Annotated in this window: 45 protein-coding genes (1 of these 45 running past the window's edge); 27 read left to right on the forward strand and 18 right to left on the reverse strand. The window is 40.7% G+C overall.

The features are described from left to right. Positions 1-64 precede the first annotated feature (64 nt). The 3 genes from AB4153_RS03175 to AB4153_RS03185 form a co-directional block, all read right to left on the reverse strand. On the reverse strand, positions 65-1,099 hold the full coding sequence (locus tag AB4153_RS03175; protein WP_102528545.1) for a peptidoglycan binding protein CsiV: 1,035 nt from the start codon (positions 1,097-1,099) through the stop codon (positions 65-67). Next, the gene (mfd, locus tag AB4153_RS03180) at positions 1,099-4,590 is read right to left on the reverse strand and encodes a transcription-repair coupling factor (protein ID WP_371996350.1); all 3,492 of its coding nucleotides are present in this window, start codon (positions 4,588-4,590) and stop codon (positions 1,099-1,101) included. Before mfd ends, AB4153_RS03175 begins: the two co-directional genes overlap by 1 nt. Before the next feature lie 166 nt (positions 4,591-4,756). Beyond that, on the reverse strand, positions 4,757-5,350 hold the full coding sequence (locus AB4153_RS03185; protein WP_371996351.1) for a hypothetical protein: 594 nt from the start codon (positions 5,348-5,350) through the stop codon (positions 4,757-4,759). 164 nt (positions 5,351-5,514) lie between these two features. Between AB4153_RS03185 and AB4153_RS03190 the strand changes: the two genes are divergently transcribed. The 4 genes from AB4153_RS03190 (at position 5,515) to AB4153_RS03205 (ending at position 9,262) form a co-directional block, all read left to right on the forward strand. After that, positions 5,515-6,747: a lipoprotein-releasing ABC transporter permease subunit gene (locus AB4153_RS03190; RefSeq protein ID WP_229369078.1), complete on the forward strand. Its 1,233-nt coding sequence runs from the start codon at positions 5,515-5,517 to the stop codon at positions 6,745-6,747. Next, positions 6,747-7,493 carry a lipoprotein-releasing ABC transporter ATP-binding protein LolD gene (lolD, locus tag AB4153_RS03195; RefSeq protein WP_371996353.1) on the forward strand — a complete coding sequence of 249 codons (747 nt, stop codon included), beginning with the start codon at positions 6,747-6,749 and terminating at the stop codon, positions 7,491-7,493. The genes AB4153_RS03190 and lolD overlap by 1 nt, the downstream gene beginning before the upstream one ends. After that, positions 7,493-8,740, forward strand: a complete 1,248-nt coding sequence (lolE, locus tag AB4153_RS03200; protein ID WP_248955684.1) for a lipoprotein-releasing ABC transporter permease subunit LolE — start codon at positions 7,493-7,495, stop codon at positions 8,738-8,740. The genes lolD and lolE overlap by 1 nt, the downstream gene beginning before the upstream one ends. Positions 8,741-8,935: 195 nt before the next feature. Beyond that, positions 8,936-9,262 (forward strand): hypothetical protein, encoded by a 327-nt coding sequence (locus AB4153_RS03205; RefSeq protein ID WP_371996355.1) that lies wholly within the window; start codon positions 8,936-8,938, stop codon positions 9,260-9,262. A gap of 330 nt (positions 9,263-9,592) precedes the next feature. Here the strand turns inward: AB4153_RS03205 and AB4153_RS03210 are convergent, their stop codons facing one another. Continuing rightward, on the reverse strand, positions 9,593-10,024 hold the full coding sequence (locus AB4153_RS03210) for a hypothetical protein (RefSeq protein ID WP_371996356.1): 432 nt from the start codon (positions 10,022-10,024) through the stop codon (positions 9,593-9,595). A 97-nt stretch (positions 10,025-10,121) separates the two neighbouring features. Here AB4153_RS03210 and AB4153_RS03215 point away from each other — a divergent pair, with 97 nt between their 5' ends. Beyond that, entirely contained in the window at positions 10,122-10,667 is a 546-nt protein-coding gene (locus AB4153_RS03215) for a DUF924 family protein (protein WP_371996358.1), read from the forward strand. Positions 10,668-10,777: 110 nt separating this feature from the next. On the opposite strand, the gene AB4153_RS03220 is transcribed toward AB4153_RS03215, so the two are convergent. Further along, complete coding sequence (locus tag AB4153_RS03220; protein ID WP_371996360.1) at positions 10,778-11,587, reverse strand: helix-turn-helix transcriptional regulator; 810 nt, start codon at positions 11,585-11,587, stop codon at positions 10,778-10,780. A 141-nt stretch (positions 11,588-11,728) separates the two neighbouring features. Here AB4153_RS03220 and AB4153_RS03225 point away from each other — a divergent pair, with 141 nt between their 5' ends. Next, a complete protein-coding gene (locus AB4153_RS03225; RefSeq protein WP_102528535.1) occupies positions 11,729-12,688 on the forward strand; it encodes a LysR family transcriptional regulator in 960 nt (319 codons plus the stop codon). A gap of 152 nt (positions 12,689-12,840) precedes the next feature. Here AB4153_RS03225 and AB4153_RS03230 read toward each other — a convergent pair whose 3' ends face one another. Continuing rightward, entirely contained in the window at positions 12,841-13,839 is a 999-nt protein-coding gene (locus tag AB4153_RS03230; protein ID WP_303514078.1) for an NADP-dependent oxidoreductase, read from the reverse strand. A gap of 127 nt (positions 13,840-13,966) precedes the next feature. On the opposite strand from AB4153_RS03230, the gene AB4153_RS03235 reads away from it, so the two are divergent. The 3 genes from AB4153_RS03235 to AB4153_RS03245 all read left to right on the forward strand — a co-directional run bounded on the left by AB4153_RS03235 (position 13,967) and on the right by AB4153_RS03245 (position 15,850). Next, on the forward strand, positions 13,967-14,878 hold the full coding sequence (locus AB4153_RS03235; RefSeq protein ID WP_102528533.1) for a LysR family transcriptional regulator: 912 nt from the start codon (positions 13,967-13,969) through the stop codon (positions 14,876-14,878). Positions 14,879-15,058: 180 nt separating this feature from the next. Beyond that, a complete protein-coding gene (locus tag AB4153_RS03240; protein ID WP_303514081.1) occupies positions 15,059-15,610 on the forward strand; it encodes a GNAT family N-acetyltransferase in 552 nt (183 codons plus the stop codon). Beyond that, positions 15,611-15,850 carry a DUF3624 domain-containing protein gene (locus AB4153_RS03245; protein ID WP_303514084.1) on the forward strand — a complete coding sequence of 80 codons (240 nt, stop codon included), beginning with the start codon at positions 15,611-15,613 and terminating at the stop codon, positions 15,848-15,850. A gap of 96 nt (positions 15,851-15,946) precedes the next feature. Here the strand turns inward: AB4153_RS03245 and AB4153_RS03250 are convergent, their stop codons facing one another. Next, positions 15,947-16,450: a DUF2062 domain-containing protein gene (locus tag AB4153_RS03250; RefSeq protein ID WP_102528530.1), complete on the reverse strand. Its 504-nt coding sequence runs from the start codon at positions 16,448-16,450 to the stop codon at positions 15,947-15,949. 64 nt (positions 16,451-16,514) lie between these two features. On the opposite strand from AB4153_RS03250, the gene AB4153_RS03255 reads away from it, so the two are divergent. The 5 genes from AB4153_RS03255 to AB4153_RS03275 all read left to right on the forward strand — a co-directional run bounded on the left by AB4153_RS03255 (position 16,515) and on the right by AB4153_RS03275 (position 23,242). Further along, on the forward strand, positions 16,515-19,181 hold the full coding sequence (locus tag AB4153_RS03255) for a DNA internalization-related competence protein ComEC/Rec2 (RefSeq protein WP_371996362.1): 2,667 nt from the start codon (positions 16,515-16,517) through the stop codon (positions 19,179-19,181). A 40-nt stretch (positions 19,182-19,221) separates the two neighbouring features. Next, positions 19,222-21,027 carry a lipid A export permease/ATP-binding protein MsbA gene (gene msbA / locus AB4153_RS03260; protein WP_102528528.1) on the forward strand — a complete coding sequence of 602 codons (1,806 nt, stop codon included), beginning with the start codon at positions 19,222-19,224 and terminating at the stop codon, positions 21,025-21,027. Further along, complete coding sequence (lpxK, locus tag AB4153_RS03265; RefSeq protein ID WP_102528527.1) at positions 21,028-22,038, forward strand: tetraacyldisaccharide 4'-kinase; 1,011 nt, start codon at positions 21,028-21,030, stop codon at positions 22,036-22,038. Further along, a complete protein-coding gene (locus tag AB4153_RS03270) occupies positions 22,025-22,198 on the forward strand; it encodes a Trm112 family protein (protein ID WP_102528526.1) in 174 nt (57 codons plus the stop codon). The genes lpxK and AB4153_RS03270 overlap by 14 nt, the downstream gene beginning before the upstream one ends. 321 nt (positions 22,199-22,519) lie before the next feature. Beyond that, positions 22,520-23,242: a lipopolysaccharide kinase InaA family protein gene (locus tag AB4153_RS03275; RefSeq protein WP_371996364.1), complete on the forward strand. Its 723-nt coding sequence runs from the start codon at positions 22,520-22,522 to the stop codon at positions 23,240-23,242. Positions 23,243-23,317: 75 nt separating this feature from the next. Here AB4153_RS03275 and AB4153_RS03280 read toward each other — a convergent pair whose 3' ends face one another. From AB4153_RS03280 to AB4153_RS03295, 4 genes are all read right to left on the reverse strand, one after another. After that, on the reverse strand, positions 23,318-24,181 hold the full coding sequence (locus tag AB4153_RS03280; protein ID WP_371996365.1) for an MBL fold metallo-hydrolase: 864 nt from the start codon (positions 24,179-24,181) through the stop codon (positions 23,318-23,320). 68 nt (positions 24,182-24,249) lie between these two features. Continuing rightward, the gene (locus tag AB4153_RS03285; RefSeq protein WP_371996367.1) at positions 24,250-27,360 is read right to left on the reverse strand and encodes an efflux RND transporter permease subunit; all 3,111 of its coding nucleotides are present in this window, start codon (positions 27,358-27,360) and stop codon (positions 24,250-24,252) included. After that, complete coding sequence (locus tag AB4153_RS03290; protein WP_371996368.1) at positions 27,357-30,632, reverse strand: efflux RND transporter permease subunit; 3,276 nt, start codon at positions 30,630-30,632, stop codon at positions 27,357-27,359. The genes AB4153_RS03285 and AB4153_RS03290 overlap by 4 nt, the downstream gene beginning before the upstream one ends. Before the next feature lie 10 nt (positions 30,633-30,642). Next, positions 30,643-31,734 carry an efflux RND transporter periplasmic adaptor subunit gene (locus AB4153_RS03295; RefSeq protein ID WP_371996369.1) on the reverse strand — a complete coding sequence of 364 codons (1,092 nt, stop codon included), beginning with the start codon at positions 31,732-31,734 and terminating at the stop codon, positions 30,643-30,645. Between the two features lie 460 nt (positions 31,735-32,194). On the opposite strand from AB4153_RS03295, the gene AB4153_RS03300 reads away from it, so the two are divergent. Further along, positions 32,195-32,638, forward strand: a complete 444-nt coding sequence (locus tag AB4153_RS03300) for an N-acetyltransferase (RefSeq protein ID WP_303514102.1) — start codon at positions 32,195-32,197, stop codon at positions 32,636-32,638. Between the two features lie 1,768 nt (positions 32,639-34,406). Here the strand turns inward: AB4153_RS03300 and AB4153_RS03305 are convergent. Further along, on the reverse strand, positions 34,407-35,693 hold the full coding sequence (locus tag AB4153_RS03305) for a citrate synthase (RefSeq protein WP_102528519.1): 1,287 nt from the start codon (positions 35,691-35,693) through the stop codon (positions 34,407-34,409). A gap of 416 nt (positions 35,694-36,109) precedes the next feature. Between AB4153_RS03305 and sdhC the strand changes: the two genes are divergently transcribed. From sdhC to AB4153_RS03355, 10 genes are all read left to right on the forward strand, one after another. Continuing rightward, positions 36,110-36,505 carry a succinate dehydrogenase, cytochrome b556 subunit gene (gene sdhC, locus AB4153_RS03310; protein WP_102528518.1) on the forward strand — a complete coding sequence of 132 codons (396 nt, stop codon included), beginning with the start codon at positions 36,110-36,112 and terminating at the stop codon, positions 36,503-36,505. Further along, entirely contained in the window at positions 36,499-36,846 is a 348-nt protein-coding gene (sdhD, locus tag AB4153_RS03315) for a succinate dehydrogenase, hydrophobic membrane anchor protein (protein ID WP_055023360.1), read from the forward strand. The genes sdhC and sdhD overlap by 7 nt, the downstream gene beginning before the upstream one ends. After that, entirely contained in the window at positions 36,847-38,613 is a 1,767-nt protein-coding gene (gene sdhA / locus AB4153_RS03320; RefSeq protein WP_229369062.1) for a succinate dehydrogenase flavoprotein subunit, read from the forward strand. 11 nt (positions 38,614-38,624) lie between these two features. Continuing rightward, complete coding sequence (locus AB4153_RS03325) at positions 38,625-39,332, forward strand: succinate dehydrogenase iron-sulfur subunit (protein ID WP_102528515.1); 708 nt, start codon at positions 38,625-38,627, stop codon at positions 39,330-39,332. Positions 39,333-39,540: 208 nt separating this feature from the next. Then, positions 39,541-42,363 (forward strand): 2-oxoglutarate dehydrogenase E1 component, encoded by a 2,823-nt coding sequence (gene sucA, locus AB4153_RS03330; RefSeq protein WP_102528514.1) that lies wholly within the window; start codon positions 39,541-39,543, stop codon positions 42,361-42,363. A 27-nt stretch (positions 42,364-42,390) separates the two neighbouring features. Beyond that, complete coding sequence (gene odhB / locus AB4153_RS03335; RefSeq protein WP_303514114.1) at positions 42,391-43,578, forward strand: 2-oxoglutarate dehydrogenase complex dihydrolipoyllysine-residue succinyltransferase; 1,188 nt, start codon at positions 42,391-42,393, stop codon at positions 43,576-43,578. 78 nt (positions 43,579-43,656) lie between these two features. Further along, positions 43,657-44,823, forward strand: coding sequence for an ADP-forming succinate--CoA ligase subunit beta (gene sucC / locus AB4153_RS03340; protein ID WP_102528512.1), 1,167 nt, complete (start codon positions 43,657-43,659; stop codon positions 44,821-44,823). Continuing rightward, complete coding sequence (gene sucD / locus AB4153_RS03345) at positions 44,823-45,695, forward strand: succinate--CoA ligase subunit alpha (RefSeq protein ID WP_303514118.1); 873 nt, start codon at positions 44,823-44,825, stop codon at positions 45,693-45,695. Before sucC ends, sucD begins: the two co-directional genes overlap by 1 nt. Before the next feature lie 258 nt (positions 45,696-45,953). Then, on the forward strand, positions 45,954-46,454 hold the full coding sequence (locus AB4153_RS03350) for a GNAT family N-acetyltransferase (RefSeq protein WP_303514480.1): 501 nt from the start codon (positions 45,954-45,956) through the stop codon (positions 46,452-46,454). Positions 46,455-46,617: 163 nt separating this feature from the next. Beyond that, the gene (locus AB4153_RS03355) at positions 46,618-47,484 is read left to right on the forward strand and encodes a putative porin (RefSeq protein ID WP_303514121.1); all 867 of its coding nucleotides are present in this window, start codon (positions 46,618-46,620) and stop codon (positions 47,482-47,484) included. Between the two features lie 78 nt (positions 47,485-47,562). Here AB4153_RS03355 and fur read toward each other — a convergent pair whose 3' ends face one another. Then, complete coding sequence (fur, locus tag AB4153_RS03360) at positions 47,563-47,994, reverse strand: ferric iron uptake transcriptional regulator (protein ID WP_102528510.1); 432 nt, start codon at positions 47,992-47,994, stop codon at positions 47,563-47,565. Between the two features lie 330 nt (positions 47,995-48,324). Between fur and cobB the strand changes: the two genes are divergently transcribed. Together cobB and AB4153_RS03370 are read left to right on the forward strand one after the other, a co-directional pair. Then, on the forward strand, positions 48,325-49,083 hold the full coding sequence (gene cobB / locus AB4153_RS03365; protein ID WP_303514126.1) for a Sir2 family NAD+-dependent deacetylase: 759 nt from the start codon (positions 48,325-48,327) through the stop codon (positions 49,081-49,083). Between the two features lie 74 nt (positions 49,084-49,157). Next, positions 49,158-49,619, forward strand: a complete 462-nt coding sequence (locus AB4153_RS03370) for an AAA family ATPase (RefSeq protein ID WP_303514129.1) — start codon at positions 49,158-49,160, stop codon at positions 49,617-49,619. A 124-nt stretch (positions 49,620-49,743) separates the two neighbouring features. On the opposite strand, the gene AB4153_RS03375 is transcribed toward AB4153_RS03370, so the two are convergent. From AB4153_RS03375 to AB4153_RS03395, 5 genes are all read right to left on the reverse strand, one after another. Further along, positions 49,744-51,804 (reverse strand): bifunctional 2',3'-cyclic-nucleotide 2'-phosphodiesterase/3'-nucleotidase, encoded by a 2,061-nt coding sequence (locus AB4153_RS03375; protein ID WP_371996372.1) that lies wholly within the window; start codon positions 51,802-51,804, stop codon positions 49,744-49,746. 345 nt (positions 51,805-52,149) lie between these two features. Beyond that, positions 52,150-54,333 (reverse strand): M3 family metallopeptidase, encoded by a 2,184-nt coding sequence (locus AB4153_RS03380; protein WP_371996374.1) that lies wholly within the window; start codon positions 54,331-54,333, stop codon positions 52,150-52,152. Between the two features lie 263 nt (positions 54,334-54,596). Continuing rightward, positions 54,597-54,992, reverse strand: a complete 396-nt coding sequence (locus AB4153_RS03385; RefSeq protein WP_371996376.1) for a phosphate ABC transporter substrate-binding protein — start codon at positions 54,990-54,992, stop codon at positions 54,597-54,599. An 11-nt stretch (positions 54,993-55,003) separates the two neighbouring features. Beyond that, positions 55,004-56,203 (reverse strand): hypothetical protein, encoded by a 1,200-nt coding sequence (locus tag AB4153_RS03390; RefSeq protein ID WP_371996377.1) that lies wholly within the window; start codon positions 56,201-56,203, stop codon positions 55,004-55,006. A gap of 69 nt (positions 56,204-56,272) precedes the next feature. Beyond that, positions 56,273-57,671 carry the 3' portion of a methyl-accepting chemotaxis protein gene (locus AB4153_RS03395; protein ID WP_371996378.1) on the reverse strand. The gene runs 218 nt beyond the window's last position, so 1,399 of the gene's 1,617 nt are visible here — the last part of the coding sequence; the start codon falls outside the window, past its right edge — the gene reads right to left on this strand; its stop codon occupies positions 56,273-56,275.

Raw genomic sequence — 57,671 nt, forward strand, 5'->3', positions numbered from 1 at the left:
AATACTACCCATTCGGTTTTAATTTTTGCTAAAGTGGCTTACTAACGTTTAATCAAGACCGCTATTAATTAAGCTGGCGTTGAGTCGAATTGATACCAGAAGCCATCGATTCAGTTACAGCTTCAGCATTTAATTCAGTCAGTGAATCATCTTCAAGTACTAATTCTGCTGGCTTTGTCGTAGTAGGTTGTTCCATCTTTCTGATTTGCATAATAATCCCCATATTTGGGTGATCAAAATAATGTACTTCACCAGATCTTACTCGGCGGTTTTGCACCATAGGTATTGATTGTAAAAATGGACTCATGACTTTTTCATCATTGGCATCAACACTGTATTGATAATAGTCACTTTGATTGGTTTGCTTTTGAATCGGTTTGCGTAAAGCTAACTTAGTTTCAATAAACAAATAATGACTTAAGTAAATATTGATATTACCGTCAAGCTCCCACACTGGCTTGGTTTGAGGTTCATCAACAAAGCTGCCAAATGACGATGTGAAATCAAACGTTGAAAATTCATCATCAACTTCTTCAGCGACTGGATTACCGGCGTAATCAAATTGCTCTGAAAAATCCTTACCGGCAAAAATACGAATTGGCTTAGCGCGATTACGTGACTGCATATCTTGTTGCCAAGTGATGTGCAGTAAGCTACGAACGTCTTTTTCTCGACGGACGGTGCTGATTATTTCTGCAAATTCACTTTGAGACTCGGCTAACAATAACGGCCCTTCACCCAAATACGCCACTTGCGGCGATTCAGCAGCAATCGAAAACGGTACTTGGCTTGGGAATGTGGTTTTGTTGGCGCTAACTAAGGGGTCTTGGCAATCGACTTCGCTGCTTGTCCAGTCGGTTGAGGTACAACCGGTTAGCCCAAGTGCAACGCCAGTAATATCATTACTGATCATGGGCGTGATTAAATCGATATTTTTGCGATTAGCAGGGGTTGCAGTGTTTTCTTGCCACTGCTCGAGACTGTTTGACTGTCTTTCAAATACGAAGACTTCAACCTCAAACCAAGATTTAGCTTGAGCATTAATCGACGCAGTCATCGCTGTTAAAGCGGCAATGGAAATAGCAAAGTTACGCAGCACTATTTAGTTTCTCCAATACGGTGTTTAGCTAATTGCTCTAGCAGAGTCTTGATTAAGTCTAGACGTTGTTTACTGGTTTCTGCAGGCATAGTGAACTTTAACTTATTTGAGCCTTCCATTCGATAAATTTGTGGCTGACTTTGTAATAAACCAATGATAAACATAGGATCGATTTTATGATCGTCAGTAAATTCAATGCTGCCACCTTTTGCATGCATCTCAATTTTACTGGCGCCTAACGCCGTCGCTTGATGTTTGTATAAGGTTAGCTCCATCAAGTTACGGGTTGGATCTGGCAGTAATCCAAAGCGGTCGATAAACTCAACTTTAAGTTCATCAAGCATTTTTTCGGTTTCACAATTGGCAATGCGTTTATATAAAGATAAACGCATATTAACGTCAGAGACATAGTCATCAGGTAACAATGCTGGGATACGCAAATCAACTTCACACTGTGAATTAAGCATGTAAGCGAGTGAAGGCTCCTTCCCTTCTTTTAACGCTTTCACTGCTGATTCAAGCATTTCCATGTATAAGCTAAAACCAATTTTAGAAATATGACCGCTTTGCTCATCACCGAGCAGTTCACCTGCACCGCGAATCTCTAAATCTTGTGTCGCTAGCATGAAACCTGCACCTAAATCTTCTAGGGCATCAATTGCAGCAAGGCGCTTACGGGCATCAGCACTCATTAGTTTTGGGTGCGGGGTCATTAAATACGCATAAGCCTGATGGTGTGAGCGGCCAACACGACCACGTAATTGATGCAGTTGCGCTAAGCCGAACTTATCGGCACGGTCGATGATAATTGTGTTTGCGCTCGGTACATCAATACCGGTTTCAATGATGGTGGTACACACCAACACATTAAAGCGTTGGTGATAAAACTCTGACATCACTTTTTCAAGCTCACGCTCGCGCATTTGGCCATGAGCGGTAACAACACGGGCCTCAGGCAATAAATCACGAATGTCTTGAGCACACTTTTCAATGGTCTCAACATTGTTATGCAGGAAGTAAACCTGACCACCACGCAATATTTCACGCAAGATAGCTTCTCTGACGGTAGCAATATCATACTCACGCACAAAGGTTTTCACTGCGAGACGTTTTGCTGGTGGCGTAGCAATGATTGATAAATCACGCATGCCAGACATGGCCATGTTTAAGGTACGCGGGATTGGGGTCGCGGTTAATGTGAGAATATCGACATTGGCACGTAAGGCTTTAATTTTCTCTTTTTGACGTACACCAAAGCGATGTTCTTCATCAATAACCAATAAGCCTAAATTATCAAAATTAGCTTCAGCTTGAAGTAATTTGTGAGTACCGATGACAATATCGACTTTGCCTTCAGATAGCTGTTGTAATACTTGGTTCTGTTCTTTGGCTGAGCGAAAACGTGACATCACTTCAATGACTACAGGCCAATCGGCAAAGCGGTCTTTGAAGTTTTCGTAATGCTGCTGGGCAAGTAGGGTAGTTGGCACCAGCACAACCACTTGCTTGCCTGCGTTAACGGCAACAAATGCGGCGCGCATGGCGACTTCAGTTTTACCAAAGCCCACATCACCACAGACTAATCTGTCCATTGCCATTGGGGTTTGCATGTCAGTTAACACGGCTTCAATAGCAGTTTCTTGATCGACGGTTTCTTCAAATGGGAAACCTTGGGCAAACTGGGCATATTCCTCAGCTTCGATTTTCATCGCATCGCCAGGTCGAGCTTGTCTGCGGGCATAGACATCTAAAAGCTCAGCTGCGACATCTCGAATTTTTTCAATGGCTTTTTTCTTGGCTTTAGCCCAAGTTTCGTTTCCTAGCTTGTTTAAGCTAGGCGTTTCATCAGCGCCAACACTGTAGCGGCTAATGAGATGCAGTGATGAAACAGGTACATAGAGCTTATCGCCGCCAGTATATTCAAGCTGTAAATATTCAGCGACTAAGCCGCCGGTATCAAGGGTTACTAAGCCTTTGTAAAGGGCTACGCCGTGCTCCAAGTGCACAATCGGCTCACCGACTTTAAGTTCAGCGAGGTTTTTAACTAGAACATCAGAGCTGACTTGTTTTTGTTTTTCACGGCGGCGTTGCTGCGAAATACGTTGACCAAATAATTCAGTTTCACAGATGACACTGACTTCGCCTTTAGGCGAGTCATGAATAATACAGCCTCGTGAGAGTGGCGATACAACAAGACCAATCCTGTCTTTAGCGGTTTTAGCGTTAAGGTAATCATCAAGGTGGTCAAACAGTTTTGGTTTAATACCTATCTTGGCTAAAAGCTCGATAAGTGCTTCGCGTCGACCTTCTGATTCGGCGCAAAATACCAATTGTTTATGAGTTTCACTGTATTGTTGCAGATTGATCAGTGGCTGCTTTAATTTATGATTCGCATTGATGTCAGGTAGGGCTGAGACATTGGCAGATTGTGCTTTAGCATTGTCTTCAGTACCTAATGCCAACTGTGAACGTTGGTAGTTTTTAAAATTCGCGAACAGTTCATCAATCAGTAAATACAACTCTTGCGGCGCAAGGAGTGGCCTTAATGGATCTACACGTCTGTCTTCATAACGCGCATTGATTTCATTTAAGTGATGTTGGCTTGCCTGCTCAATATCACCCAGCGTCATTAGCTGAGTGTCAGCAGGTAAATAGTCAAACAAGTTGGCTGAATCATCAAAAAACAGTGGCAGATAGTTTTCTATCCCTGCTGGCATTAAGTTGCGACTAACTAACTGATAAACTGACTCGGCTTCTTTGGAAATCACTTCAAAGCGGCGACGGTAGCGTTGTCTAAAGCCTTCGATACCGGCAGCATCCGTTGGAAACTCTTTAGCGGGTAACATACGTACTGCATCAACTTCCTGTTTCGAACGTTGGGTATCAACATCGAAATAACGAATCGACTCGACTTCATCGTCAAACAATTCAATACGCAGTGGCTCATCAGATCCTGTCAGGAAAATGTCCATAATCGAGCCGCGAATGGCAAACTCGCCGTGCTCGTAGACTTGGTCAACTGAGTAGTAGCCAGTATCGGTAAGATGTTGCCTAACTTGCTGCAAGCTATAAGTGTCGCCTTTTTTCAGCAACATCACATTGGCGGTTAAAAACGATTTTGGCGGCAGTTTCACCATTAATGTATTCACCGGCACAATAATGACATTGTGTTGGCTTTGGCTCATTTGCGCTAAGGTTTCTAATCGCTGGGAAATCAAATCCTGATGGGGTGAAAAACTGTCATAAGGCAGGGTTTCTCTATCGGGAAATAAACACACATTCACATCAGACTGAGATAACAAGTAGGCTAGCTCAACTTCAAGTTGTAATGCACTCGGGGTATCACTGGTGACAATTAAACTGGTACCAGGATGTTGAGCAATTAAACTTGCGAGAGTGACGGCTTGAGAGACGCCCCCTAGGGTTGATAATGTCTGAAATTGCTGGCCTTTTTTGACACTAGGCGGTGTTAAAACGTTAAAATTCTTCATTGAATTATTAAGTTGGCTTCTTTAAATGTGTGATTCACCCAGTTTGATGATGTTTGAGTATATTAAAAACCTTCAAACTGGTGTTAATTAAGGCAAGCTTTCCCCGTTACCTTAAATGTCTGGCAGCTATTATATGCGAGCAAAAACGAAGTTGCAGGAAAATTCGTTATTCAACGCTTTGTTGGCGGCTTTGCTTGCGCATCTTTAACATCTTTTGTTGAACATTTAGGCTGGCTTTAACCAGTTGCTCGACATCCGCATCCAGTATTTGACTGAATTCTAGACTGATGTTGTATGAGCCAGTTTGTGACTCGTTTTCAATACGCTGGCATTGGGTTACTTGGCATAAACATAAAATGGCAACTAACTCGCTACTGATATAGATTGAGGTTTTAAAGTAATCACCGACATTTAACGCAGTGTCTGAAGTTAAGCTAATACCACTGCCGCCAAAGTGAGAACCCAGGAACTTGTCACCCGTTTGCACTTCTTTTTCTAACACATGATGTAACACTAAATCGACTTTGCGAGACTGAAGTTTGAGAAAGTCGACAACCGCCTTAGCATCATTGTCTAAGCCTCTCAATTGTAAAAGGCAACTGGCTTCAAGCTCTTTAACTTCAGACAGTAGTTTCAACCCTACAGATTGCATTGAGCGCAAGTCAGCTTCAGTCGGAATACCTTTGGATTCTGGCCAAGATTCTAGGTAGACATTGAATTGATGAGGCACAGTAAAGTATGCATTAGATTCAGTGAACAAGGTTTGCCTCTTTATTTATCAAACTAATACCCCTATTATCATGCCCATCTTTATCATTTAGCAAGTTTTAACCCGCTTGCGTAAATAAACTGCTGTTTTATATTAAACAATATACAAATAATGCCGTTTTATTCGCCTTACAAACTTGGGATGTGCTTTCCTTTATGAATTTTCGGTTTTCACTGTTTATAGGTTACCGCTATTGGCGCACAAGAAAAGCCAATGCTTTTGCATCTTTCATTACTTTTTTTGCTGTTTCGGGTATTTTTTTAGGTGTCGCTGCGCTGATTATTGTTAGCTCAGTGATGAACGGTCTAGAAGGGCAACTCAAAGAGCGAATTTTAGGTGCTGTGCCGCAGTTAACCCTAGTTAATGACGCAGGTTTTAGTGATTGGCAGCAACAGACGCAATCATTAACTGCCCAATCTCAAGTGCATGGGTTAGCACCTACTGTAACCACTCAAGCCATGGTGCAATCCAGTCAGAATATCAGTGCTGTGCAAGTTTATGGCGTATTTCCTGAATATGAACAAAACTTGTCGGCCATAATCGCTAATACCTATTCCAGTGCGTTTGAGCAGCTGACACCGGGTAGTTACAATATTGTACTTGGCAGTGAATTAGCGAGAAAGTTATCCATCAATATCGGTGACAGAGTCAGACTACTTAGTGGTGATGGTGTGGTGTATTCGCCACTCGGTCCTGTGCCAAGCCAGCGAAAATTTACTGTAGCGGGTGTATTTGAGATGGGCTCGCAAGTCGATTCAGCATTAGCTTATATTCATTACACAGACGCAAGACGATTAATGCGCTTAAAGCCAAATGAAATCAATGAGCTTAGAGTGTATTTGGCCGATCCGTTCGCTGCGCCGCAAATGGGTGAAAGTATTGCCGCAGAACTTAAACAGCAGAACATTGATATCACAACCCGAGATTGGCGTGAAAGTTTTGGCCATTTATTCGCTGCGGTCAAAATGGAAAAAAACATGATGTCATTGATGTTATCGCTGATTGTCGCTGTTGCAGCGTTTAACATTGTGTCAGCGTTAGTAATGATGGTTATAGATAAAACCACTGATGTGGCGGTATTAAAAACCCAAGGGTTAACTACTCAGGCAGTGATGAATATCTTTATTGTGCAGGGCTCGCTTAATGCGATTATTGGTCTGGCATTAGGGGCGCTGGCTGGTGTTACCATCACCTTAAATTTAAATATTATTTTGGGCGTATTAGGCATTTCAGTATTGGGAGCAGGGCAAATGTTACCGGTCGAGATCTCGGTTACCCAAATCGCTATTATTGTTGTTGGCACCTTGGCGATGACGCTTATTGCCACGATTTACCCAGCATTAACCGCTGCACGCGTTCAGCCAGCAACCGCATTGAGATATGAATAATGAAAAAAGAAGCTTCAGTGATATTGCAAGTCAGTAACGTAAGCAAACAGTTTCATGATGGTGAAACCACCACCAAAGTGCTGACGAATGTTGATTTGAATGTGTATAAAGGCGAACAACTTGCCATTGTTGGTAGCTCTGGTTCGGGTAAAAGTACCTTATTGCATATCATGGGAACCTTAGATATTCCTACCGCTGGCGAAGTCTTGCTTGATGGTGAAAATCTCTATCAATTAAGCGCCACTCGTCAGGCCGAAATACGTAATCAAGATTTAGGGTTTATTTACCAATTTCATCATTTGTTACCTGAGTTCTCAGCACTTGAAAATGTGGCAATGCCAGCATTTATTCAAGGCCGAGATAAAAAGCAAACCTTGAAAGAAGCGACTGAATTACTCGAAAGAGTCGGCCTTGGGCATAGATTACAGCATATCCCTGCGCAGCTTTCAGGCGGAGAGCGTCAGCGCGTCGCGATTGCTAGAGCGCTTATTAATAAGCCTAAGCTAGTGCTTGCAGATGAGCCAACGGGTAATTTGGATGCTAACAGTGGCGACAGTGTGTATTTGCTTATTCGCGAACTTGCTCAGCAATTAGGGACTGCATTTGTTGTGGTCACTCATGATTATAAGCTGGCTGAAAAGATGGATAGACAGCTAACGATGAAAGACGGTGTATTGCAGTCTTTAACGGGGGCTAATAATCCTCTTGCTGCAAAAGCTGAGTCAACTGCGATGGATAATAGTTAATGAAATCATTACTGCCGCTCACAATAGGTTGGCGTTTTTATCGGGCTAGACAATCGAATGGTTTCATTGGGTTTATTTCATTTGCCTCCACAGCGGGTATCGCACTGGGTGTTGCGGTACTTATTTTGGTGTTATCCGCCATGAACGGTTTTGAGCGAGAGCTTGAACAACGTTTGTTAGGTGTAGTGTCTCATGGCGAGTTGCTCAGTGTGAATGAGCCTTTACATGATTGGCAGTCTATTGCAGAAACAGCTAAAGATATGCCCGAAATCGTCGCCACAGCGCCTTTTATTCGGATGCAAGGACTCGTGCAAAAGCCGGGTGGTTTTCAAGGTATTGAGCTTAACGGTATTGAACCTGAATTTGAGCAAAAAGTATCAACACTCGCAGAGTTTATGCCGGCCGCTGCCTGGAATGCGTTGGCTGAGCCAGTAAACAATATTGTCTTAGGTCGCAGTCTATTAGACAAGCTTGGCTTAAGTGTTGGCGATACATTATCTATGTATACGCCGGACATGAGCCAATCTAATAAATTGTCAGCAGCTAAAAGTCATCGATTTATTGTGGCAGGCGTTTACGATTTAGGGGGCGAGATTGAATCGACGCAGGCATATGTTTCGATGTCATACCTTGCTAGCGTATTAAAAATTCCCCAAGGTTCAGCAACCGGCCTTAGAATTACCGTTAACAATGTATTCAGTGCGCCAAGAATTACTCGCGATCTTGGCTATGCGCAAAGTCAGTATTTACACTTAAATAACTGGACTCGCTCACAAGGGCATTTATATCAAGATATTCAACTAGTCCGCATGGTGATGTACTTAGTGCTGGCGTTAGTTATTGCAGTGGCTTGTTTTAATATCGTGTCTACCTTAGTGATGGCAGTGAGAGATAAAAGTGCTGAAATTGCAATTTTAATGACCATGGGCTTAAAACGTGGCGCTGTTATGGCGATTTTTATCATGCAAGGCGGCTTGAACGGTTTATTAGGTTGTACCATTGGCGCTGGTATTGGGGTGCTGCTTGCAACCAACTTAAGCGCAACAGCCAGTTTTGTTGAACAAACCTTTGGGATCCAGCTATTAGCTTCTGATATTTATTTTATCGACTTTTTACCGTCTGAATTACAACAACAAGATGTGATATTAGTGGTCACTATGGGACTCGTCATGAGCTTGTTTGCGACCATTTATCCAGCTTATAAAGCCACTAAAATTGCTCCTGCATCAGCACTAGCGGGTCGTTAAGGGCTTATTTCTACGCTGCAAGTTTTCAGAGCAAGCAAGGTTTGTTTGATTCTGTAAGTTGAGTTTGTTGTCTTTATCAATAAGATAGCTAATGTAAGATGACATAAATCAATAACTTAAACGGTCGACTTTGTCAGGCGAGCCGTATAATAAGCTGTTATGTTTCTTTGGGTCGGAGTCGATATGGAGGTTAACTTGGAATTTTCAGATTACATGGCAATTAGTGCCTTTCTGGTTGCTTTACTCTCAGCACTATATGCTAGGTGGACTTGGTCAGAAGCTAAAAAAGCAAATGATATCTCACGTGTAAATTCACTCCTGACCTTAAAACAGCATTACTCGGATCTATTGCAAAAAGAGCATGATAAATCTAAAGCGTGGCTTGAGGGTAAAGAAAATAAGGTTAGTGATGGTTACACCGAAGCTTGTTTAAATGCAGCAGCAGATTATCAGCAGAAATATAGGCAAGTTAGCTCGCAACTTGAAAAGCTAAAACCTGAAGTGTTAACCAACGAAACATAACAAGAATTTAAAGTGGGACTGCTAACAGTTTGCTCGGTTCCGCTTCGCTACACATTCTAGCAAACAATTATCAGCCCCTTAAATGGGCGCTGAGGATGTAGAATTAATCTATAGTGGTAAAATATAGATGATTTCTGTGTTTACACCGTCCGTACAATTCACTTTGTAGTGGGATACTCCCTTTGATTTCACGTAGCAACGCCATTAGAGGCTTAATTTTAACGATTCTGAAGCTAGTTTACTGAAATAGAAATTCTACTAGCTCGTTAAATGCCCCCTCAATGTCAGCTCATGGAGTCCAATTCTCCTGTAGAAATCTAACCAGCTACCTTAGTCAAAGTAACTTTTAACACTGTCCCAAATCCCTAAAGACGTATCAGGAAATAAGTCGATACCCAGTGCCGATTTTAATAGGTACAACAATAGTAGTCCAAACAGCATACTAATAATGATAAAGCCACTGACACTAGCAAACATCATCAGCATAGATAGGTTCTTTTCTCGACGAGTATAGGCACGTTTGTTTTTACCTAGTAAAAACACGTAATAAAAACGCCACTTAATGAAAGGAAATTTGAATGTTCCCCGTTTATCTACGAAGTGTCCGCCCCAAGTATTAGGACCCAATGACATCTTTATGGCATGGAGTTGTTCATTAGTGAAACTTGATGCAACATCAGATGGTGAGCGTTTGAGCACTTTTTCAATAAGTGGATCTTGCCTTATGGTATCGCTGGTTGTTTTTTGAGCAGGGCTTGTCATCGATACCCCTTGTTTATCATTATTAACGATTAAGTTAAATCTAGCATACAATTGTAAAGTTACTGAAATTGAACACAATAGACTATTAAAGGCGCTAATGATGACAGATTTTCAGCAAGTGATTTCATTTTGGTTTGATGACATAGACAAGTCTATGTGGTTTAAAAAAGACAACGAGTTCGATCGGATTATCATGTCTAAATTTGCTAGGTTACACAGTCAAGCCATGACTGGAGAACTATATGAGTGGCGAAAGCAGCCTCAAGGTCGGTTGGCGGAAATTATTGTATTGGATCAATTCTCCAGAAATATGTACCGAGATTCTGCCAAAGCGTTCGCATCAGACACACTCGCGTTGGTATTAGCGCAAGAAGCCGTAGCACAGGGGCAAGATAAGCTGTTAACAACAACTGAACGTAGCTTTTTGTACATGCCTTATATGCATAGCGAGTCTGAAGTCATTCATCAGCAGGCACTCGTCTTATTTAATCAAGATGGCTTGGAATCAAACTATCAGTTTGAAAAAAAGCACTTTGATATCATAAAGCAATATGGCCGCTATCCTCATCGAAACAGTATTTTAGGAAGAGAGTCTACTGCCGCAGAAATCGCCTTTCTCACTCAACCTGGATCATCGTTTTAAGGCCGAATTAATGTAATAAGCAGCTCAGTTAAAAACAAAAACGCCTATCAATAACTTGATAGGCGTTTATCTTTCGTCACGAATATGCGTTGTTTACACAATAAGCGCGATTAGTCGTAATGTTGCTCGTAACGAAGTAATGCCAAGTCATCGTTACCGTTGAGTACATGTTTAATAAATGGATTATTAAACAAACTCTCACTCTTAGCGCTATGCAAGGTGATTGGGCCGCTTGTTGGCACTTGTTCAAGGTAAATATCATTAAACAAATGGCTATAATAGTTAATGAAGCTTGGTAAAAGCAGTACAAGTTCTGACGATAATGTTTGTATGAATTTGAAAATATTCATACGAATAGTTTTATCAATTGCCACGACACTTGCCAGTTTCAGGTAGCCGTTTTGTGCAACACAAAAGGCAAGGTGCCCGATAAGTGAATTGTTATAGTAAAAACATACAACCTTTAAACGCTTACATCCAATGTGTTCAAGGGTTTCATTAAAGTCGTAACCGCTTTGCACTTTATGCGCTTGGTATATCGACTCTTTGTCATCTTCAGCCATTTCATCAAACCAAAATTCTTTAATTTGATTAATGCTGTAATTGTAAATGTTTGGCATTTGACCATCATGAATACGATTTTTACGAGCTTTTCTGATAACTTTTAATTCATGTTCGTCGTATTGATAACACTGGTTAAAAAAGTTCGCTAAACCTACTCTTCGATTTAAAGATGGCAGAATAGTGCCTTTTTCCCAAAGACTCACCATTGACTGGTTTATGTTTTTGAACAGGCTGTGATTATTCGCTAAATCATCAGCTAAAGTTTGTTGAGATAGACGATACGATTTACGGTATAGTCTTAACACACTCGAAAAACTTTCTTTGTTAAATTCGGTTTCAGTAAACTGATTTGCCACGTGCTTCCCCTGGATACATATGTGAACTAAATGTCGTTGTCATTTAAACGACGCAAATCTTAGTTAACACTTGTGACGTGAGCTACTTATAATAACTATAAGCTATGCTAATATTAGGGCGTATTTATCAAGGATTAACGCATGTACGTAAAGTATTCAGATCAAATAAACCTTAACTATTTACGTGTATTTAATGAATTGTATATAACGCGTAGTACAACTGGTGCAGCGGCAAAATTAGGTATCTCTCAATCAGCTGTAAGCCAGATATTATCTAAGTTACGTGAGGCAACTGGCGATCCATTATTCATCAAGGGTCAAGGTCATTTAGTGCCTACTGTTAGAGCAACAACGATTGGTGAAGGTTTAGCTGCTGAGCTGATGTTATTAGAAAAAAAGTTATATCCTGATGAGTTTTTTAATCAGGCCGATTTTGACGGCGAGATCACATTTGCGATTTCCAGCCCACTGATTGATATCATTTCAAAACCACTCGTAGAGATCAGCTCAAAGATTTTGCCAAAGGCGAGAATTTCGTTTGTTCATTGGAACGATCATACTCTTGATCAAATTATCAATGGCGATGTTCATATTGGTTTTAACCTGTTTCCATTAAATGCACCAAAAGAAATTAGACAAATACCTATTAGAGAATCAAAGCCCATTTTTGTTAGCAGAACGGAAAATAAATGGATTGAAGAGGGAATGGAAAATAGTGGTTTCAAAGACCATGTTTTTGCGGGTGTCATACTCAGTGGGATTAATCGTATTAAGGGGATCCTAGAAAACACTGATTTAATGGAAGGGTTTAGGTTTAAATATCGCTCTGAGTCACAATCGATATTGGCGAATCATTTACTGACCGACAATAGCGTTATTCTGGTCGATGAGTTGTCTAGCCATCATTATGAAGAATATTATTGTTACCAGGCGCCTCAGCGACTTAATAAGTTATTACCGACTTCCTTGAGTTACGCTATTTATTACTTGCAAGCAAATCATCAACATCCAATTTACTCTGATGCAGAAAGGGTTGTTCGTAACATACTGGATGAGCTTCTTGCCAACATTAAGATTATTCCCAACCAAAACCGCTATTAAGTCATCAGACTGCTGTGACATTGATAACGTCGTTGAGTTAACTGAGCATAAAAAAGCGCTACATTTTGGGAATGTAGCGCTAATAAGCGGTTTTTAAAACTCACTGAAATCGATTAGTGCAAAAGTCGACGGAGAGAAACGACTTAACCGACTTACAGTTTCACCATCAACTTACCTTTGTTGCCACCGCTAAAGAATAAATTTAACCCATCAATTGATGATTCAAGGCCTTCTAATACGTGTGCACGATGTTTGATTTTACCCTGCAGCACATAAGGGGTTAACTTCTCTAATAGGCTTGGTACTTCGCCGTAATGATCTGGCATAGTAAAACCTTGCACCGTAATGCGTCGTTTAAGGATATTCATCCAACTCGGTCCTGGGGCAGGTGTCTGTTTACTGTAATCTGCAATCAGTCCACATACCATGACGCGTCCATGTGGATTCATTCTATCGACAATTAGGTTTTGAATCGGGCCTGCGGTATTTTCAAAAAATAAATCAATCCCTTGTGGAGCTAACTTATCTAATTCAGCAGCTAAGTCTGCTTTTTTATAATTTATTGCAGAATCAAAACCAAGCTCGTTCACTATCCAGTCAGCTTTTTCATCACTGCCTACAACGCCAATGACATGTAAGCCATCAGCTTTAGCTAATTGCCCTACAATCGAGCCTACAGAGCCCGCTGCGCCCGTGACAATGATTGTTTCGCCAGCTTTAGGTTTGCCGACATTAAATAAACCTTGAGTTGCGGTTAAACCTGGTAGGGCAAAGACCGATAAAATTGCTTCGTCAGGGAGTGGTGCATCGATTTTGTTTAAGCCTTTACCTTCACTGACAAAGTACTCTTGCCAACCCATCATCCCCATCACGCGATCGCCCGCTTTAAAATCTGGATGATTACTTTCAACGACCTCGCCAACACCACTACTGCGCATTACATCGCCTAAATTAACCGGTGGAATATAGCTATCAGTATCTGGTTGCATCCAACCAAACATAGCCGGATCCAATGACATGTAGTTTTGCTTAACCAGTAATTCACCTGGTTTAACAATAGGCATTGGCTTTTGAACCACTTCAAAAATATCTGAAGTGATTGGGCCACCTTGTGGGCGTTTGACAAGGTTAATGGCGGTATAGGTGCTCATTGAAATATCCTTTTACTCATTGGGTTCGATATATTGTTTGTTGAAGTTATTATTCCTTTTCTTTTTTATAAGATATAGTGGCTAAAAAGCGATTCTTTATTGCTTTTATGACAACAATGGATGATTTATGGATCAATTAAGAGCCCTTAAGTATTTTGTCAAAGTCGTAGAATTAGGCAGCTTTACTCAAGCGGCTAAGACTTTTTCAGTGCCTGCTTCATCATTGTCACGTCGTGTGGCTGATTTAGAGAAAAGTTTAGGGGCAACCTTATTAAAGCGATCTACACGTGCGGTTAGCTTAACTGAGATTGGTACTGAGTATTATCAACAAGTATCTTCGCTGCTCAACCAATTAGAGCAAAGTAATGAAGCCGTTAGAAGTTATCAAACAGAACCAATGGGGACGTTGCGGATCAGTGCGATGGTAGGGATTGGCCGTGAAGTACTTATTCCCTTAATGGATGAGTTTTCTCGTTTATACCCCAAAGTTATTCTTGATATTGAACTCAGCGATGAGCTGTCTTCAGTTGGTCGGGATGATGTTGATATCGCGATCAGGGGCGGATACGCCCCAAATGACAGAGTGGTAGCGATTCGGTTAATGGACAATCAATTTATTCCTGCAGCGACCGAGCAATACTTGCAGCAAATGGGCACTCCTCATCATCCATCTGAATTGTCACAGCATAAAGGGTTATATTATCGCTCGCCTAATGGCAGAGTACCTTGGTTAAGTTTTATCGATGGTCAATGGCAAGATGTGTCAGCTCCTGCAGCTGCCATTAGCAATGCCGGGGAGTGGTTGATTGAAAAAGCCAAACAGGGTGATGGCATTGTCATGATGCCAAGATGGGTGTTATCGCCTTTTTTACACCGAGGCGAACTACAAGAACTTGATTTTGAGCCACCGCTATCAGCCAGCCAAAGCGCTGACTTTGGAGTTTACTTGATATATCAAAAGCAGCGCTATCACGTGCCCAAAGTAAAAGCTGCGGTAGATTTTTTAGTGGCGAGAATTAAACATGCGACATGGGGCTAACTATTATTAGTTTTAAGTATTAGCTTTAAGGAAATATTCATTAGTATGGCTTGGGTGAAGATCGTTTAAAGTTTAGCAAGTAGCAAGTAGCAAGTAGCAAGTAGCAAGTAGCAAGTAAAAAAGTGACACATAGAAAAGTAACTGCTGGTCAATGATTACAGGGTATATAAGGTTACCAATATGGACTTTAAAATAGTAACTCAGCATTTGAGCATACGTGCCTTTAGGGAAGAGGATTTGACCTTCTTTGCCGAATATAGAGCCGACCCGAAAATCGCCCAATACCAGAGCTGGACTGACTACAATATTGAACAAGCACGTGCGTTTTATGCAGCAATGGATTATCAAACCTTCGGTCAACCAGGTCAGTGGTTCCAATTGGCTATTGCAGATAAACAAACCCAGCAGCTTATGGGCGATGTTGCACTGCATTTTGTTGATGAGCAGCAAATGGAAATCGGCTTTACATTGGCGCAGCAATATCAACAACAAGGCTTTGCCTATGAAGCCGTTACTGCTGTAATTGAGTACTTATTTTTAAAATTGAATAAACACCGTATTGTGGCGACAACTGACGCCAACAATAAAGCTTCAATGGCTTTATTAATCAAGTTAGGTTTTAGAAAAGAAGGTCATTACCATCAAAATATCTTTTTTAAAGGTCATTGGGGTGATGAATGTTTTTTTGCTCTGCTAAAGGATGAGTATATGACCAAGCTTGAGGAAAACTAGATGGCTTGTGATGATTGCCAAGAGTCCATTTTTAAGCAAAAGATTGGACGGTGTAAAGCCTGTATGTGGCAATTAACGGGTTTGTCGCTGGTTGGCTGGCCACTATGGTGGTGGCTTTATGCTGAAGATATGACCTCTGTTGAGTCAATCGCTACGGTATTTTTCTGCAGTGCTTTTAGTGGATTACTGTGTGTGCATTTAATTGTATTGAGTTATCGAAAACTTAATCATCTTGAATGAGCTTGAACTAATAACGCAGGGATAATACCAAATTAGTCGGTAAAATTATAAAAAAAGTCAGCAAACATGCTGACTTTTTATGGTGTTTTTTACAGACTAATTCCTGCTTTTCCATTTGAATAATACTGAGTATTTCCAAAGACTTTTAATCACAAAAAAGCTGATAAAAGCAAAAATAAAGGCGTAAACAATACACCCTAATAGGAAAGGTGGGCCTATGGTGCCAATAGAGCTTTCAACCCATTGCCAACTGGCTTCAAAGTTAAAGTGAGTAGTTTCCATGCCTAATATTTTCGAGCCCAGTAAATAAGCCGCATAAAACATGAATGGCATAGTGATTGGATTTGTTAACCAAACGAGTGCAACTGCCAGTGGAATATTGACGTTAAAAAATATCGCCATGCCAGCAGCAATGACCATTTGAAATGGAAGCGGAAGCCAAGCAACAAATAATCCAATCGCAAATGAGCCAGGAGCTGACTTACGATTTAAGCTCCAAAGGTTAGGTTTATCTAATAATTTGCCGAAAACACGTAAATATTTGTGATTACGTAATGTTTCAGGATTCGGCATAAATTTTTGTAATAATTTTTTTGGCATATACGCGATTACTGTCTTTAATTAATCAATGATAAATCGATTCATTTATGGTTTTTGCGCCAGTATGCTTTTTAGCAATATGTTGCCAAGCTTACTTCCTATATGGATGGCGTCTATCATTCTGATTGTCGCTTTATCTTGCCTCATAAAATGGCCGTTCATCAGCGGAGCATTTAGTGGGCTTTTATTAGTTTCTTTTTGTTTTTATTCATTATTTTATTCACACGAATCTGAAATTCCTGTTCAAAAACAATTCAAGGCAGAGATAGTATCACTAGTTAGCACAAACAGCGACTGGATAAGTTTCGACATTCGTTTGATTTCTGAGCAAAATAGTTTTTATGACACTAACTATAGACTCTCATGGCAACAACCGCCTGAAGTAAAAGTGGGCCAAGTATGGCTGTTTACGGCGCGAATGAAGCCGATAACCAGTCCGATTAATCAAGGCGGATTTAATCAACAAAAGAATTTATTGAGTCGTCATATTGTTGCTAAAGGTCGCGTTAAGCAGGCTGAACTTGTTCATTATGACGTGCCATTAAGACAATCGATCATCAATAAGATGACGCCAATATTACATTCACTATCCCATGAGGCGGTGTTGAATGCGTTATTGTTTGGCGACAAATCTGAACTTACTCAAATGCAATGGCAGCAACTAAGGCAAACAGGTACAGGGCACTTAGTGGCGATATCTGGTTTACATCTGTCAGTCGTGTTTGGCTTGTTTTGGTTTATCTTCCGTCATAGCCTGCAACGCTTCACACCTGTGTTTAGTCGCAGAAACCTGCTACTTGCGATGATGTTTTCATCGTTAACCGTATTGGGATATGGCTATTTAGCTGGTTTTGCTATTGCAACCCAGCGTGCACTCGTCATGTTATTAATGTTGGTGATGCTGTCCATCGTAAATCATCATTCATCCCCATGGCAGCGGCTTACTTGGGCACTGTTTGCTGTATTAGCTATTGATCCTTTTGCGAGTTTAAGTGCTGGTTTTTGGCTGTCTTTCAGTGCGCTGGGGATCATATTGTTTACCCTTGAATACACCGCAACTAAAACAAACACTGAGAATAATGCAGTTGATGAAGCTAATAATTATGGCACTAATAATAACAGTAATTATGAGCATGAGGATCTTGAGGACGAGCTCGATGAAAAGGAAAATGACGAGATTGATGAAGGGCTAAAGACCAAGGAAGTATCAGCAGATAAGCGGTTATTTTATCAAAATTTCAAATCGACTTACCGTCATTATCAACAACAAACCCTGTTATATCTGCAAATATTTTGGGCCATACAGTGGCGATTGGCTGTTGGGTTAGGTTTATTGCAAGCGATACTGTTTGGCACCATTTCCATTAACAGTATTTGGGTCAATTTATTGATGGTGCCTTGGTTTAGTATCGTGGTCATTCCGCTCAGTATTATTGGCTTGGTGGGGAATATAATCCTAATGATATTGCCGCTAACTGAAGGCTTCAGGCAGCTAGTTGGTGCTAAATTGATGGCTTTAGGGGATATTTCTCTTGCGCCTTTTGAGTCTCTTATTAGTCAAAGCGATCAGTGGCCAATGGCGTTAGTGTATTTACCCGATACGATGGTTGTCTGTTTAATGATGTTTGCTTTAGGGTTATTTTTATTAAAGTGGGCAGTGGATGCCCCTTGGCGATGTGTGGTTGGTTTGTTGTGTGTGCCATTTTTTCTACAATTAACAGTGAGTATATTTGAGTCGAAAGCACCGTTACAGCAAGAGCCATTTGGTCAACAACAGACCTGGCACGTACATGTGCTAGATGTCGGTCAAGGTATGGCCGTGCTGGTACAACGAGGTAATAGGGCGATACTTTATGATACTGGCGCAGCTTACGGTCAAAGCTTTAGCTATGCTGATCGCGTCATAGTGCCAACTCTGAGAGCAAAAGGAATTAATCGTCTGGATTATATTATTGTGAGTCATGACGATAATGATCATTCAGGTGGGTTAAAGGTGTTAGCTCAGCATTATCCCAAAGCAGTGATTATCAGTGATACAACAGCGCATCATGATGCAATGACTGCAAATAATGTTAATGACCTTCACCTAAGCTCAGGCTCAGATACCCAAAAAGGCACAAAAAAAGGCACAAAAATTGGCACCCCAAAAGGCATCCAAAAAGACACAGGAATAACAACAGACACAACCACAGAAACAGTCACAGAAATAACAACAGCCACAGACAATGCACTTAACCACTGTGTAAATCGTCGATTCCAATGGGCTGGCTTAACATTGAGTCTTGCTGCAAACCCCACTGCCACCAATGACAATAACCGCTCATGTATTGCATATGTTGATGATGATAAGCACCGGGTACTACTGACTGGCGATATTGAAAAAAGCACTGAACAATATTTAGTAGAACACAAACTGTTATCACCCACTGATATTTTGTTAGCACCACATCATGGTAGTCGCACTTCATCATCTGAGGCGTTTATTGATGCTGTATCGCCAAAGCAGGTTATTTTTACTGCGGGATTTGCAAATCAATATGGATTTCCTAAAAAAGATGTTGTTGAGCGATATAAAACAAGAGGAGTTGAAACACTGATTAGCGGGAACTCTGGTCAAATAACTATCGATTTCAACTCGTCAAGTTATGCGATTCGTCAATATCGTTCAGATATTGCGCCATTTTGGTACAACAAGCTGTTTAGATTTGGTGAGAAAGTTAAAGCAGAGTAGAATATGGCCTTTGTTTGCTATTCAAGTGTTAATGTAATCAATGACAACAACTAATAACGAAATGTCGAGCGTATTTAAACGCCTTCTTACTTATCTCATTCCGATGAAAGGAATGTTCCTATTAGCCATTGCAGGCCTACTTACATATGGCCTTGTTGATGCAGCTTTTATTGCATTCATTAAACCTTTTATTGATGAAGGTTTTGGTCAAGCCCCTGCAGTTGTAGGCGGTGTTGAAGTTGATGTACCTACCCATGGCGGCTTTAACGCCAATAAAGATATTATGCTAATGGCGCCGCTGGTGGTCATTGGTATGTTTACTTTGCGTGGGATTGCCAACTTTGTGTCGACCTACTGCGTCTCTTATATGAGTGCGAAACTGATTATGGATATGCGCCAGCAAGTGTTTGAACACTACTTGCGTTTACCTGTCAGCTACATTGACCGTGAAAATAGCGGTAACTTAATTTCCCGGGTGACCTTTGATACTGAGCAAATCGCTCGAGCATCAGGCAGTGCGTTAATTTCTATTGTCCGTGACTCCATTACTGTCATTGCAATGTTAGCTATCATGTTTTTCTATTCGTGGAAATTATCCCTGTGTATTTTGGTGATAGGCCCATTAATGGGGATTGTGATAAGCGTGGTGAGTAAGCGTTTTCGTAAAGTCTCTAAGCAAATTCAATCAGCAATGGGTGGCGTTACTGCAACTACTGAGCAAATGATTAAAGGCCATAAAAATGTATTGGCTTTTGGCGGTCAGAAAACGGAAGTTAATCGATTCTTTAAAGTGAATGACTCTAACCGTCATCAGAATATGAAACTGGCTGTAGCTCAAGCCATTAGCCAACCTGTTATTATGATTATTGGATCGTTTGCGCTTGCATTTGTGTTGTATGCAGCAACGTTCCCAGGTCTTAAAGAAGAATTAACTGCAGGTACTTTCGCTGCAATTCTTGGCGCAATGATGGCCATGCTTCAACCAATTAAAAACTTAACTCGGGTTAATGCTGAATTCCAGCGCGGTATTGCAGCTTGTACTACGGTGTTTGAATTACTTGATACCGCACCTGAATCAGATGCTGGTGAGTTTGAAACGAAGCGCGTTAAAGGTAACTTGAAGTTCAATAACGTGACGTTTAGTTACCCTGACACTGAAAAACCTGCCTTAACCAATATTGATTTTGAAGTTAAACAAGGTAAAACCATTGCCTTAGTGGGGCGCAGTGGCTCAGGAAAATCAACGATTGCAAGTTTGATGACGCGTTTTTACACTGGTGTATCAGAAGGGGATATCACCCTTGATGACGTTAGTATTTATGACTACAAGCTTAAGTCATTGCGTAATCAAGTGGCGCTTGTTTCGCAGCAAGTGACACTATTCAATGACACTATTGCTAATAACATTGCTTACGCTTACCCAGGTGAAGTAACTCGTGAACAAATTGTCAAAGCGGCTGAACTTGCTTACGCAATGGAGTTTATTGAAACGCTACCGGAAGGGTTAGACACTGAGGTAGGCGAGAATGGCGTGTTGTTATCTGGTGGACAACGTCAACGTATTGCCATTGCACGCGCCATGTTACGTGATGCACCAGTGCTGATTTTAGATGAAGCGACCTCAGCATTAGACACTGAGTCAGAAAAAGCGATTCAACATGGTTTAGACAATTTACGCCATAACCGTACATCTATCGTGATTGCCCATCGCCTTTCAACGATTGAATCAGCAGATGAAATCCTAGTGATTGATCAAGGCTCGGTAGTTGAGCGTGGTACACACACGGATCTTGTTGCCAAAGAAGGTATTTACGCTAACTTGTATCAAATGCAGTTTGGTAACTAAATGCAAGGGTTAGTGAACAAGATTTGGTATCAAGGGCATCCAGCTAAGTGGTTGTTATTGCCACTTAGTGGGCTGTTTGCCCTAGTGTCATACATAAGACGCCTCGGCTTTAAACTGGGAATTAGCCAAGCTGAGACCTTACCTGTTCCTGTCATCATCGTCGGTAATATCACCGCAGGTGGCAGCGGTAAAACCCCCACTGTTATCTATTTGATTAACTTATTGCGCCAACATGGTTATAAGCCTGGGGTGATAAGTCGTGGCTACGGCGTCAATATAGATGGTGTAAAAGCCGTTAATGTTGCAGATAAAGCCACCGAAGTGGGTGACGAGCCAGCAATGATAGTTGCTCGAACGCAGGTTCCTATGGTTGTTGGTGCTAAACGCATTGATGCCGCTAAAGCACTGTTAGCTCAATTTGATGTTGATGTGATCATTAGTGATGATGGCTTGCAGCATTATGCTTTAGCCCGAGATATAGAACTGGCTATTGTCGATGGTCAGCGCCGATATGGTAATCAGTGTTTGATACCCGCAGGGCCTTTACGTGAAGGTTTATGGCGCTTAAAAACGATTGATTGGGCCATTAATAATGGTGGCAACCCGCAAGCAAATGAAATTGCTATGACTCTTGAACCTTCTGATCTTAAAGCGGTAAAACCGTCATCGAATGATGAAAAATGGCAACAGCAAGAAGCGATAGCAATGGCTGGCATCGGAAATCCGCAGCGATTTTTCGATAGCTTAGTGACATTGGGTTATAAAATTAAACAAACAAAAGCATTTGAAGACCATCAAGCCTTTGATGAGAATGAGCTTACGCAGTTGTCTTTGCAGATGCCATTGATTATGACCGAGAAAGATGCGGTTAAATGTCGCGATTTTGCACAACAAAACTGGTGGTATTTGCCAGTTAATGCGAAGCTTAATGAAAGTTTTGATACAGCATTTTTGAATCGACTAAAAGAAGTCGTCAAAGTTAAACAAGGAAACCTCCATGGCGTTCGATAAAAAATTACTTGAGATTGTGGCTTGCCCAGTATGTAAAGGTAAGCTGGAATTTGATAAAGAAGCAGATCAATTGATTTGTAAAGCTGACAAGTTAGCTTACCCAATTACTGAAGGTATTCCTGTTTTACTTGAAAACAGAGCAATACCACTGGAGTCTTAATTGACGACGGAATAAGTTCTCGATTAATTCGTAGCTAATTTAAGAGTTCTGATACAACTCCTTATGACTGGAAAAAGCGCTATTGTTGGCGCTTTTTTTGTGGGTGTCATTCGGGCTGATATTGGTTTTTGTTAAACGGTACATAGATATTCGTTGGTTAAATTTTATGCATATCATGTTATTTGAATGTAAGAGGTGTTTATAGAGTAATTGCACTAATAATTAATTAAGTAAAACTTACTCTGATACTGTTTGCTAAATTTGCTTCGATTGACGATTTGTCCAGATACTGAATATACAAATCAGTTGTGGATACTTGTTATGACTCAAATGCAATCTTTTAAAGACAAAGTCGCCCTAATGTTGGTATTAAACCAAGGGGAGCGGATCAGTCAGTTTGAACATCATGGTAAGCGTTACTGGTTAAAACAAGTTGAGCAGCTAACAGGTGCAATGCGTTTTTTAAAAGCAGATTCTGCTAAAGCCCTAATTAAAGAAACCCAAGTATTAAAGCAGCTAGACGCAGAGGGAGCGCCTGTGCCCAAAGTGGTGGCTAATGGTGAAGGATATTTGGTGATTGAAGATGCTGGGCGCACAGTACGTGATTGGTTAGATAACAATGATATTGCAGCTACAGAGCAGCAAAACATTTTGAATGATTCAAGCCAAGCGTTAGCCGACTTACATCAAATGCAACTAGCTCACGGCCGTCCAGCACTTAGAGATATTAGCTGGCGCAGTGGTGAAGTTAAATTTATTGATTTTGAAGCTAATCAACAAAAGGGACCTGTGGTAGAGCAACAAATCCGTGATTTGTTGGTTTATATTCACAGCTTGTATCGCTATTTAGGCGCAGATAGCGAACGTATTTCGAAAACCATCACAGCTTACCGACAAGCAGGCGGTGAAGCTATTTGGCAAAAATCCAAAGACTTTTTGGCCTCATGGCAATGGTTGTATTACTTCGTGAGTCCGATTAAAAACGTTGGTGGTAAGGATTTAAAGCCGGTTTATTGGGTGTTATGGCATTTTAGAAACAACTAGTGAATCAATCGAAATTAAAAAAGCTTGTGATATTCACAAGCTTTATAGTCATCTAAGCTTTGGTGATTTAATACGTTACTTTTTCAAATCCTGATATAGCGTATTAATCCATTTTTCTTCAGTGATGAAATTCCAGCTCCAATCTTTCCACTTTGCCGGTACACCTTCAGCTTGGATTTGTTCAAGTGTTTTACCTTGAGTGAGTTTCTTTTTCATCCAGTTAATCGAGTCATCAAGCATATGCTTAAATTTCATTAAGTCATTTTTGTTGGCGAGTTCACCATGGCCTGGTATCACTTGAGTCTGTTTATCCATCATGGTTAATGCTTTGGCAACATTGTCTCGATAACCAATAACTGAGCCGCCACCGTTTAAATCCACATATGGGAAACGGTCTTTAAAGAATAAATCACCCATATGAACTAAGTTATCGTTTTCCCAGAACACCACACTGTCACCGTCAGTATGGCCAGGTCCCATGTGTTTTAAGGTTAATGTGTCATTGTTAAAACGGATGGAAACATCTTTAGAATAAGTCACAACAGGGAGGGCAGCTTTGGGTGTGCCTTCTTTGGCACTTAGGCGTTTTAATACATTATGGTGGGCAAAGATAATCCCTTGTTCGCCAAAGTGCGCATTTCCGCCAGTATGATCGCCGTGATAATGGGTGTTGATAACGTATTTAGGTTTACCCGCTTGGATTTCATTTAACGTAGCACTTATTTTATCGGCTAAAGGCGCAAATTGGTCATCGATGATTAAGATGCCATCAGTGCCTGCTGATACGCCGATATTGCCACCTGAACCTGTGAACATATAAGCATTTTCGGTGAGTTTCTGGGAGGTGATAGTGACATCTTTAAATCGGTCATCGTCAGCGACAGTTGAAAAGCTGGTGATGGAGAGTGCAAGTAAGCAGCTAAGTGATGTACGGGTCATGATGGGTTCCTGTGCTATGTGGCCAAACTGTCCATTTAATGGAGCAGTTTGGCCTATTTATCCTTTTATTAAGTCCAAGGTAGCAGTTTTTTAGCCCGTTTGTCAGCTAAACCTAATTTAACAGATGATTGATAACGGATTCGGTATAAGGCTTGGTAACACAAAGGCACCAAATACAAACTGGTGACAGTTGAGAAACTTAAACCACCAATAATCGCTATTGCCATTGGTGAGTATGGTGGCCCACCGCCACCAATTTGGGTGTCGCCCATAGCTAATGGAACTAGCCCTAATACCGTAGTTGCTACCGTCATTAACACTGGACGTAAGCGGGTAATACATATTGATTTAATCGTAGCTGACAGGTCAGTTAATTTTGGTGTCATTTGGTTTATTTGATCGACCAACACAATGCCGTTGTTCACAACAATTCCCATCAAGATTAGGATACCAATCATGGCCATCACTGACATTGGTGTGCCTGAAATCCATAATGCCCAAAACACCCCAGTAATCGAAAACAAAATCGAACTGATAATCGCAGTTGGAAGCAACAGTGATTCAAATAGCGCTGCCATTACGATGTAAATCATCGCTAATGCCAAAATCATGTTAACCGCCATGATCGATTGGTCTTCATCTTGACGTTGAAAACCGCCTCGCAGGCTGTAGTCATATCCATAAGGAAAATTAACATTCTGCATGACTTTTTCGATTTGTTCTTGGGCTTCCTCGGTAGTGATTTCGTTAACGTTTGCCCCAATAGATAATGCGGTTTGACGGTTATAATGCCTAATAGTGTCAAAGCGTGGCTGAATGGTTATTTCAGCTAAGTTATCTAAACTGTAGACGCGCTCTCCTTGACGAATAATAGGCAGCTGTTTTAGTTGTTCTAAAGAACGTTGCCAGCTTTTATCGTAAGCTAACTCTATACGTAACTCGCCGTTTGGATCATGTCTAAATGAGCGCAGTGGGGTTCCACGCAGTGCCATTGAAATGTGAGAGGCAACTTCGTTGAGTTTTAAATCTAAACGAGCGGCCATTTCACGATTAATAGTCACAATCACTTCTTGCTGAGCCGCGTTCACTTCTGAGCGCACGTCTTCAAGCCCTTCAATGGCACTTAATAGCGGCACCACTTGCTGGCTTAAGGTAATTAACTCAGAGGTAGAGCGACCCGTTAAAGTGATCCTTAAACCAGAGTTTTCATTTCCCCAGCCAAACTGTGGCGTAGCTGCGGCGTACTTAGGAAAACCTTCTCGAATGGTTTTCTTTAGTTCTGACATTGGAGTTTCAATGTCTTTTTGCAGCAAAATAGTGGTTTGAATACTGTCAGCTGAATAGTAGCTATACACAGAATCAATCATGAAAGCTTCTTTATTGCCATAAAGGTAGTCTTCCATTTGGTTAATCATCGCTTCAGTGACTTTTAGGTTATGTCGACCTTCTAATTGATAATTGATATATAAACGGTCATTTCCTTCGCCATCAGATTGATCTTGTTTAACTAAATTCAAAGGCAGGGCAGTTGAAACCAGTATCAATACTGCTAATACCCCTGAGATTTTTGAATGGGCCAATACCCAGGTCAAACTGCGCTGATAATAACGCTGCAGTCTGGATTCTTTTTCTTCGGTTTCAATTTCAAAGTGCAATTTGGTCAGCATTAGTGGTATTAGGGTTTTCGCCACCAATAATGAAGCCGCAAGTGAAATACAAATGGCGATAGCTACGTGCTCAAGGAAGATAGTCAGTTCAACTTTAACGCCAACAATATTCGGTAAAAATACAATAGCTGTGGTTAAAGTGCCTGCAAGTACGGCCAAAGCAACTTTTTCAACGCCTGTGAGAACAGCAGATTCGTTTGCTTTTTGACATTGAGGCTTAGTATCTTCTTGGCCTGTTAAGCCATTGCGTTGTTTTTCCTGCAATACGCTTTCGGTAACCACAACCGCATTATCAATCAGCATACCCACTGCTAATAACAGTCCCATCATTGATAGAATATTTAAGCTGTAACCCAGTAAATACATACCAGCCAGAGTCATACAAATTGAAATGGGTACTGACGATACTACGACCAAGGTCATTTTTAAGTTTCGTAAAAACAGGTATAACACGCCAAAAGATAAGAAGGCACCGATTAAGCCCGAGATTAATAAGTCTTGCAGTGAGGACTTAACGCCATAAGCTTGGTCCTCCATCACAAATAGTTTAATGCCTTTGAATTGTTGATCTTGCTTAGTTTGCTCAATTACCTTTAATACACGTTCAGAAACATGGACTAAATTAGCGCCAGATTCTTTAAATACATCTAAACCCACAGCGTATTTTTGATCTAGATGACGACCTTCAAAAGGTTCTGGCAAAGTAAATTTAACCGAAGCAATATCGCCAAGGGTTGTGTTGGTATTGAGTTTAACCGCTTTGATATCTTCTAAAGATAAAAACTCACCTTTAGGCGACACCTGAAATACCTGGTTATTGTTACGAACCGTTCCCGCACTAATAACAAAGTTTTCAAGTTGCAGACGTTGTCTCAGTTCTGATGGGTTAATCCCAGATGCGGCTAACTTATCAGCATCAAGACGAATTTCAATTTGCTTTTGGTCAACGCCATATAAGGTGACCTTCGACACGCCTTCGATTCGCTCAAGGGGTTTACGTAATTGTTTATCCAGCAAATCAAATGCATTGGATAATTCACGCTCACTTGAAATACGAATGGTAAGCACTGGCATATCAGCAGTTGAAAACTGCTGAATGAAGACGCGCTCGACATCTTTAGGCAGTAAATGCCTTACTGAATCAATTTTTTCACGGGCTTCAAGGCTTTTTGTCGCTACATCTTCACCCCATTTCATATTCAGCTGAATGTTGGCGCCATCTTGAGAAGAGTTTGAGCGGACTTCTTCAATTCCGCTCATGGTGGCTAAAGACTCTTCGAGCACGCGAGTGATATCACGCTCCACCTCAGCAGGTGTTGAGCCTTTATATGGCACATTGACCTGTATTTGTGGAATGTCGATACCAGGGAACATTTCCAGTGGCAGCAAGCGACTTGATGCCATTCCAAATAATAAAATAGCAAGAAAGAACATGCTGGTGGTCACAGGTCTTTTAATCGCGAGCCTTGTGATACTGAAACCTTGTTGCTCTGTGTTAGTCTCTTGACTCATGACTGACCCTCCGTAGTAAGTGTAGAGGTCGCATCAGAGTTCGACTGTTCCGAAGCCGTTTGTTGATAATCTTTTTTATCAAAAATGCCATACAGGGCAGGGATAACAAGCAAGGTCAGCATGGTTGACATACTTAAGCCAAATATCACAGTAATTGCCATTGGCGCTCGAATTTCACTACCATCACCGACACCAATTGCCATCGGTAATAAACCGAGAGTGGTGGTTAAGGTCGTCATCATGATTGGACGAAGACGTGATTTTGCAGCTGTGCTAATGGCTTGATCTTTCTCGATGCCTTCTTTACGTAACTGGTTAATTCTATCGACTAATACAATGGCATTATTAACCACAATACCGGCTAACATAATTAATCCGATAAACACCACCACGCTAATATGGGTGCCAGTGATAAACAATCCAATCACACTTCCGCCAACAGCCATAGGCACTGCCACAAGGATTAATAGCGGATGCAACAAGGATTCAAATTGACTCGCCATCACCAAGTACACGAGGAATACCGCTAAAATAAGGGCAATTTTTAATGACTCAAAAGAGTGTTCCATTTCCTCGTTCTGGCCACCAAAGCGCGCTTGGATAGAAGAGGGGAACTGCTGTTGATTAAGGATTTGCTGCGCTTCCTTTACCGCTTCACTTAAATCACCATAACTTAAGTTTGCCGATACAATAGCCACACGTTGTTGGCTGACACGGTTAATCGCCGATGGACCAACTTGTAGCGATACGTCAGCAACGGCGCTCAGTGGTATAGCATGTTCACTATTGGGGTTGATAATTAATGCATTAACATCCTCAATGTTGTTACGTTCTGCTAATTCGCTGCGCACTAAAATATCCACTTTGCGATCGCGGACAGTATATTGACTGGCAATCGTGCCGCCAACGCGGTGGGCGATACGGCTGGCAACTGTTGGCGCATCTAAATCAAGTGCAGCTAGTCGTGCGTGATCAAAACGGATACTGATCTCAGGTTGACCATCACGAAGTGAAGTATTGATATCGCTAAATCGGTTTGATTGCGACAACGCTGAGACGAGTTGATCGCCACTGTGTTTTAGCTGAGCTAAATCATAACCAGACAGCTCGATTTCTAATGGCGTTTTAAAGCTAAATAACTCAGGATGCTCAATTTTTGCATCCAATGCCGGAATACGTCTTGCTGTTTCACGTAAAGTGGCTGCGACGCTGTCAAAAGCGTGCGTGTTTTCTAGTACCACTTGAAGACGTCCCCAGTTTTCACCACCGCGGGCAGTATCTGAAGTCATCAAACCACCGCTACCCGCTTGGCTAAAGGTGTGCTTAACATCTTCGTTATCACTGATTGAATAGGCGAGTTGCTCTAGTACTGCATCAGTTTTTTGTACTGCTGTGCCTGGTGGTAAAAGGATTTCGACGTAAAACTCACCTTGGTTCATCGGTGGGATAAGCTCAACGCCTAATCTCGGGAATAAACTTCCTGCGCCAAGAGTTAACATAACTGCGATGACGACTGTGACGACTTTATGAGACATGGCATGCTTTAAAACACCATGATAAATTCTTTCAATAAAGTGATAGAAAAAATTAAACCCTGTACTTAAAGGACGCATTACTAGACTGAATAACCACGAGAAGAATCGCGTGAAAATAATGACCAAGTTCAGTAGGGCATTAGGTAAATAGCTCAGTAGTACTTTAAAAGGAAAGCCAAGTATCATCGCTGCGTAATAGCCAATCTTACCTTTTGTTGTCGTGGGTTTTGCTTTTGGCGCTTCAGTGACTTCTTCAGGTAATTGAGTAAAGCCTTGGCGTGATGCTAGCATTGGAATGGCGGTTAACGCTACAAACAGTGAAGCTAAAAGAGCAAAAGTTACAGTTAAGGCTTGGTCTGAGAAAAGTGCCCCTGCAATACCGTCGACAAACACAAGGGGAACAAACACGGCCAGCGTGGTTAACGTTGAGGCAAAAATCGCTCCTGCCACTTCTTTACTGCCTTTTACAGCAGCATCTAGCCTTGCTAAGCCTTGGGCTTTGTAACGGTCAATGTTTTCTAATACCACAATCGCATTGTCGACTAATAAGCCAATAGCTAAGGCAATACCACCCAGTGACATAATGTTTAAACTGATTTCAGCAAAATACATCATGTTAAATGTGGCGATGACAGAGAAGGGGATCGAGATTGAAATGATTAAGGTGGCAATAATGTCACGCAAGAATAAATAAATTACCAACATGGCAAGCAAACTACCAAATAATGCTGCTGCGGTAACTTCACTCACCGCACTTTGAATGAACTCAGATTGGTCATAAATGACTTTTAACTGGTTTTCTTCAGATTCAGCATTGATGTTATTCAGCTCTGCTTGTATTTTCTGCGCCACAGAAACCGTATTGGCATCGCCTTCTTTATAGATAGCCAATTCGATAGATTCTACATCACCAATACGAGTGACGTCACTGCGCTCTTTATAGCCATCGACAATGTCTGCCACTTCTCGTAAACGGATCAAGGTTTGGCCGTTACGATAAACTATGACATCTCGTAGTTCTTCAAGAGAGTTAAACTGGTTTAAGGTTCTAACTAGGTATTCTTTATCACCTTGAATCACTTTACCCGCTGATAAATTGATGTTTTCTTCATTAATACGACGTTTGATGTCATCGGCATTAAGATTTAATTGCTGCAGTTTTTGTTGGTTTAACAAAATATGCACTTCTTGTTCTAACCCCCCCGATAACCTGACCGCAGCGACGCCAGAAAGCGCTTCAAGACGACGTTTAAGTTCCTCTTCTGCGAAGGTTCTCATGCTTTTTAACTGGGTTTCGCTTGCATCAGGTACAGACAAAGCTAAACGCATTATCGGATCTAAATTAGGGTTAAAGCGAAGTAGTAATGGTTTATTGATGTCTAATGGCAACTCAATAGTGTCGATTTTTTCGCGCACTTCAAGGCTTGCCATATCCATATTGGTGCCCCATTCAAACTCAAGCACAACATCTGACATGCCTGAGCGTGAAATAGAACTGATTTTACGTAAGCCTTTAACTACACCGACTGCTTCTTCAATCGGTTTCGAGATGAGTTGCTCCACTTCTACAGGCGCTGCGCCATCATAAGCGGTGCGCACTGTGACGCTTGGATAGCTTAAATCAGGTAATAATTTGACTGCTAAGCGTGTAAACCCGACCATGCCAAATAGCATTATGGCGAGCATAAACATCCACACGGTAACTGGACGTTTAACCGAGGTATTAATCAATGACATAATGGCTTCCTTACTTAGCGTTTAGACTGTTTTTGGCATAAGAAAGCGGGGTAATAATTTCAACTAATGATTGATCTTTGAGGTTCTGTTGGCCACGGATAACAATCTGTTCTCCTTGGTTAACCCCTGATATTATTTCGACCTTATCTTTTTCACGATACCCTAGGCGTACTTCGCGGCGGGTTGCTGTGTTATCTTCAATAACATACAAGGCTTGGGTATCATCTTGATTAATAATGGCATTGAAAGGCACTGTTACCACATCTTCATGAGTGTCGTATTTTAGCTCTACGCGAGTGAACATGCCTGCTTTAAGGTTTGCTTTAGTATTATCAATGGCGATAGTGACTTTAAATGTGCCACTTTGTGCATCGACAATCGGGCTAATACGCAGCACATTTGCAATAATTTCATTGGCTGTTGATTGCTTGCCACTGTTTGAATATTGATTGCTGATTTTAGCTTGTTGACCTAAACGCAGGCTGGTTAATTGCTGCTCTGGTAAGTGAACAATGCCGTGAAGTTCGTCTTGATTGACGATATAAAATAGTTCTTCAAACTCTTTCGCCATATTGCCTTTCTTCACATGTCGCATGGCTACGATGCCATCAATGGGTGACACGATTTGGCTTTCTATGACATGTAGCTCTGCTAAATCACGCTGCGCGATAGCCGCTTGTAGGTTGAACTCTAATTTGGCCATTACATCTTGGCTGACAAATTCTTTGTTTTTCATTTGCTTTAAACGATTCAATTCTTGTTCAATGATCTGAACTTCTGCTTGCGAACGTTTGTAATCGTAGTGCTGACGTTTAGCATCTATGGTTGCTAAAGCCTGTCCTTTACTGACGCGATCACCTTCTTCAACGTTAATTTCTTCAATTAAGCCCGCAATTCGAGTAACGACATGGGCTTCTTCTGGCGCTTCCAGTGTTGCAGTCGTGCTATAAAATGAAGACACATTACCCTGGGTGACTTGTGAAACTTCTACCGGGACGGCGTATTTTTCTTCTTCTTTAGTTTCTTCTTCTTGACCAGTGCAACCACTTAAACCTGAAGTCAGTGCTGCAATACAAAGTAGTGGGATTGTCATTTTTTTCATGCTGATTAACCTATCCATGGGGTACCTGCCAGTTCAATATTTTTGAATTAATGACGCTTGAGAAAGTTAAGTCTGAAAGGTTAACTTGTAAACGTCACGTTATCATTTGTAACTAATGTTTAATTTCAACTAACAAAGCACTAACTGTGCCAGTTTTTATTGTTGTTAAATATCAAGCGCTTAGGTTGTTGTGGTTACTTGTTTAGGCATAGTTAATATTATTATGTAGTGAAAATGTTTAATTTTTGGTGTGAATGACAAATGTAACTCTGATCGAAATTTATTCAGTTTGGGCTGACGTTGTGTAACTTTTCAGGTAAGTTAACTATCTAAAGGAAATCAAACAGATGTTAAGACTTACTGTCATTTGTTTGGCAAAGCTTGAGTCATAGCTTGTGTTAAATCATTAGTGACAATATAAAGCCAACATTAATATGGCTGCAGATATAAGGAGACTGTTTTGAAGATCATTCAAGCAACGATTGAGCAATTAAATTTGGTTACAACCTTATTCGATGAGTATCGTCAATTTTATGGGCAAGCTGCAAACATAGAGCAATGTAAAAAGTTTATTAAAGAACGTTTAATCGAGAGTGACTCAGTGATTTTTATTGCAACTAATGAAGAAGGTGAGGGTTTAGGGTTTGTTCAGCTTTACCCAACGTTTTCGTCTGTTGCGATGAAGAGAATGTGGATTTTAAACGACATGTTTGTTGCGACAGCCGCAAGACAACAAGGTGTGGCTAATAAATTACTCAAGCAAGTGGATTTGTTTGCGCAATATACTGATGCTAGTACCGTTAAATTGGCTACTGCTGTAGATAATGATGTGGCTAAGGCTTTATATGAGTCTCTTGGCTACATCAAAACCACCGCTTTTGATCACTATACAAAAGCATTTTAATTGGCGTTATCAGGCTAACGTATATAAATTAGAACTTACGTGCTGAAAATCGTTATTCCGGTTAAGGCAGGCATTAGCTTTGCAATGTTTGGCTTAACGTAATGCTTTATGGGAAGTTAGTTAAATAATCAATGCGATAATAGTAGCGCCAAGCCTGTAAAATCTGCTGTTTACATCAAAGCGAATTAGTAAACTTGAGTTTCGATTAAAAAGTAATCCACTTTTAATCTAATTGTACTTACCAATACTTAATCAGTAATAGTGAATATAACCTGGTCTGCTGATTAATCATTTAAACTAAAACTAATCCGATTTTAAGTAGAAGCCAAGCTGAGTTAAAGACACTCTAATGAGACTTCCGTATTTGGGAGTCTTTGCTTTTTTGAGCTGGGTTTATAGATAAAATCGCGATAGACGGTTTATTCGGTCAGTTATTTTGTCAGTTATTTTGTCAGTTTTATGAAGATTAAATTCACCATCTTACTGGTTAGCTATGGAACTAGTGCTATTACGTATAGAGTTTATGGCTCATTTTTAAAGCAAAATACCAATTTAAAGGCCGTTATAGAAACTATTTTCACTTTTTTAAAAAATAATTAAATTTTTTATCATTTTTTTTTGTGCGCTAATAGTGAGCGTTCTGCACTTAAATTGCGCAAAATCCGTTAAAATCTCAACTTAAATTTTTAATCGCTTATTTCAATGACGATATTTTCCTATTTCTAATTAGGTATAAAAAAATGCAGACTTTTAATTTACTGCCATGACTAAGAGCATTTTAATAATTATGATTACATTCTTATAACCAAATAGAATAAACATTACGTTTATCACGTCGTTTTTAAGGCCGAAATTACCAAGATGGTGCAGTTTATGGCTACGATTTTTTATCTTTTTGGTGAATATTCATTCATTATTTAATTTGTTGTTTGTTATAAAGGTTGTGAATTGGTCAGTTAGGTTTGTTGGTTTGGTATGTCCTTTATTAGTATTGGTAATATGGCTATTGGGGTTTGGTGATACATGATTTTGTTATTGGTAATGTGAGTTTTGCTGTCTTTGCTTAGCGTATTCATACCGCTCTTAACTAGAGACTCATGATGTGTAGTTATGGGAGTGACCTTAAGAACAAACCAAGTATTTATCACTTTAGCTATTCGTTAACTCTTTTTTTCTAGCTCTTGTTCTAGCTATTTTAATGGCTTTTTAATAGACAGGGCTCACGCACTTAACGTTTTGTATTGAGGCGATATGCGGCGTTATAACTACATCGGAAAAAGGTTAACGGGTTTTTTTAAGCTTTTAAACTGCAATTGAAAACTAATTATTTCAAGGCTAAGCACTATTAATTTCATAGATATATTTGGATGGAAGTAGTTAATAAGTAGGGGGTTAGGCTTTTTAAGGTTTTGTGGGTTTTGTTGCAGTGGAGCTGTATTAGCTGTGCTGAAATAGATCTACAAAAATAGAGCTGTTGAAATAGATAAACTAATTTAGTGGTGTGATTCTTATAAGTGCGATTGCTAAAGTGTGATGGTTGTAAGTGAGATGGTTATAAGTGAGAGCAAGTTAATGACGATAACCTTTTTTGAGAAGCAATAGAGGTTTGCCTTTGATCAATTCATTGTACACCCTAGTTTTACTATAAATGATGTTGGTTCAAACTGCTGTATGCAACAGCTTCATGCAGATGTTTATAATAAATGTTCGCAAAAAATATGCATAAAAAAAGCGCCCATTAAGGCGCTTTTTATTAAACGATAAAGATTTATCGTTTATCTAAGCTGACAAAATCACGGTCTTCAGAACCAGTGTATAACTGGCGTGGACGGCTAATTTTGTGACCTGGTTGGTCTAACATTTCTTTCCAATGTGCAATCCAACCAACAGTACGTGAAAGTGCGAATAACACTGTAAACATACTCGTAGGAATACCGATTGCTTTCATGATGATCCCTGAGTAGAAATCAACATTTGGATAGAGTTTCTTAGATACGAAATATTCGTCTTCTAATGCAATACGTTCAAGTTCCATTGCTACGTCTAGTAGAGGATCTTGAACATTAAGTTCAGCTAAAACTTCATGACAAGTTTCACGCATTACTTTTGCACGAGGGTCGAAATTCTTGTAAACACGATGTCCGAAGCCCATTAGGCGGAACGGATCAGCTTTGTCTTTCGCACGAGCAATAAACTCAGGAATGCGGTCAACACTGCCAATTTCTTCAAGCATGTTCAAACAAGCTTCGTTAGCACCACCATGAGCTGGACCCCATAGTGAAGCGATACCCGCTGCAATACATGCAAATGGGTTAGCACCTGATGAACCGGCTAAACGAACTGTTGAAGTTGATGCATTTTGTTCATGATCTGCGTGTAATACAAAGATTCTATCCATTGCTTTTTCAACAACTGGATTAACTTTGTACTCTTCACAAGGAACAGCAAACATCATCGACAAGAAGTTACCTGCGTAACTTAGCTCGTTGCGTGGATAGACGAAAGGTTGGCCAATTGAATACTTGTAGCACATTGCTGCAATCGTTGGCATTTTAGAAACGAGGCGGAAAGCCGCAATTTCACGATGTTTTTCATCATTTACATCAAGAGAATCTTGGTAGAACGCAGATAATGCACCAGTAACGCCACAAAGCATTGCCATTGGGTGTGCATCACGACGGAAGCCTCTAAAGAAAGAAGCTAATTGTTCATTAACCATTGTGTGGTTTTTTACCATTGATACAAACTCTTCGTACTGAGTTTTGCTTGGTAATTCACCGTATAGCAACAAGTAACAAACGTCTAAATAGTTAGATTCAGTAGCTAACTCATAAATTGGATAGCCACGGTGTGTAAGCACACCTTTTTCACCATCAATGAAAGTAATCGCAGACTCGCAAGAGGCTGTCGCAAGAAAACCAGGATCAAAAGTGAAATGACCTGTCTTTCCTAATTTACTGATATCGATTACGTCAAAACCAGCAGTTCCCTGCTTGATTGGCAGTTCGATTGAATCGTTCCCCGGTAACTCTAATTTGGCTATATTGTCAGCCATACCCCGTTCTCCTTACTTCATTCTTTTCTGTGAGTGCGGCATGTTAAGCGGACATTACTTTACAGTGAATCGTGATCACATTTCAATTTAAATAAGCGTTTAAATTTATTAGACCATGGTATAAACCTTGCTAGACGCCTTGCCAGCGTTGGCCTAGAAAGAAAAAAAATGCAAAAAAACAAATTTTGCATAGTGTGACGTTTGTATTTGACAATGGGCTTGAGTATACTTGGCCTCGCCCACAAAGGGCGACAAACATCACATTTTTGAAATCCTTTTGTACCTAGCTAAATTAGTGATTTCTCAAATAGTTAAGTGTTTGATAGTAGTCTGTTAACTTTCAACAATTTGTTTACATAAGTAGTTTCATGTATCAAATGGAAGCAAAGCAAGATGAATAATAAAAATAATGCTCAATGGAGCTGAGTGAGCAGAACGTGAAAAAGCAAAGACCTGTCCATATAGACCTACAGACCATTCGCTTTCCTGCAACAGCGATTGCGTCAATTCTTCACCGCGTATCCGGTGTCATCATGCTGTTTGCTGTCGGTATTCTTATTTGGATGCTAAATGAATCTTTAGCATCGCCTGAGAGTTTCGCTGGCCTACAATCTCTTTTTGATAACTTGCTGGTTAAGTTTGTTATCTGGGGAATTCTTACTGCGTTGGGTTATCACTTAATCGTTGGCTTACGTCATCTGATTATGGATACCGGCCGTTGGGAAGAATTAGCCTCAGGCTTAGCATCAGCAAAAATCGCCTTTGTTCTATCAGCGGCGTTTTCAATCATTGTGGGGATTTGGGTATGGTAACCAATGCAGCAAGCCTTGGACGCAGCGGTGTTCATGACTTTATTTTAATCCGTGCGAGTGCCGTGATTTTAACCTGTTATACCATTTTTATGGTTGGTTTTATTGCATGTAGCGCCCCTTTAACTTACGAAATTTGGCATGGTCTTTTTAGTACCTTACCAATGAAAGTATTCACTTTATTGGCACTTGTTGCTGTATTGATCCACTCGTGGATTGGTATTTGGCAAGTTCTGACTGATTACGTGAAAAACGTTTCAGTACGTGGACTACTTCAGTTCGTATTTGTCGTAGCAGCTTTTTGTTATCTTGCTGCAGGCATCATCATAGTGTGGGGTGTTTAAGTGGCTATTCCAGTACGCGAATTTGACGCAGTAGTGATCGGCGCTGGTGGCGCTGGCATGCGAGCGGCTTTACAAATTTCAAAAGAAGGTAAGAGCTGTGCGCTTTTATCTAAAGTGTTCCCAACACGTTCTCATACCGTATCTGCGCAGGGTGGTATCACCGTTGCACTAGGTAATGCGCATGAAGATCACTGGGAACAGCACATGTACGATACTGTTAAAGGTTCTGATTTTATCGGTGACCAAGAAGCTATCGAATTCATGTGTAAGACAGGTCCAGAAGCGGTTATCGAACTTGAGCAAATGGGTTTACCTTTCTCTCGTTTTGAAAACGGCACTATCTATCAACGTCCGTTTGGTGGCCAATCAAAGAACTTTGGTGGCGAACAAGCGGCACGTACTGCAGCTGCAGCTGACCGTACAGGTCATGCTTTGCTTCATTGCTTATACCAACAAAATGTAAAACACAAAACTGAAGTGTTTTCTGAGTGGTATGCATTAGATTTAGTTAAAAACGATGACGGCGCAATTGTGGGTTGTACTGCAATTGAAATCGAAACTGGTGAAATTGTTTACTTCAAATCGAAGGCAACAATTTTAGCAACAGGTGGTGCAGGGCGTATTTACGCTTCTACTACTAATGCTCACATTAACACTGGTGATGGTGTTGGTATGGCAATGCGCGCTGGTGTTCAGATGCAAGACATGGAAATGTGGCAGTTCCACCCTACGGGTATCGCTGGTGCTGGTGTACTTGTAACTGAAGGTTGTCGTGGTGAAGGTGGTTATCTTTTAAATAAAGATGGCGAACGTTTCATGGAACGTTATGCACCTAACGCCAAAGATTTAGCCTCTCGTGACGTTGTTGCGCGTTCAATGATGACAGAAATTCGTGAAGGTCGTGGATTAGATGGTCCACTAGGCCCGCACTGTTTACTTAAGCTTGATCACTTAGGTAAAGAAACATTAGAAGCACGTCTTCCTGGTGTTTGTGAACTTTCTCGTACGTTTGCGCATATTGATCCAGCAGATGGCCCAATCCCTGTATTGCCAACATGTCATTACATGATGGGTGGTCTACCCGCTAAAGTTAGTGGTCAAGTTGTTCGTCAAAACAACGATGGCACTGAACAAGATATCGTGGGTTTATTCGCTGTAGGTGAAATTGCTTGTGTATCAGTACACGGTGCAAACCGCCTTGGTGGTAACTCGTTACTTGATTTAGTGGTATTTGGTCGTGCAGCAGGTCAACATTTAGGTAAAGCCCTAGATGAGACAGCTGACCCTAAAGAGCCTTCTGACGCGCAAATTTCTGCATCTCTTGATCGTCTTAATCGCTGGGAAAGCAATAAAGATGGTGAAGATCCTGCCGTTATTCGCAAAGACTTACAGTTATGTATGCAACTTAACTTCTCTGTATTTAGAAGTGGCGATGCAATGGCTGAAGGCCTTAAAGAGCTTAAGAAGATCCGTGAACGTTTAGCGAATGCTAAGTTGTCAGATAACTCTTCAGAATTTAATACTCAACGTATTGAATGTTTAGAGCTAGATAACTTAATGGCAACCGCAATTGCGACAGCTTACGCTGCTAACTTCCGTACAGAAAGCCGTGGTGCGCATTCACGTGAAGATTTCTTAGACCGTGATGATGAAAATTGGTTATGTCACAGTGTCTTTGACCCTGAAACTGAACAAATGACTAAGCGAGAAGTGAACATGGAGCCTAAGCTTCGTGCCGCATTCCCGCCTATCAAGCGTACCTACTAGGAGTCGTTGAGATGAAATTGGAATTTGCAGTTTATCGCTACAATCCTGATGTAGATGCTAAGCCTTATATGAAGGATTACAGCTTAGAAGTGGAAGAAGGTACCGATATGATGGTACTGGATGCACTGATGAAGCTGAAAGAGTTAGACACGTCGTTATCTTTTAGACGCTCATGCCGTGAAGGTGTTTGTGGTAGTGATGGCGTTAACATGAATGGTAAGAACGGTCTTGCGTGTATCACGCCTGTTTCTACCTTCAAAGGTAAGAAAATTGAAATTCGTCCTTTACCAGGCATGCCTGTGGTACGAGATTTAATCGTCGACCTAACTCAGTTCTATACTCAGTACGAAAAAATTAAGCCGTTTCTTATCAATGATGAGAAAACTCCGGCTCGTGAACATTTACAATCTCCTGAAGAGCGTGCTCATCTAGATGGTTTGTATGAATGTATCATGTGTGCTTGTTGTTCTACTGCTTGTCCATCATTCTGGTGGAACCCTGATAAATTTATCGGGCCAAGTGGTTTACTCCATGCATATCGCTTCTTAATCGATAGCCGCGACACTGCGACTGAAGAACGTTTATCTGGTCTAGACGATGCTTACAGTGTATTCCGTTGTCACGGTATTATGAACTGTGTTGATGTTTGTCCTAAAGGGCTAAACCCAACTAAAGCTATTGGCCATATTAAGTCAATGCTTCTGAAGCGAGCAGTATAAATGCACAGTGTAGAGCTTGGATTATCGCTTAAATAGCTCTTGATGAGAGCCATCTTCATCATTGAGGATGGCTTTTTGTGTGTATTAGGAAGACCTTTGTATTTAATTCTATAAAATTATATAGTTAGATACGATTCGATTGCGGTGCACTAGGTATCGTAATTATGATTATGGCGAAGCACGTGTATCAAGTTTGTAAGGAAAAGTAATGCACCAAGGCATCATGAAAGCTTGGCTCGAATCGTCACATTTGAGTGGCTCAAATTCGACTTACGTAGAAGAGATGTACGAAGCCTATCAAGAAGATCCAAGTTCAGTTTCTGCTGATTGGCAAGTCGTTTTTGATAATCTCCCTGCGGTAAACGGTACTTCTCAAGATATACCTGAAGCTGCACACTCTAAAGTACGTGATTATTTCCGCAGTTTAGCATTAGAAAGTCGTGCCAAAGGCGCCAGCCGTGTAACCGACCCTGAATTAGATGCTAAGCAAGTTAAAGTTCTCCAACTTATTAATGCTCACCGTTTCCGTGGACATCAAAATGCTAACCTAGATCCATTAGGTTTATGGCAGCGTGAAGCAGTACAGGAATTAAACCCTGCATTTCACGGTCTTGATGCTGAAGACATGCTACGTGAATTCAATACGGGTTCATTTGCATACGGCAGTGACACATTAAAATTAGCAGACATTGTTCATGCCCTTAAGAGCACATATTGTGGTTCTATCGGTGCTGAATACATGCACATTACCGATACGGATGAAAAGCGTTGGATTCAACAACGTCTTGAACCATCTTTAGGTAAAGCAAATTATGACAACTCCACTAAGAAACGTATCTTAGAAGGCCTAAACGCTGCTGAAGGTATGGAAAAATATCTTGGCGCGAAATTCCCAGGCGCAAAACGTTTCTCACTTGAAGGTGGTGATGCTTTAGTCCCAATGATGCGTGAGATTTTATATCGCGCAGGTGAAGCGGGCACCAAAGAAATCGTCGTAGGTATGGCTCACCGTGGTCGTCTAAACGTGTTAGTAAACGTTTTAGGTAAGCGTCCTGCTGAGTTATTTGACGAATTCGCAGGTAAGCATGATGAAATTCAAGGTTCAGGTGATGTTAAATATCACCAAGGTTTCTCATCAGATTTTGAAACGCCAGGTGGCAATGTTCATTTAGCGTTAGCGTTTAACCCTTCACATCTTGAAATCGTTAACCCAGTGGTTATTGGTTCAGTTCGTGCTCGACAAGATCGTCGCGGCTGTACAGACGGTTTACAAGTGATGCCAATCACCATTCATGGTGACTCGGCAATTACAGGTCAAGGTATCGTTCAAGAGACATTCAACATGTCTCAAGCTCGTGGCTTTAAAGTTGGCGGTAGTATTCGTATCGTTATCAACAACCAAGTTGGTTTCACAACTTCAAACCATGAAGATGTACGTTCAACTGAATACTGTACCGACATTGCGAAGATGGTTCAGGCACCTATTTTCCACGTTAATGCTGACGACCCAGAGGCTGTCGCCTTTATTTCGCAGTTAGCTGTTGATTACCGTAACGAATTCAAACGTGATGTGGTGATTGATTTAGTTTGTTATCGCCGTCATGGTCATAACGAAGCTGATGAGCCGAGTGCGACACAGCCGTTGATGTACGCAAAAATCAAAAAACATCCTACGCCACGTAAAATTTATGCGGATCGCTTAATCGAAGAAAGCAGTATTTCTGCTGATGACGTGACAGGCCTAGTCAACACTTACCGTGACTCGTTAGATGCGGGTGATTGTGTGGTTAAAGAATGGCGCCCAATGACACTGCATACAGTGGACTGGACGCCTTATTTAAACCGTGAGTGGGATGAAAGCTATCAAGCATCGATGAAACTTGAGCGTTTAAATAATTTAGCGCAGAAAATTGTCGATATCCCTGAAAGCCATAAGCTTCAGTCGCGTGTTGCCAAGATTTATAAAGACCGTGTCTCAATGGCGAATGGTGAAAAACCATTGGATTGGGGTTTTGCTGAAACCTTAGCTTATGCGTCTATCTTAGAAGATAACAAACGTGTTCGTATCACTGGTCAAGACTCAGGTCGCGGTACTTTCTTCCATCGTCATGCTGTATTGCATAATCAAAACGACGGTACGACTTATTTGCCATTACGTAATGTGGCTGATGAGCAAGGTGAGATTGATATTATTGACTCAGTATTATCAGAAGCATCAGTATTAGCATTCGAATACGGTTACGCAACTGCAGAACCTGGCGGATTGACCATCTGGGAAGCGCAGTTTGGTGACTTCGTTAACTGTGCTCAAGTGGTAATCGACCAATTCTTATCATCAGGTGAACAGAAGTGGGGCCGTTTATGTGGTCTAACTATGCTGCTACCTCATGGTTATGAAGGCCAAGGCCCAGAGCATTCATCTGCTCGTCTAGAACGTTTCCTACAACTATGTGCTAACCATAATATGCAGGTGTGTGTTCCTTCAACACCGGCTCAGGTTTATCACATGTTGCGTCGTCAAGTTGTACGTCCTATGCGTCGTCCTCTTGTGGTGATGTCACCTAAATCATTACTGCGTCATCCGTTAGCTGTGTCATCACTTGATGAACTTGCAAATGGTGGTTTCCAGAGTGTAATTGGTGAACTTGATGCATTAGACGCGAGCAAGGTTGATCGCGTTGTCTTCTGTAGCGGTAAAGTTTATTTCGAGTTGCTCGACAAACGTCGTAAACAAGAAATCGAAAATGTTGCTATTTTACGTGTGGAACAACTGTACCCGTTCCCACAAGAAGAAATGCAAGCAGCACTTGCTGAATATCAGCATGTTAAAGATTTTGTATGGTGTCAGGAAGAACCGCAAAACCAGGGTGCTTGGTATTGTAGCCAACATCATTTCTGGGCAGCGATTCCTGCAGGCGCACAATTAACTTACGCTGGTCGTGAAGCATCTGCTGCACCAGCTTGTGGTTATCCGGCTCTGCATGCTCGCCAGCAAGAAGAATTAATCAATAGCGCATTAAAACTGTCGTAATAAAATTTATAAAAAGGAAAGCTTTCCATGAGTATCGAAATTAAGGTACCCGTTTTGCCAGAATCAGTTGCTGATGCGACTATCGCGACATGGCATGTGCAACCTGGAGAACAGGTTTCTCGTGACCAGAATCTAGTTGATATTGAAACTGATAAAGTGGTTCTAGAAGTTGTTGCGCCAGAAGATGGTTCTCTAAGTGAAATACTATTCCCAGACGGTGAAACCGTTCTTGGTGAACAAGTTATTGCTAACTTTGTTGCTGGTGCAGTTTCAGGCCAAGAAGTAACGAAAGCTGAAGCAGAAGCTGCTGCTCCTGCTGCAGAATCTGACGAGTCAAATGATGCACTAAGCCCTTCAGTACGCCGTCTAATTGCAGAGCATAATATTGATGCAAGCAAGTTAAAAGGCAGCGGTGTTGGTGGACGTATCACTAAAGAAGATGTTGAAGCATTCGTTAAGTCAGCGCCTGCTGCTAAACCTGCAGCAGCGCCTGCGCCTGTTGCACCTTTAGAAGGTCGCAGCCAGAAACGTGTTCCTATGACGCGTTTACGTAAGACGATTGCTAATCGCTTACTTGAAGCTAAAAACTCAACGGCAATGTTAACGACGTTCAACGAAGTCAACATGCAACCAATCATGGACATCCGTAAGCAGTATCAAGAAATCTTTGAAAAGCGTCACGGTATCCGTTTAGGTTTCATGTCTTTCTACGTGAAAGCGGTAACTGAAGCGCTTAAGCGTTTCCCTGAAGTTAACGCGTCAATTGACGGTGATGAAATTGTTTATCACAACTACTTCGACGTCAGTATTGCGGTATCAACACCACGTGGTCTGGTTACCCCAGTATTACGTGATACAGATACAATGAGCCTTGCTGAAATCGAAAAGAATGTTCGCGAATTAGCCCTTAAAGGCCGTGATGGTAAATTATCAGTTGAAGATATGACTGGTGGTAATTTCACAGTGACTAACGGTGGCGTATTCGGTTCATTGATGTCTACTCCGATTTTAAACCTTCCACAAAGCGCAATCTTAGGCATGCATGCTATCAAAGATCGCCCAATGGCTGTGAATGGTGAGGTTGTTATTCAACCTATGATGTACCTAGCATTATCTTACGACCATCGTATTGTTGATGGCCGTGAGTCAGTTGGATTCTTGGTTGCTATTAAAGACTTCCTTGAAGACCCAACACGTCTATTGCTTGACCTGTAAGAGTCAACTAGACAGTACCCTCGTAGCTGGCTCATAAGAGCCAGTAGGATTTTTTAAGAAGTATATGGATAGATCATCATGAATTTGCATGAGTATCAGGCAAAATCCTTATTTGCCGAATATGGTTTACCAGTTTCAGAAGGCTTCGCTTGCGATACAGCCCAAGAAGCGGTAGAAGCTGCTGGTCACATTGGCGGTAATATGTGGGTTGTTAAGTGTCAAGTACACGCAGGCGGCCGTGGTAAAGCAGGTGGCGTTAAAGTTACCGGCGATAAAGAAGAAATCAGAGCATTTGCTGAAAACTGGTTAGGTAAGAACTTAGTGACTTACCAAACTGACGAAAAAGGCCAGCCGGTTGCTAAAATTTTAGTTGAAAGCTGTACTGATATCGCAAACGAATTATACCTTGGTGCAGTTGTTGACCGTGCAACACGTCGTGTTGTATTTATGGCATCAACTGAAGGTGGCGTTGAGATTGAAACTGTTGCTGAAGAAACTCCTGAGTTGATTCACAAAGCAATCATCGATCCATTAGCAGGTCCACAGCCTTACCAAGCACGTGATCTTGGCTTCAAGTTAGGTTTAAACCCAACTCAAATGAAGCAGTTCACTAAAGTGTTCATGGGTCTTGCTAAGATGTTCGAAGACCATGATTTCGCTTTACTTGAAATCAATCCACTTGTTATCACTGACGAAGGTAATATCCATTGTCTAGATGGCAAGATTGGTATCGATGGTAATGCTTTATTCCGTCAACCTAAAATCCGTGAATTCCACGATCCATCACAAGATGATGCTCGTGAAGCACATGCAGCTAAGTTTGAACTTAACTACGTTGCACTAGACGGAAATGTTGGTTGTATGGTTAACGGTGCAGGCCTAGCAATGGGTACTATGGACATCGTAAACTTACACGGTGGCAAGCCAGCTAACTTCCTAGACGTAGGCGGTGGAGCAACGAAAGAACGTGTTGCTGAAGCATTTAAAATCATTCTTTCTGATTCAAATGTTAAAGCCGTTCTTGTTAACATCTTTGGTGGTATCGTTCGTTGTGACATGATCGCAGAAGGTATTATCGGCGCTGTTAAAGAAGTTGGCGTTGAAGTACCAGTTGTTGTTCGTCTTGAAGGTACTAACGCTGAATTAGGTCGTGAAGTGCTTGCAGGTTCTGATCTTGATATCATCGCAGCTGTATCATTAACTGATGCTGCTGAGAAAGTTGTTGCTGCTGCGGAGGGCAAATAATGTCCGTATTAATTAACAAAGATACTAAAGTTATCTGTCAAGGTTTCACTGGCGGCCAAGGTACTTTCCACTCTGAGCAAGCAATTGCTTACGGTACTAAAATGGTTGGCGGTGTTTCTCCAGGTAAAGGCGGTCAAGTTCATTTAGGCCTTCCTGTCTTTAACACTGTTAAAGATGCGGTTGCTGAAACAGGCGCTACTGCTTCTGTTATCTATGTACCAGCTCCTTTCTGTAAAGATGCTATCTTTGAAGCAATCGACGGTGGCATTGAGCTAATCGTTTGTATTACTGAAGGCATCCCTACGTTAGATATGCTTCAAGTTAAAGTTAAGCTTGAAGAAACTGGCGTTCGCATGATCGGTCCTAACTGTCCAGGTGTTATCACTCCGGGTGAATGTAAGATTGGTATTATGCCTGGTCACATCCACAAGCCTGGTAAAGTGGGTATTGTTTCTCGTTCTGGTACATTAACGTACGAAGCGGTTAAGCAAACTACTGACGAAGGTTTCGGCCAATCTACTTGTGTAGGTATCGGTGGTGACCCAATTCCTGGTACTAACTTCATCGACGTATTGGAAATGTTCCAAAACGATCCACAAACTGAAGCAATCGTAATGATTGGTGAAATTGGTGGTACTGCTGAAGAAGAAGCTGCTGATTACATCAAAGCTAACGTAACTAAGCCTGTTGTATCTTACATTGCTGGTGTTACTGCACCAGAAGGTAAGCGTATGGGCCATGCCGGCGCAATTATCGCTGGCGGTAAAGGTACTGCTGAAGATAAGTTTGCTGCATTAGAAGCTGCTGGCGTAAGCACAGTTCGCTCTTTAGCTGACATTGGTAAAGCTTTACGTACTAAAACTGGCTGGTAATTCAAGCTAGAAATAACTGTTTACTAATAACAGTTAATTGATTAAAAGGCGCCTTGGGGCGCCTTTTTTGTTGCCTATAGATTAGCATTAAACAATATTCGTTTGATTCAATCTAGCCTAGGTATTCCCGATATGTTTTAATCAAAGTAATGTAAGCATTATCATTTGTAAGTCTCTATTTATATATCGATTTTTATAGATTAAGCTCATTGATTAAGGATTATCATGACACAAATTACACAGCCAAAATTAGCTGAGATTATTACTGAAACCGACCGATTAATATTACGACCATTCAATGAAGGCGATTTTGAATCAATTTATTTAATGAATAGTATTCCTGAAGTACTGACTTACATTCCACAAGATCCGTTAACTGATATCAGTCAAGCAGAAGAGGTATACCACAATATCATTATGTCGGCATATCAAGAACATGGCTTTGGGCGCTGGGCAGTACACCACAAACAAGATGATAAAGTGATTGGTTTTTGTGGGCCTAAATATATTCCAGAGTATGACAAGGTCGAGCTTGGCTATCGATATTTCCCTGAGTATTGGGGTAAAGGGATTGGCTTTGAAGCCGCAGAAGCGACGGTTAAGACTTTAAAGCCGCAATATAATATCGATCTTGTTATAGCGTTGATTTTACATGGCAATAATGGCTCTGAAGCGATTGCTAAAAAGTTAGGCATGCATATTCATGAAGAAAATGAATATCAAGGCGCCAAAGTGCATGTGTATCAAAAGTTATTATAAGTTAGTCACTTTAATGATTGAATTGATGATTAAATTTTGATTAAATTAGGTTTCTCTAAGGAAAGAGTCATTCGTAATTTTACGATGTCCAAATGGATTCATAGCTAAATGGATTTATAGCTAAACCAACGACTCTTTCTTGTTTTCAATACAAGGAATGAAAATGCAACGAAGAAACCTTCAATTAGCTGTTTTAGTCGGCTTAACTTCTATATCGTCTTCAGTTTTAGCAAATGACAGTTACCAGCATGATGCTAGTGTAACTTACTATGATAATACCGAAAGTGATGCTAGTGGCTCGTTTGGTGTTGATTATCGTTATTACTTTGATCCAGTTTCACAAACTAATAAACCTTATCTTTTAAGAGGTTTCTTAAGTCAAACGTCTAATATCGGTGCATTTTATAATGGTATAAATGATGATGTTGATATCTATCGCATCAATGGAGAGTATGTCTTTGACTCTAAATGGTTTGTGAAGGCTAGTTATCAAAAATTTAAATTAGATCCTAGTTACGATAGCGACAATTATTCAGTTGGAGTTGGTTATTACTTTAACCGTTCTAGCTCTGTCTTCTTTGACTATTCAAACACATCTGGAGGATATGACTTTAGTGATGGAACTAGCATTCAAAAATCTGATACTGATCAAGATAATTTCACTTTAGGAGCTAATAGTTACATTACCTTTGGCTGGACTAAAGGTATTTTGTTGGCTGGTCAATACACTTATTCAGATTATACAATTAAGTCTGAATTTTCTTTTCCTGATTATCAATCTAAAACAACTAATACAGATAGTAGTTCTCAACTTGAACTCGCAGCAGACTGGTATATTACCGACTCTTGGTCTGTTGGGACTTCTTATTCTTACGATTTCGATAACAGTGATAATGATAACTGGGATATTTCGTCGGAATATTACTTACCCATTTCAAATGGAATCGCAGCTGTTTTTGGTATTCAAACAAACTTAGACTCAGATATAGATGGTATGGGTTATCGTATTGGAGTGAATGGCCGTTTCTAAGGTGTTTTCATTCATGTAAAACAAAAAAACCAGCAAATTTGCTGGTTTTTTTATGACTATAATCAGTTCTACGAAAGGTTATTCGTCTGCGTGATCACATTCATCATTAGTGCAGTGACCATATAAATATAAGCTATGGTGAGTCAGCTTAATATTATGACGCATGGCTATTTCATCCTGACGGCGCTCGATAACATCGTCTGAAAATTCAATTACCTTATCACAGGTTAAACACACTAAGTGATCATGATGTTTTTGAGTCGACATTTCAAATACTGCTTTACCACTTTCAAAGTGGTGACGGTTTAGAATGCCAGCGTCGTCAAATTGGTTTAATACACGGTAGACAGTGGCTAAGCCAATTTCTTCGCCAATATCGAGTAACTTTTTGTATAAATCTTCAGCACTGATATGTTGGTTTTCAGGGGCTTGCATCAATTCTAGAATTTTGACTCGTGGCAGGGTAATTTTTAATCCTGCTTTTTTGAGTGCTTGATTTCCATCTGTCATTGCTAATCTCTTGATTGCAGAACCTTAGCGGTTCTTCCGTGGATAGTTGAGATCATTATATGTGGTGTAATACCAAACTGGAACCTTTCATCGAAGTTAATCGGTATATAACTATGAATTTTCTTCCATCTTTTGCTCAAAACGAACAGTTAAGTTAATAAATGGACAATAGTCTTACTTATACTAAGGGATTATTGAGTGTATTGCGTATTTATATCAGTATAAGCGTTAACGTCATTCAGATCGTATTTCAAAGCTAAAGACGAAACCTGTTGCTTGATGATATGGTATTCGCATCTGGCTTCGTATAATAAAAATAAGGAAATCAATATGTATCAGCAGATTGTGGTCTTAACTGGCGCAGGTATTTCAGCTGAGTCTGGTATTAAGACCTTTCGTGACCAAGATGGTCTGTGGGAACAACACCATATTGAAGATGTAGCAACACCAGAAGGGTATGCTCGTGATATTGACCTTGTCGAAAGGTTTTACAATAGCCGCTGGGAGAATCTTCACAGTGGTGAAGTTAAACCTAATCCTGCACACGATGCTTTAGCCAAATTAGAAGCGGAATTCCCAGGTAAGTTACTGGTGATAACTCAAAATGTCGATGACTTACATGAGCGTTCTGGCTCGAAACGTTTACTGCATATGCATGGGGAATTGTCTAAAGGACGCTGTCCTCAATCACTGCAGACTTTTGTGTTACGTGAACCTTTTAGTGAAGATAACTGCTGTACCTGTTGTATTCCGGCTAAACGCTTACGACCGCATATTGTCTGGTTTGGTGAAATGCCTTTTGGCATGGATAGGATCCACGATGCTTTAGATACCTGTGATTTGTTTATTGCTATTGGTACCTCTGGCACGGTTTATCCTGCTGCTGGGTTTGTTGATAGTGCTAATCACCATGGTGCGCAAACAGTTGAAGTCAATTTAGTCGAAGCAGACAGGCATAGCCAGTTTCAATATCATTTAACCGGTAAAGCGGGTGATATTGTGCCGCAGTTGGTTGATACTATTTTAGCGGGCGAGACAGTCGGTAATCAGTCTTTTAATCAGCAACTAGCCAGTGTTTTGTCTGCTTGATAACAGTACTAGCTGAGCCTTGTTTTTAACGAACTAGCCCTTAATTCTGCTAACAATTTACAACGAGAAACGATATGAGTGACCAACAAGGCAAACTGGCAATTATCATGCGTGGCTTGCCAGGAAGCGGTAAGTCTTATTGGGTGAATACTTACCTTAAAGGATTGGGTCTTGAGCAAGCTAGTCATATTAAGCAGTACGGTTATTTCTCAACCGATAGTTTTTTTGTAAAAGAGGGGCATTACAAATTTAACCCTAAGCTTCTAAGTCAGTATCATCAAGCAAATTTAACCGCATTTATAAATGCGATGGCGAATAATGAACCCACAGTGATCTGTGACAATACCAATGTGGCTAAATGGGAGTTCATGGCTTACGAAGCTGCTGCTAAGTCGTTAGGCTATCAGGTAAGGGTGATGTTGATTGGGAGCCCAAAGGATGCTCAACATCAACAATTATGTGCCCAAAGGAATAGTCACAAAGTGCCACTAAATCATATAAAAACCATGGCTAGATTGTTTGAGTTGGATGATTAACTGTTCTAACTGACTAGAATGTTAATTAAAAAAGGCGCCTAAGGCGCCTTTTTACTGTCTATTTACTGTTTTTCATCAACAACTCAATGAATTGCGTATTATTAGACCTGATGTGAATATTGAATTACTGCTGTAAGTCAATATTGTAAATTGCAAAGCCAAACTCATCGGTTAAGTCTGTTCGTTTTGTCATTGGTCGAACTTGATAATCTTCAACAAATTTGTCAGCCGTTTCACTGTCTTGGGTCTCAAAACGAATATCAAGTTTAGTAGGCGTATCAATGGTGACAAAGTCCCAATTGTTGTCGGCACTTGGGTCGACTTCACCATTAGCTTCAGACTCTTCCGAAATATATTGAGCTAAAGCCTCACGGTTTGTATCCGGTAATTCCATAACTACAAATTCAGCACCTGTACCTGCGAATTTACCACCAAATGCACGGTAGTTGTTCGATGCAATGATAAACTCTTTGCTTGCTAATTCATCACCTGTGAAAACAACCCCGTCAGCATCGGTATAACTTAAGTCTACAATACGGTTAGCATCAGCATTCACTACAACACAGTCACCATCAAACTTAGTTGGTTGGGTCACATCAATTTTATAGCTCACTCCGTCAATAACATCGTAGTTATACGTTCTATGAGTATCCCAGTTAATTAAGCTTTGAGCTTCGGTAGAGTTGGGATTAATTTGGTTGAATTGATTAGCACTACATTCAAGCCAATCTTTTACTTCTGCCCCAGTCACTTTCACTGCAACCATTGTATTTGGGTACAAATATAGATCCGCTGCATTTTTATAGGTCAAATCGCCTGCAGGAATTTGCACATAGCTATCAGCATCTGAAGTTGTGCTGTGACGACCACCAGCCTTAAATGGAGCAGAAGCTGAAAGTACTGGAATGTTTTTAAGTGCATCTATTTTTGAAGCAGCTTCTGCTACTGCGTCAATCTGCGCATTAGATACGATTTGAACTGTTGGATCATCTTGTACTAGAGATAAAAAGCTATACATATCTGTAGAAGACTTGCCAATAGGTGCATTAACATATTCAAGCGTGGCTGTATGTTCAAGCTCAACCATCGCATGGATATTTGCGTCAGGCTCAACCGAGAACTCTTCAGTAGTATCAGTTGCTTTTATAAAGATAGGGCGTGCTTTAGACAAGCTATTCGTAACTGCCCATGCACCGTCTTCTTGTACTAAGGTCAAGTCCACAACGCCTAAGTTGTCACCCCAACGGCCTGGCATAACGGCTGCTACACCATTAATTGTACCTGTTTCAATGTCGACATTGGCGACATCGGCGAATTGAGAACTTGGAAATACCGAGTGACTGTGGCCGAACATGATAGCGTCGATGCCATCAACCGTTGTTAAAGCCCAAGTTGCATTTTCTGCACTCATATCACTTGGATTTTCAGATGAACCGATACCTGAATGAGGGATCGCTACAATAACATCAGCGCCTTCAGCTTTCATTTGAGGCACATAACGTTCAGCTGATTCAACAATGCCTCGTGCAACGACTTTGCCATCAAGGTTTTGTTTGTCCCAAATTTTAATTTGTGGAGGAACAAAACCGATATAACCGATTTTTATGGTGTGTTCATCGCCATTATTATCAACGACTAGTTGCTCTTTAATGATGTAAGGCTCAAATAATGGTTCACCGGCTTTAACTTCTCTGAAGCAATCGTCAACTTCACAATAGACATTGGCACTAATATAAGGAAAATTTGATTCAGCAGTAGCCTGATCTAAAAAGTCCAATCCATAGTTAAATTCATGATTACCTATGTTACCGACTTCATAATTAAGCGTATTCATTGCTTTGTAAGCTGGGTGAGTATCAGTTAGCTGGTTGGTTGATTTGAACTCATGAGCAATATAATCACCCATAGGGCTGCCTTGAAGTAAATCACCATTATCTACTAATACGCTATTGGTAACTTCTTCACGGGCTTCGTGAATTAATGCTGCGGTACGAGCTAAACCAATGGTTTTATCAGTTTGGCCACTATAGTAATTGTAATCCATGATATTCGCGTGAATATCACTGGTTTCCATAATACGTAAATCAACTTCTACAGTTTTGACACTGTTATCATCTGATGAGCTACAACCACTGATCCCAAGAGCACCCGCTATAACGACTGCTAAAACTTTTTTATTTAACATATGACTCTCTCTTTTTCCTGACCCCGGAGCTTGTTTTTTTGTGCTCCATTATTGTTGTGAATAAAGCAGAACTACCTTCACTGCATTAAACGTCATGAATTATATACAAAGTGAATTACAGTGTTGCGACAAAAGAACAATTAATTAAAAAAAAGTAATTCATTTGCTTTTAATGTTAATAATTGGTTTTTTATTCTGGAATTAGCTCCCGTTTGGTTATTCTAGCTTCAGGAGGGGCTAAATTAGTGACTGTTCGGAAAGGTGTTTTGTATTTGTTGGACTATAAAACGACTTTTGCGGCTTAAATAAAAAAGGCGCCGAAGCGCCTTTAAATTCAGCTCGTGTTTACTTGTCTTCTAAAAGACCACGGCTTCTTAGCAGTGGCTCGATACCCGCATCTTTACCACGGAATTGACGGTACAGATCCATAGGGTCGGCGCTACCACCTTGAGATAAAATATTGTCTCTAAATGCTTGCGCAGTGGCTGGGTCAAATATGCCATTTTCTTTGAATGCTTCAAATGCATCAGCACCTAAGATATCAGACCACAAGTAGCTGTAATAACCCGCAGAATAACCACCCGCAAAAATATGCGAGAAATAAGTACTGCGATAACGAGGGGCGATTTCTTTAATTAAGCCCATGTTAGCAAGTGACTCAGCTTCAAATTTAGCGGCATCATGCACTGTGTTTTCATTGAGTGTATGCCAGTCTAAATCTAATTTGGTTGCCGCCATGTACTCAACCGTGGCAAAGCCTTGGTTAAATTTACTTGCTGCTTGAATTTTTTCTACCAACTCTTGTGGAATCACTTCGCCAGTTTTGTAGTGCTTAGCGAACTGAGCTAATACTTCAGGCTGCGTCATCCAGTTTTCCATCACTTGTGATGGGAACTCAACATAATCGCGTGGTACAGCCGTACCCGCTTGTGAAGAATATTCTACGTCAGACAAAATACCGTGAAGGGCATGACCAAATTCATGGAATAGGGTACTAGCTTCGTCGAATGTAAGTAATGAAGGCTCATCACCAGTTGGTTGTGGGTAGTTTAAAACGTTAACAATAATAGGCTTAGAATCAATGCCATTCATATTGTATTGCTTACGGTATGAATTCATCCATGCGCCGCCACGTTTACTGTCACGAACGTAATAATCCCCCATAAATACTGCTAAGAAAGAACCATCTTTGTCGTAGACTTCCCATGTTCTAACATCTGGGTGATATTTAGGCAGATCAGTACGTTCTTTTACTGTGATACCGAATAAACGGTTAGCAGTATAGAATACGCCATCTAAGGTCGCTTCTAACGAAAAGTAAGGCCGTGTTTGTTGTTCATTAAAGCTGTATTTAGCGACACGAATTTGGTCAGAGTAATACCACCAATCCCATGCTTCAAGCTTAAAGTCACCACCTTGGCTATCAATTAATGCTTGCATGTCTTTCACTTCAGCATTGGCTTGCGCCAGTGCTGCTGGCCATACTTTATCAAGCAGACCATACACGTTTTCAGGTGTTTTTGCTGTGCGCTCTTCAAGCACAAAGTGAGCATGGGTTTTGTAACCCATTAATGCTGCTTTTTCAGCGCGAAGCGCTGCAATTTTAGCTAAGCCTTTTTTGTTATCATTAGCGTTATCATTATTAGCTCTTTCAATGTAACCCTTAAAAATAGCTTCACGTAAATCACGGTTTTCAGCGTAAGTTAAAAATGGCGTAATAGAAGGGCGCTGTGTAGTAAATACCCATTTGCCATCATGGCCACGTTTTGTCGCTGTGGCCGCTGCAGTATCAATCACATCTTGTGGCAAGCCAGCTAAACCAGCTTCATTGTCGATAACTAATTCAAAGGCATTAGTTTCAGCTAATAAATTATCGCCAAACTCAAGGTTTAGTTTTCCAATTTGTTCATTAAGCGCACGTAAGATGTCTTTATCTTCAGCTGATAAGTTTGCACCGCCGCGAGTAAAGCGCTTGTAGGTATCTTCTAATAATTTAGCTTTAGCAGTGTTGAGGTTTAATGCATCTTTTTGTAGATAAACTGCCTTTACACGCTTGAACAAGTCGTCATTAAGTGAAATGTCATCTCTTGCAGATGACAACATCGGTGACACTTGTTTTGAAATTTCTTGAATCGCAGGATTAGTGTGCGCACCTGTTAGGTTGTAGAACACACTGGCAACTTTAGTTAGCAACGCTCCTGAAAATTCCATCGCTTCGATAGTGTTTTCAAAAGTTGGAGCTTCTGGGTTGGCAACAATTGCGGCTATTTCAGCTTGTTGGGCTGCAATACCCGCCTTGAATCCTGGTAAATAATGTTCATCTTTAATTTTATCGAAATCAGGGATTTCCATAAACGTGCCATAAGGCTTAAAGAAAGGGTTATTGGCATTTTGCTCAATAATATTGTTTGCAATAACGTTAGGTGCTTGAGTTGTTGTGGTCGTTTGAGCGTTATCGTTCGCACATGCACTTAACATTAACGTCAGTGCCATGGCTGAAACAAGCGGCTTGAGGGTTAATCCCTTCATATTTTATTCCCTGTTTGCATAAGAATGGTTTAAAAATGAGCTTTTGAGCGATTTTTTGGCTTTAAGCTTCTATATTTTCATTTTGAGCTTTTTATATATCATTTTTAGAGGGGTATTTGTGATTATTTTACTGATTTAAAGTCAAAAACTTGTTTTAGTTTGTAACAAAAAATAAAGGGACCTGATTTGTCATCAGATCCCTTTAAGCTATTTCAATGGAAGGGGGAAGAATTGAAATAGCTTATAAAGCTATAGCCTTAACATTAAGGCTTTAAAATCACTTTAACACTTGCATCTACATCAGCTTCATCGATGTAACCAATTGCATTTGGATTCGAAGCAACAGCTGATTTCATCGCCGCAGCGTTTGAAACAGTGGCAGGTGGATTACCTTTACCAGTAAATACCTGTTTTGACCAAAACGCTTTAAGTTGAGAGTCTGACTTGCCGGTAACGCTGCTATGAAATTCAGAGCGAGTTGCGTTACCTTCATCAAGTTCGTAAACAACAGCAGATTTTGAACCTTTACCTAAGAAAAGTTTTTTAGCATCAGATGCTGAAATATCTGCAGCACCTGGTGCACCGATAACAACAACCGCAGCTTGCGCAGACATCATTGAACAAACGCTAAGCGCTAAAATAGATAATACTTTTTTCATTTTATCGCTCCTTAAAATACAACATCAAATTGAACAGTATAAACAGTGGTGTCATCAAACTCTTGAGCAATATTGCTATCTAATCCACCCGATGTATCGCCAAAATCAGTAGAATATGTGACATCAAATTTTACGGCCAAATTGTCAAGTGCATCCCAACGCAGGCCCGCACTGTAAGAAGTACGTTCACCATTAAATATCGCTGCGTGAATAGCTGAAGTTTCATCGATCACTTTACGTGTATCATTATCTTGGGTTTCATAAAAAGCGGCTGTCACATAAGGTGTGAAAGCATTGATACGGTAGCCCAGTGTTAAGTAACCAGAATCCGAATCTGGGTATATGCCATCAACTTCGATGCGAGTCCACTCAGCAATCGCTAGGAATGAACCATTGTCATAACTAGCACCAACACCAGCGAATGTCGCATCCTCGTTGTTCATTTCTAAAAGTGTCACTGTGACATCTACATCAGCACCTGGTGCTAATTCTTGTTTCACTTGTCGAGTAACATCGCCATCGAGTGTTGCTTGACCGTATACTGCACGTAATGTCCATGTTTCATCGGTCCAGTTGACGTTAGCACCTAGGATATTTTTAATATCAATACCCGAATCTTCAGATTGGCCACCAAATGCTTGGAAAGTTAGTGTTGAATCATCAAATTCGACATCGTAGCTTACATCACCACCAGTGTAAGAAGTGAAAGGAACTGCATCATATACTTCTGAAGGCGGACGTACGAAAGGTTGAGCGTAACCTACATCTAAATAATCAGAATACATAAATAATGGAACACGTAATTTACCAGCACGAGCTTGAAGGCCACTATCAAAACGATGAGATACGTATGCCCATTCAGCTTCTACATCCCAGTCATTCTCGCCTCTCATCATTAACTGCATGACTGCTTGAGTTTGATCTGTAATAGCAAACGTACCTTGTAAACCAAATTTACTGCCATCATCAAAATTAGCTGAAGTTGTTGCACCAGCATAGCCCGCATTGTTATCTGATGTAATGTAAGCACCTGTCATAAAGCCATTGAAACTAAAACGCTCAGTCAAACTCGCTGTTTGGCTAGCTTGTAATGATTGAACTTGCTGTTCAAGCTTGGCAATTTTTTCATCATTGGTTTCTTCTGCAACTACGTATGCAGGCAGCATAGCGACTGAAATAGCTAAAGGTAGCGCTTTCAAATTGAATTTCATGGTGTAACTCCTGTTCATCTCATCATTGTTTAAGTTGATATTCGTTGTATCGACTTAATATTTTATTTTTTAGACTTTAAATTGACCTGTTATGCCGTCAAGTTGTTTACTAACACCTTCAATGTCATAACTGATCCCGCCCATTTCATCCGTGGTCATTTTTACTTTAGCGGCATTGGTTTCAATATCTGCAATGTACTGCTGTATAAGCTCTGAAGTGTTGTGTTGTTCTTCAGTTGCAGCGGCAATTTGATCATTAACGACCGTAATTGCACTGACCTTACTGGTGATATTGATTAATGCATCCCCTGCTAATGAAGTGGTTTTAACACCTTCTTCAGCGGTTTCTATTCCACGTTGCATTGCATCAACCGCTTGGGTCGACGTAGAGCGAAGCTCTTGCAATACTTGCTGAATTTCTTGCGTTGAAGCTTGTGTACGAGAAGCAAGCGTTCTTACTTCGTCGGCCACAACTGCAAAGCCTCGTCCTTGTTCACCTGCACGAGCCGCCTCAATAGCTGCGTTCAATGCGAGTAAATTGGTTTGATCTGCAATACCACGAATGGTATCGAGTATGTCATTTACGTTACTGGTAAAGGCTTCAAGTTGATTGACAACTACGGCCGTTGTTTGCACTTCTTCTGCTAGCTTTTTGATGGTCGTAATGGCTTGAGCAACGGTTTCTTGGCCTTGCTGTGCTTCATTGTTAGCATTATCAGCTTCTGACGCAGCATTTGCGGCATATTCAGCAATGTGTGCCACACTGACAAACATTTCACGCATGGCGTGCGAAATTTGTTCAACGGACTCATTTTGCTGTTGAACAGTGACTTCACTGTTTTTACAGCTCTCGAGAAGGGTATGTGATACTGAACTTAAGCTCTCAGTGGTATTTTTTGTATCAGCAATCGAAACTTGGAGTTTTGATACGAATTGATTAAACCAATGTACTAAGGTGGCAATTTCGTCTTTACCTTGATAATCGATACGAGATCGTAAATCGCCTTCGCCTTCAGAAATGTTTTGTAAAGAGTCAGTGACATTCTGGATAGTGACAATGATTGAACGGTTAACCAGAAAGCCGACCACAATGAGAAATGCTGCGGCTACAATGCCAATCGTGAGCATAAAGTTAGCTGCACTATCTGAGCTTTCAAGGGTTGTTTGGATACTGTCTTCAAATTCTTGTGAGTATTGCGCTTGTTTTTCATCAAAAATTTCAATGAGTTGCTCGTAACGTTTTGCGTTATCAGCCGCTTGACGCTTTATATTATTAAAGTCGACATCATCTTTTAAAAATTCAGCAACCAGTAATTTGGCATTGTCATAATAAACATTCAAATCACGCTGCATTTTATTTGCATCATTCACTTCAGATGCTAGTAAAGATTTAACAGAGTTTAAGTTGTTATTTATTTGGGTAACCATATTTTCAGCAGTGACCAAATTATCTTCTTCACCCGTTGTC

Source organism: Shewanella sp. 10N.286.52.E4 (assembly GCF_041468785.1).
Taxonomy (GTDB): domain Bacteria; phylum Pseudomonadota; class Gammaproteobacteria; order Enterobacterales; family Shewanellaceae; genus Shewanella; species Shewanella electrodiphila.

What these genes read in the sequence shown, in the direction of transcription:
- AB4153_RS03190 (WP_229369078.1), top strand. Translation starts at nt 5,515, where the DNA reads ATGAATTTTCGGTTTTCACTGTTTATAGGTTACCGCTATTGGCGCACA.
- mfd (WP_371996350.1), bottom strand. Translation starts at nt 4,590, where the DNA reads ATGAAGAATTTTAACGTTTTAACACCGCCTAGTGTCAAAAAAGGCCAG.
- sdhD (WP_055023360.1), top strand. Translation starts at nt 36,499, where the DNA reads ATGGTAACCAATGCAGCAAGCCTTGGACGCAGCGGTGTTCATGACTTT.
- AB4153_RS03275 (WP_371996364.1), top strand. Translation starts at nt 22,520, where the DNA reads ATGACTCAAATGCAATCTTTTAAAGACAAAGTCGCCCTAATGTTGGTA.
- sucD (WP_303514118.1), top strand. Translation starts at nt 44,823, where the DNA reads ATGTCCGTATTAATTAACAAAGATACTAAAGTTATCTGTCAAGGTTTC.
- AB4153_RS03370 (WP_303514129.1), top strand. Translation starts at nt 49,158, where the DNA reads ATGAGTGACCAACAAGGCAAACTGGCAATTATCATGCGTGGCTTGCCA.
- AB4153_RS03215 (WP_371996358.1), top strand. Translation starts at nt 10,122, where the DNA reads ATGATGACAGATTTTCAGCAAGTGATTTCATTTTGGTTTGATGACATA.
- fur (WP_102528510.1), bottom strand. Translation starts at nt 47,994, where the DNA reads ATGACAGATGGAAATCAAGCACTCAAAAAAGCAGGATTAAAAATTACC.
- odhB (WP_303514114.1), top strand. Translation starts at nt 42,391, where the DNA reads ATGAGTATCGAAATTAAGGTACCCGTTTTGCCAGAATCAGTTGCTGAT.
- AB4153_RS03270 (WP_102528526.1), top strand. Translation starts at nt 22,025, where the DNA reads ATGGCGTTCGATAAAAAATTACTTGAGATTGTGGCTTGCCCAGTATGT.
- AB4153_RS03285 (WP_371996367.1), bottom strand. Translation starts at nt 27,360, where the DNA reads ATGAGTCAAGAGACTAACACAGAGCAACAAGGTTTCAGTATCACAAGG.
- lolE (WP_248955684.1), top strand. Translation starts at nt 7,493, where the DNA reads ATGAAATCATTACTGCCGCTCACAATAGGTTGGCGTTTTTATCGGGCT.
- AB4153_RS03240 (WP_303514081.1), top strand. Translation starts at nt 15,059, where the DNA reads ATGGACTTTAAAATAGTAACTCAGCATTTGAGCATACGTGCCTTTAGG.
- AB4153_RS03225 (WP_102528535.1), top strand. Translation starts at nt 11,729, where the DNA reads ATGTACGTAAAGTATTCAGATCAAATAAACCTTAACTATTTACGTGTA.
- AB4153_RS03280 (WP_371996365.1), bottom strand. Translation starts at nt 24,181, where the DNA reads ATGACCCGTACATCACTTAGCTGCTTACTTGCACTCTCCATCACCAGC.
- AB4153_RS03250 (WP_102528530.1), bottom strand. Translation starts at nt 16,450, where the DNA reads ATGCCAAAAAAATTATTACAAAAATTTATGCCGAATCCTGAAACATTA.
- AB4153_RS03290 (WP_371996368.1), bottom strand. Translation starts at nt 30,632, where the DNA reads ATGTCATTGATTAATACCTCGGTTAAACGTCCAGTTACCGTGTGGATG.
- lolD (WP_371996353.1), top strand. Translation starts at nt 6,747, where the DNA reads ATGAAAAAAGAAGCTTCAGTGATATTGCAAGTCAGTAACGTAAGCAAA.
- lpxK (WP_102528527.1), top strand. Translation starts at nt 21,028, where the DNA reads ATGCAAGGGTTAGTGAACAAGATTTGGTATCAAGGGCATCCAGCTAAG.
- AB4153_RS03390 (WP_371996377.1), bottom strand. Translation starts at nt 56,203, where the DNA reads ATGAAATTCAATTTGAAAGCGCTACCTTTAGCTATTTCAGTCGCTATG.
- AB4153_RS03375 (WP_371996372.1), bottom strand. Translation starts at nt 51,804, where the DNA reads ATGTTAAATAAAAAAGTTTTAGCAGTCGTTATAGCGGGTGCTCTTGGG.
- AB4153_RS03325 (WP_102528515.1), top strand. Translation starts at nt 38,625, where the DNA reads ATGAAATTGGAATTTGCAGTTTATCGCTACAATCCTGATGTAGATGCT.
- sucC (WP_102528512.1), top strand. Translation starts at nt 43,657, where the DNA reads ATGAATTTGCATGAGTATCAGGCAAAATCCTTATTTGCCGAATATGGT.
- AB4153_RS03380 (WP_371996374.1), bottom strand. Translation starts at nt 54,333, where the DNA reads ATGAAGGGATTAACCCTCAAGCCGCTTGTTTCAGCCATGGCACTGACG.
- AB4153_RS03355 (WP_303514121.1), top strand. Translation starts at nt 46,618, where the DNA reads ATGCAACGAAGAAACCTTCAATTAGCTGTTTTAGTCGGCTTAACTTCT.
- AB4153_RS03245 (WP_303514084.1), top strand. Translation starts at nt 15,611, where the DNA reads ATGGCTTGTGATGATTGCCAAGAGTCCATTTTTAAGCAAAAGATTGGA.
- AB4153_RS03295 (WP_371996369.1), bottom strand. Translation starts at nt 31,734, where the DNA reads ATGAAAAAAATGACAATCCCACTACTTTGTATTGCAGCACTGACTTCA.
- AB4153_RS03210 (WP_371996356.1), bottom strand. Translation starts at nt 10,024, where the DNA reads ATGACAAGCCCTGCTCAAAAAACAACCAGCGATACCATAAGGCAAGAT.
- AB4153_RS03230 (WP_303514078.1), bottom strand. Translation starts at nt 13,839, where the DNA reads ATGAGCACCTATACCGCCATTAACCTTGTCAAACGCCCACAAGGTGGC.
- AB4153_RS03235 (WP_102528533.1), top strand. Translation starts at nt 13,967, where the DNA reads ATGGATCAATTAAGAGCCCTTAAGTATTTTGTCAAAGTCGTAGAATTA.
- msbA (WP_102528528.1), top strand. Translation starts at nt 19,222, where the DNA reads ATGACAACAACTAATAACGAAATGTCGAGCGTATTTAAACGCCTTCTT.
- AB4153_RS03305 (WP_102528519.1), bottom strand. Translation starts at nt 35,693, where the DNA reads ATGGCTGACAATATAGCCAAATTAGAGTTACCGGGGAACGATTCAATC.
- sucA (WP_102528514.1), top strand. Translation starts at nt 39,541, where the DNA reads ATGCACCAAGGCATCATGAAAGCTTGGCTCGAATCGTCACATTTGAGT.
- sdhC (WP_102528518.1), top strand. Translation starts at nt 36,110, where the DNA reads ATGGAGCTGAGTGAGCAGAACGTGAAAAAGCAAAGACCTGTCCATATA.
- AB4153_RS03385 (WP_371996376.1), bottom strand. Translation starts at nt 54,992, where the DNA reads ATGAAAAAAGTATTATCTATTTTAGCGCTTAGCGTTTGTTCAATGATG.
- AB4153_RS03255 (WP_371996362.1), top strand. Translation starts at nt 16,515, where the DNA reads ATGCTTTTTAGCAATATGTTGCCAAGCTTACTTCCTATATGGATGGCG.
- cobB (WP_303514126.1), top strand. Translation starts at nt 48,325, where the DNA reads ATGTATCAGCAGATTGTGGTCTTAACTGGCGCAGGTATTTCAGCTGAG.